This is a genomic window from Algoriphagus iocasae (genome assembly GCF_014206875.1).
In the GTDB taxonomy this organism is placed as follows: domain Bacteria; phylum Bacteroidota; class Bacteroidia; order Cytophagales; family Cyclobacteriaceae; genus Algoriphagus; species Algoriphagus iocasae.
Genome location: NZ_JACIJO010000003.1, coordinates 762,660 through 820,330, shown reverse-complemented (window position 1 = coordinate 820,330; position 57,671 = coordinate 762,660). Strand labels below are relative to the sequence as shown.

Sequence of the window (57,671 nt, the reverse complement as noted above, 5' to 3'; positions counted from 1 at the left end):
AATACCCTGTACATAAAACCAAGAACCTAATATGGTTAAAGTGATAATTGAAATCGTGCCAGCCAGTCCATCTAATCCATCAATCAAATTGAATCCATTTGTTAGAGCCAAAAGTACTATTGAGGAAAATATATAACTGAAAGCCAAGTTCAATTCTCCAATCCCCAAAAAACCATGAAATGTTTTAATCCGTATATCTGCAGCCACGACCACTAGCATCACTGCCACAATTTGACCAAGTAATTTTCTCGATGCCTTTAACTCAACAATATCATCTCTCAAGCCAACGAGAAACATTAAAAAAATAGCCCCAAGTAAATACCGGAGATCAGGAAGCGGAAATTGCCATCCCCAAATTCCTACAGCAACGCCAGCAGCACAAACGAAACCTATCCCTCCCATTGATGGAATAAAAGCTTTATGGATTTTTCTACCTCCTGGTGTATCTCCTAATTTCATTTTCTTCAAAAAGGAAATCAAAATTGGATAGATCAAAAAACCAACTGAAAAAGCAGTCAGAATAACGAATAAAAAAAGCATAGCTAGTGGTTTAGAATTTTAGCAAATTTAAGAATCTTTAAAACAAATGCCTTGCCATTAACAAAAAAATAATTTTAAGAACTTTTTATGAAAAATATGAAATTCCTTTTTTTGTATGTGAAACATTTAATTTAACAAAATAAACTTATCTTCATTTTAAAGACTTCCATAAATTCATGTTTTAATTAAAAATAAAACCAGTTCAATCCAAAATTATTGGGTGAAATCTACCCAAAAAAGTAAACGCAGGTTAAAATCTGTAGATAAGTACCACATCGAGTATCTTTAAGAAGAAATTTAAGTACAACATTTTAATAGGGATTCTTATTTATTCCAGAAATAAATCAGACTCGTCTGGGCCAAAAATGAAGTTAAGTTCTCCCCTTTCGGAAAATCTGGAGTACTAGTTGGGTCCAATTGCCATTGATAATTATGAGCTCGGATGATTTGTAGTTTTGAGCTTAATAATAAATTATCCCATTTTTTATCAAATAGAAATCCTAGGGACATATCAACCCATGGTTTACGTTGAGTATCCTGTAATTGAGCTTTGTAATAGAAATCCTGATTATTGGCCAGGCGCTCCAGTTGAACACCCATTTTATCCATGCCTTCAACAAGAGAAAATTCCAATGTCTGCACGTTAGCCCCTACTCCTATGCCAACTCCTAAAGGTTGTCCATAATTTACAAAACCACGGGCTGGAGTATGTGTTTGCCAAGTTAGGCCGCCACCAAGCCCTTCATAACGAATATACCTATTTACAGATTCCTGCTGCTGAGTCATTTCCCCGCGAATATGAAGTAATTTTGAAGTAGAAGGAAGATCAAACAACTGTACGAAACCTAGAATATAGGCTCGTGCATGTTCTGGATTTAGAATAAACTCTCTCCAATTTAAGGAATGATCTCTACGCCCAAATTCAAAATAGAATTCAGATTTTGTTTTTTGAATAACATATCTACCAAAAACAGTAATTTGCTGATCTTGCCCATCTTCATCTCTATCAAAACCATATTGGTCTTTTGTGACACCATTGAAAACGGGGAAATAATCTAAAAACCCATGCCCCATTGATTCGGAATACTGCTGGAATGTTCGAGTAAAGCCTACAAAAAGATTAGGTATCCACTTTGGATTATATGATAACATTAACGCATTTAGGTACCTCCAGTCACCAGAAAAAGGGGTGAAATATTTATCATTCAATTCAGGATATTGTGAGGGATCTAGACCAGAATTTTGAAGTTGTCCTATTATAAATTGAGTTTCAAAATTGCCTAAAAAAGTCTTCGCTGGTTTTATAGTATTTAAAGTCAAATGAGGAAAACCTTGGGCATTGTTGGAGAAGGTTAAAGCATTAAACTGGCCAGGCCCCCACCAAATATTTTCTGTCGCAGCTCCTATTTCAAAAGCACCATACTCAAAAGTCAGTTTGGATTGACCCCACCAAGTATTTACTAACCAACCGTCCCCAAAACGTTCTGGGAAATCACCATAATTCCAATAAAAAAACTTATTTCTTAATTCTGATTCTGAAAAGTTATCTAGATTAGTTTCAAAACCTTGGTTCTGAACAATTATTAATTCAGGACGAAAATCAAAATTTATAAATTTCCATTTTACATTTATCCCGCCAGAAAAATAAGTTTGGAATCCTGGGTTAGATATCATTCCATTATCTGCCCAGCTGTAAGGCCTTTTGGTACTAATTCTTGTGGTATTTATTATTGGGCTTAATTTGATTGAAACTTCACTATCAATTATACTCTTTGAATATGAGTAGATCAAGGTATCGACTATATGAGGTCTAAGCGCAAAAGAATTATACTTGGATAAAGAATCAATTAACTGATTGCGTCTCTCAGATTCCACTAATACAGGAAAATTAGCTGGTAATGATTGTGCTAATCCAGATATATCTAAGAGAAGTATAAAGAGAATTACAAGGAAAAGAATCTTTTTCAAAATAGTTTAGGAAAATATTCAAGCAATTTTTTAAAGTATCTAGAATACAGCCAGAAATAGTTAGTCTTCAGTCCATTCTCTTTGCAAGCACGTAAATCCTCTTGATTAATAATAATATTACTTTTCCATGATTTAGTGCTCAGCCCGCCAGTCCGCATTTTCATCAAAGGAATTGGCAAATAATGAGAGCTCAATTTGTATTTGTAAAGGAATCTTACGAGTAATTCGAAATCAGCGGTAATTTTATAATCTGTTTTGTAATAGCCATACTTTTCAAAATTTCTTCTATAGGTGAAAAATGTTGGGTGAGCAGGCATAATCCCTTTTCTAAACTTAGAAAGAGCAAATCTTTTTGAACTATAATATCGCACAGTCTTTCCTAAATTGGAAGGATCAACAAAAATAACGTCTGCATAAACGGATTCAGTATCAAAGTTTTCAAATGCTTCAACAATCTGAGAAATTGAATCTGATTTATGGTAAAAGTCATCAGAGTTAATAATCCCTACAATATCTCCTGTAGCCATCTTAATTCCTTTATTCATAGCATCATAAAGACCATTATCTGGCTCAGAAATCCATTTAGAAATAACATCCAAATTATTATTGATGATGTCAACTGTTGCATCACTTGATTTACCATCAACAATGATATATTCAAAATCGGGATAATCTTGTGAACGAATACTATTGATAGTATCCTGAACGGTTTCAGAAGAATTATATGTGACAGTTATGATAGAAACCTTCAAAAACAAATGTATTAATTATTATAGATAAATATGAATAATTTAATTATTCTTGAATAACTCTTTTGCGAACTGGTTTAGCTGGATTACCATGATAGATGGTGAATCCATCAAGATTTTGTGAAGCTATCGAACCAACAGTCAAAATTGAATGGGTGTGACATTTGACACCCGGACAAACAATTGCTTTTGCACCTATCCAAACCCCTTCATCTAATTGTATTTCACCTAAAATTAAATCAAAAGATTTTTTTTTATAATCATGATTCCCACATAATAGCATGGCCCCTTGTGAAATACATACATTATTTCCTATTGAAACTTGTGTAAGATTATCAATCCAAACACCTTCACCAATCCACACATTATTTCCTATTTTCAAAAACCAAGGGTATTTAATATTAACAGATTGCTTAATTAAAACATTTGCTCCAATCTTAGCCCCAAAGATCTTAAGAATAAAAAGCTTCAAAGAATTAAACACAGCAAATGAATTATTAAAAAAAAATGCATTTATAAATGTCCAAATTAATATTTTAACTTTAGGACCAGGATAATATTCATTGTTCTTGTAAGCTGAAAAATTAACTCTATTTTCTTCTAACATAAGTCATTAATTCCAAACCCCAAACTATTACTATTTTTTAAAAGCATATTTCTGTGGACTTCAATATCCTCATCTTTTTCAAATCTACTCTTAATCTTCTTGGCTGGAACACCACCATAAATAGTGAAAGGTTCACAATCTTTTGTTACCACCGATCCCGCTGCTATAATAGCTCCATCTCCGACTTTTACACCAGTCATTATTATAGCATGTGCCCCAATCCAAACATCTTTACCAATTTGAGTATTAAGTAGTTTGTCCCTTCCTGCAAAAATAATAGGGACACCAGGTATTGTATACTTATGATCTGCCCCCAAAATAGAAACATTATTAGCCAACATACTATAAGCTCCTATTTCAACATTAGGATAAATAATACATTTTGGTCCAACATAAACAAAAGCATCTGCTTTTAAATTTTTTGCTATTTTAGATGAACCACCCATATAAAATGTCGGATGAACATTTTTTAAGCCATAAAAAAACCTGAAAATGAACATCTTTAAAGACCGATATACTTTTCGTAGCATCAACATAACTACCACTTTTCCAATATAGACAATATTAGTTCGCTTTGATATTTAGGATTATATTTAAGATCTATCATTTTAAAACAATTTTGTCGAACAAGTTCACGCTTTCCACTTTTATCATCAAGCCAAGTGATAATTTTATTATGAAGTGAATTAATATCTTGATATTCAAAAAAATCACCAGTTTCACCCGGAGCGATAGCTTCAAATTCTGGCATTTGATTTGTAAAATCATTATGTGTAATTACAGGAGTTCCATAGCCCAAACTATGCATTGCTGTAAGCCCAACATTTCCAGGAGAAACGCAAAGATCTGCGTTATAAACTAATTCAGCAATCTTTTCTTCTTCATAGCAAGGACCATAAAACCAAACATTAAGGTTATAATTACGTACTAACACCTCCAAAAATGAAAGTTCATCACCATCGCCGATTATTGTCAAGTTAACTGCATTACCCGACAAAGAACATAAAGATACTGCTTCTATTAATAAATCTAGCCTCTTGATTTTTGTCAACCTACCAATAAAAATCAAATTTGGATTATTATTTAAAAAATGACCTTTAAATACTGAAGAAAGTTGTATTCTTTTTCGGATAGCAAATTGCTGGTCATAATCTAAAGAATTATAAACAACGTGGAGTGTAGAACCATCAAATCCTTCAGAAATCATTAATTTCTTCGCATAATCTCCATATAGAAATAAACCGTCTGCCATCTTAAAAAAGACCTTTTTTACAAACCCCTTAATAAAGGATTCATTCCCATACCATCCATGAGTCCATAAAAACACTTTTTTATTTAGAATTTTACCAAAAATTAAAATCAACCAAGTACTTACACAATAATATTCCCCTAACAGAAGAAATTTATCATACTTTTTAAACAACAACTTAAATGCACCTATCTGATAATAAAAAGGTTTAAATATCAAAGTGATATTTCGCAATTCACCTCTAAAATTAGACAATTTGGAATAATCCAACTTTGCAATTGATCCATCTATCTTGTTTCCAAAGTAAAAATCAAAATGAGGATTCAATTTTTTAAAAATACCTAACCTATAATGTTGAGCGAAATTATGAATAAAACAATATTTGATCATAACAAAGTAAAGGAATAAATAAAACAAGAACTCAATTTAGAAGAAAAATAAAATATTAATAATTATAATTAAAAAACCTTAGAAATTAAATTCAACGCAATCAATTAATGCTTTAAAAAATATTTGTCTGGATATCGTAAAAGAACTATTATAAATGCATATATAAAACCAAAGTTAAAATAAACAAATATCCAAGATTTTAAAACAAACATTGAACAAAAACTACCAATAAGAACAGTATAATAAACAAATCCTATAAATGAACATTGAGATAAAACATTAATAAAAAGATGAAATAATAATCTAAATAAAAAAATAATTATTAAAAAGCCAAAAAATAATCCAAAATGATAGAAACAATAGAAAATATTTGAATCCATAGTACTAAGAACACTGTACTTCTCACGGTAAAGATTTTGAATACGGTCAATATGATTTCTCCATCCCAATCCTTGAGGAAATATTAATGACATAGGTTCTTTATAAAATAACTTTATAGTATTAATGCGAATTTCTTCCTCTTCATCAAAATTATTTAACATAGATTCTGTTCTTACAATCGAATGAACATATCTACTACCATTAGATTCTAAAAAGTTTAAAACTAAAGGAGCAAATTTAAAAGAAGAAAAAACAAGTAATACAACAAAGACTATTGATTTAAAAAACATTTTCTTATTTCTAATCGAAATGAAAATAAAAAAAAGTAAATATAGTAGGTAAAAAATAATAAAAACATAATTAATTCTCATGGTTGAAACCACTGTCTGATAAATCAAAATGATTAAAAAAACCCCAGAAGAGAAATATTTATTCTTATTAAGAAAAATAATAGATAAAACAAATGGACAGATTGTTAAAGCAATAAATCTTTCAGTATCCATGTAAAAATATGATTTTCTAAATAATAAAAAAATAAAATCAAATAAAGAAACACAAATAAAAATATGGTAGACAAAATTTTTAAAAGTCACTTGTTTTTCATAATTCTCGACAACCAATATTGAAAAAAATAAAAAAATAAATATTGATCGAAAATCAGAATAAACGAATGCTATATTATTACCAGTCATTAATCCAATAATTGAGAATAAAGATAAAGCAAAAAAACAAATAACAATATTCTTTTTCTTCAAGTTCCTTATAATAATATCTTTTATATCTTTATTAGCAGACAAAACTAGTACTATACCAGGAATTAAGAAAATTTCAGAAAGATTAACTGGAAGTATTTTTGCAATTAAAAATACACCCATTGCAGAAATGGACATAGAAATAAAAATAATTCCTATAAAATATAAAAATAATCTCTGAGTCATCAATATAAAGAAATAAAACGAAGAATCAACCTTCTTAAACGCAATTTATACAACAAAAAATTATATATTTTGAAATGATTACAAGGTAAAAGAGAAACAGAATAATATTTAAAAGAATCAAATAAAGTAATTCTAGGAATAATAAAATTTATTAAGGAGAAAATATTATATTCATTCAAGAGTTTTTTTCTTCCTTCAATGAGGGATCCTATTTTTTCATTATAGATTTTAACAGGATTTTGATTTATTTGATGAATTAAATTAACAAGCCCATTTGAATCTGAAATATTAAAATGAAAGTAAAAATCATCATCAAAATATTTTTTTATATTAGGACAACCAATATAAATTGGAACACTATAACCTAACAAGGGATCAGCAAATTTCTCAGTCCAATAATCATTAATAAAAGAATTTTCAATACAAATATGAAATCTATAGGGAAGTAAAGCATCAGCTTTATCATCAATTGGTTTTATTCCCTTACCAAAAAAATCTATTGAATCCGGGAATTGCTTCATCAGAGAACCTATTAATTTACTCCGCTTTCTATGCCCAGGCATCATTCTCTTTGAAGATGAAATAATAGAAATATTTTTTGTTTTAACCGGTAGTGCCAAATTAATCAAACTTTCGTATGTGTAAGAATAAGAATTCTTCCGGAAGTTATATCCAAAATGCCAATTAAGACCTTGTTGAAAAAGAATATTTCTAGGGTGATTTAGTCTAGGATGAGAAGATATAACAAGGTCAAATTGATCTAAGAATTTCTTTGGATAAACACTACTCATTGGAGGTTCTCCAGAAATAAAAATTAAACCACCTTTCTTAACTTTAAAATCCCTTATCTCATTTATTCCTTCATAAACAACAATGAAATCCCAAATAATTTCTTCGCTTGAATTTTCATGAAAAGATATTATGTTTTTAAACCGTGCATTATCTAATTGATGAATAAAATTAGGAAAATTATAACGTGTTAAAATATTTATAAATTTCATTTTAAAACATTTGATATTAATAATAGTAGTTTACTTGAAAAAGTAAAAATAAGACCTTCTAAAAAATATTTTACCGAATTTGATCTAAACATAGCTCTAATTAGTGGCTTTCTTATATATTTTATTCTTTCAATAAATTCCTTATGTATAATCTCATTTTGGACTCTCAATCTATAAAGGGCAGTATTAAATGTCAATACAACATAATAAAGGCTATTAGTATATGTCTTCCGGTTTGATTCAATTTCATTTGAGAATTCAAGCATATAGCAAACAACTTTTATGAGATCAAAAATAGGAACAGGTGATATTTGTCGCGTAGCAGACTCATTTGTTAATACAACAAAATAACAAACTTTTTTTACATAATAAACTCTATTCGCATAATAATATATACGAAGCATAAATTCATTATCTTCATAAAATACACCTTCCTTAAACTTTAAATTATATTCATTTAAAAATTCCCTTCTATAAATACAGAAACATGGGCCACAATAGATATTATGAGAATTAATAAATTCCTGACCGGAATAAATTGAATTAAAAGACAAATATTTCAAATTCAAGTCATTTTCTACTATTGTATTATCAGATACTTTATAATTTTTAAAACACAACAAATCCAAATTGTTCTCAATTGCCAAAGTATACAAAAATAATAGGACATTACTTTCTATATAATCATCGCTATCTACAAACCAAATAAATTCACCCTTTGCGATTTTAAGTGCATTATTTCTAGCAGCCCCTTGACGCTGATTTTCTTGGCTAAGAAGAATAATATTTTCTGAATGTTCAATAAATTCTTGAACAATTCTATTTGTATTGTCGGTACTCCCATCATCTACAACTATAATTTCATATTCATCTTTAGCTATGTCTTGATCTAATACACTGGATAAGCATTTTAAAATATGATTCTCAGCATTGTATGCTGGAATTATTAAACTGATTTTCAAGTTAATTTATTAATTTCTTAAAACTTTCATGTACATAAAATGGAGCTGCATTTAACAGTGATTTTTGTAATTCCCTTAAATCATTTTTTGGTAATGAAAAAGCATCAAATTTATTAACAGCACTTATAATATTTTCAATTTCAGAAAAATCTATATCTTGAAAATCAATTGGATCATAGTCAGAAATTCCAACGGATAAAAAATAATCTAAAAATTTGCTTCCATCACCAAATAATACACCTTTTCGAAAACGAACAGCTGGAATATTGTAAGAATGGGCAACTATTAACCCATGCAAAGATGAAGATAAAACATATTGGCAAGAGATAATATCATCAATAGCATTTTCTAAATTAACATCACCAAGATTCAAAATTAATATTTCACTTCTATTTAAATTCTTTGCCTTTTCATTAACCTCATGAAAGTCTGTTTTATGAGGTATTATTCCGATTTTAAATTTCTTAACAATACTACGTTCTCCCGAAGGATAAATTAAGGGCAAGAGAATGGCAGGATCCCCAATAGCGGTCGGAACATTAAATCCAAGTTCAGCCAATCTTTGCTGCGATAAAGGCCCCCTGACAGCTAAAAAATTTCCACCTTTGATATTTATATTTCGAGATCCAAGACCAGAACCCCAAACAACTGAATTTGATGTGGATTCTTCAAGAATAGATCCAATTGAAATAATTACCTTATGAAATGGAGAGTACATAAGTAATGATTTATCAAAAGAAGCTTCTAAAAAAATCTTCTTAAAAAATCTTAAAAAATCAAGAAAACTTCTTTTAAATGAGAACGGCTTCCTGTATACAACTTTTTCCTTACTAAGCTTAGAAATTATATAGGGGGACAAATCGTCCCCAAAATTATTAAAATAATGGTACAATCTAATCATTTTATCAAAGTTTAAATTTATTAAATATTATTAATATTATATAAAAAAGAAAGATAATCAAACCAAGGGTCATTAGATAAAAAATCAAAAGAGATTTTTTGTTGAAATTTATAATCCATTATACTGCTAGATTTATTATATATGACTTAACATCATCAAAACAAATAATATCACCCATGTTTACTTTTGGTTAAAAAGGTCTTAACCATATAAATATCTTTAATACTTAAGCCAAATAAAACCAATATAAAAGTTGTTAGAACTGAATACAACAATCTATTCCAGTAGGAATGAAAATAAATAATATTAAGAAATTCTGAATTACAGTACGCCAAAGAACTTATTAATACAACTCTAATTATCACTTGATAAAAGAACTCTTTTAAATTCATATTTACTTCTTTTCTTATAAAATAAATCCGACAAACTAAAGAAAAAAAAGATAAAATTATTATAGAATAGAACACAATGCTTGGCTTATTTTCAAAATATAACCAAATAATTGAAATAGGGATAGAAAGTATTTGTAATGAACCAACTACTGCTTGATAGGTCTTAATGTTACCTGTAGCTTGAATACCCGTCCTGAAAGGGTAAGATATACTATCAATAAGAATTGCTATTAAACTTAATTGAACAAAAATAGTGGTGTGATCTGGTGAATCTTTAAGCCAAAGACTTAAAATAAAATCAGTATTTAATAAAATTGGAGCAACTAAAAGAAACATTAATAAAAAAGAAAATTTTGAACTTTGAATGATTAGTTTATGCATCCTCTCAAGATTCCCTTCTGAATAATTCTTTATTATTTGAGGATTAACAGCAACTTGAAAGTTATTTACAAACTGGTTAACTGCACTTTGAACTTGCAAAGTCAACCCATAAGCTGCGTTTACTACTGTTCCAAAGAATAAGTTTAATACAACATTAATTCCTTGTCCTCTACTTACAGATGCAAGCCCCCCAAAAAGATTCCAACCAGAATAACTAATCAATTCTTTTATATATATTTTATCATACTCAAAACTATATTTACTTGCTTTATACATTCTTATACAATAAATCTGATAGATACTTCTAACAATTAAAGTAACCAAAAAGACAAGTATTGAATAAGCAATTAACTTATCACCTCCATATTTAACTAATACAAAAACCAATCCTAATTTTAAAGCAACTTCAACCATACTTATGTAAGCGTAAACGTTCATCTTTTCATAAGCAATGATAAGTGAGTCATAAGGGACTTGAATTATACCTATTAAAGCAGTCAAAACAGAAAATTGATAGACTAAATTAGCCGCAAAGAGCCTCTCTGGAGGTAACACTACTATATAGTTCACATACCAGAGACCAATGGTTTCAGCAAAAAACAAAATCAGAATGGCAATGGCCATATGAATAGTTAATGTCACACTAAAGGTCTTTTGTAACTTTTTTTCATCTTTTCTTCCTAAATCAAATGCCAAATATCGTTGTGTGGCTGAAGACATTGAAGAATTTAAAAAACCAAACAAAGCAATTATACCGCCTACCAAAGAATAAATACCATAATCTGATACTCCAAGCTGATCCAAAACAATTCTGGACATATAAAGGGTTGTACCCATTACCAAAAACATCCTAAAATATAAAAGTAAAGTGTTTTTAGCTATAGTTTTTGATGTAGACAATGAAGGTGGATGGTTAATAAAAGTAAATTTTCTGATTTTTAAGGGATGAACTAAAAAAGTTAGATTTTTCTACCTCAAGCAATACAGCTATCAACTAATTATTAATAGAAAAATTAAAATCTTATCGTACCACTCTATATTTCTCCTCAAAGACAAGTGGAAGGTTAACTTAGCTGAGAATTAAAATAGAATTTTTTTTTCGCTTAAACTTTTTAATAATAAATTCTGATTCTTTTTCTTGTTCTTACTCCGCCTGTTTTATTACCTCGTGACCACCCTCAACTAAATGCAAATCTTTTTGCATTTAGTTGATATTAGAAATCATAATATCTTCAACCAATCCAGCTAAATCGTATTCTGGCTTCCAACCTAATTGGGTTTTGGATTTGATGGGATCGCCTAAGAGAAGCTCTACTTCGGTTGGGCGGAAGTAGGAAGAGTCGACCTTTTCCAAGGTCGATTCTAGGTTCAAGGTTCTATGTTCAGCGTTGGAATCCTGAAACCTGAACGTCTAATTCTAATTCTCTTGCTTTTTTGTACAACTCTCTATCAATTGATTCTAGCACTCCAATTTCTTAAACTCCCTTTCCCTTCCATCGGATATATTACTAAATAATTTTTCACTTGGTAAGTTTGTTTAGGCAAGCTTGAAGGGAATTTTTCCAATAAGGGATAGCTAATTGATAATCTGACTTAAAACCACCCTTTTCCATGACAGAATAATGCGGCCTAGATGCAGTTGTAGGATATTGAGAGGTAGGAATGGGTATAATTTCACAGCTTAGACCTGCCTTTTCCATTATCTCAATCGCAAAATCATACCAAGAACATACGCCTTCATTGCTATAATGGTAAGTTCTGGTTCCAGAATGATCTAGAATTGGAATAATATCTAATAATACTTTTGCCAGATCTGCTGCATAGGTAGGTGAACCAATCTGATCATCAATCACATTTAATGTTTCCCTTTCTTTTCCTAATCGAAGCATTGTTCTGACGAAATTGGAACCGAATTCACTGTATACCCAAGAAGTCCGAATAATTAGTGAATTATACAGAGGAATTGATCTCATCAATTCCTCACCTTCCCATTTACTTTTTCCATATATATTCTTAGGATTTGCAGAATCACCTGGCATATATGGCTTATAGCCGGTGCCATCAAACACATAATCAGTAGAAATATGAATCATATTTCCCTCTACACTTTGAATTGCTGATGCCAAATATCCAACAGCATCTCGGTTCACTTTGAAGGCAATTTCCTGATCGGACTCTGCTTTATCGACTGCGGTATAAGCTGCACAATTAATTATTGTCTGAATTTTATTATCCTGAATAAAAGATTCAATATTTTCTTTTTTAGTTATATCCAACTCCTCTTGGTCTGTAAAAAAAAACTGAAAAGAATAATTCTCAGAAATAGCTCTGATTTCAGAGCCCAGTTGTCCTTTTGCTCCAGTTACTAAAATGTTATGCATAAAGGTCCTCTTTAAAATTAAAACAATCAGCTAACTCCAGGATAGGTTGAACTTTATCCTTTTCAGACAATAAAATTTGATCTTCCGCAATACCCCAGTTGATTCCTATCTTTTCGTCATTAAATAACAACCCTCTATCATTTTCTTTAGAATAAAAGTTATCCACTTTGTAGGCAAAAATAGCCTCCTCGCTCAATACCAAAAATCCATGGGCAAAGCCTCTAGGTATAAACAATTGATTTTTATTTTCTTCATTCAATTCAACAGCTACATGTTTCCCAAAATAGGGTGATCCCTTTCTGAGATCAACTGATACATCCAATACACTTCCTTTGATCACGCGGACTAATTTGCTTTGGGCAAAGGGAGGTAATTGAAAATGCAAGCCTCGAAGTACACCTTTTGTGGACTTAGATTCATTATCCTGGCAGAAAGGAACATGAAAACCTAAAAATCTTTCAAATTCCTGTTGTTTAAAGGACTCAAAAAAATAACCTCGTTCATCTCCAAATACATTTGGAGTACAAAGCACTAAATCGGGGATTTCAAGACGTTCAAATTTCACGATTTTGATGCTTTCTTGATTAAGTATTGACCGTACTCGTTTTTCTTCAAGGGTTCTGCTAATTCAAGTAATTGTGAAGCGCTAATATATCCCATCTCAAAGGCAATTTCCTCCAGGCAAGCTACTTTCAAACCTTGTCTTTTTTCAATGGTATGAATAAAATTAGATGCTTCTAGCATTGACTCATGGGTACCTGTATCCAACCAAGCATAGCCTCTTCCCATCAATTCAACTTTTAGATTACCCTTTTTCATATACTCCTGATTGACAGTAGTAATTTCGAGCTCGCCCCTTTCGCTAGGTTTAATATTTTTAGCTACTTCAATAACAGAGTTAGGATAAAAATACAACCCAACCACTGCCTGATTAGATTTTGGCTCTTTAGGTTTTTCTTCAATGCTTAAAACATTACCTCCTTTATCGAATTCAGCTACACCATAGCGCTCTGGATCTTGAACGTAATATCCAAATACAGTAGCCTTCCCAAGCTCTTCGACATTATTGATAGATGAACTCAATAATTTGGTAAAACCATGTCCATAAAAAATATTGTCGCCCAAGATCAGGCAAACGTTATCTTCTCCAATAAATTCTTCTCCTATAATAAATGCTTGGGCCAAACCATCCGGACTAGGTTGCTCGGCATAGGATAAGGTTATGCCTAGATCCTTACCAGTTCCTAAAAGTTTCTTAAAATTTGGCAAATCATCAGGAGTTGAAATAATTAAAATTTCTTTTATGCCTGCTAACATCAAAACAGACAAAGGGTAATAGATCATTGGTTTGTCATAAACAGCCAATAACTGTTTTGATGTTCCTTTGGTAATAGGGTAAAGCCTAGTACCAGATCCCCCAGCTAAAACAATTCCTTTCATTGAATATTTTTATTAAATAATATGTAAATCCGCTTTCTTACCAGAAGCCAAAGAAAAAAGGGTTTGAAGTTTATTTCAACCTGCTTTAGGCAGTGGTCTGTCGTCGGTGGATGATTATCCGCGACTTTTTAAACTCAATCTTTAACTACTAGCTCCATTGCGGATAATCATGATTTAGAATTTTCCCAGAAGAGGATAAAAGAATGGAGCAATTAAACTTTAGACACTTGAACCACCTCTAGCAAGCGAGATTAAAAATTACAACTAAATGGTAACCTTAGAGCTTACCTCGAATTACTATAAATTAAACTCTGCTTAGGGCGGCTACAGCTTCGCCCTTTCAGTCCCAGTTTGGAAAATGAAAAATGAAAATTTTTTGTAAGAAAAACTTTCCAATTCCATTTTCATAGGAACTTAGCTAAGAAAATCAGGTTCATCGATTTCGATGAACATTTTGGGTTAATTGTTAAAAAAATGCCTCTTTAATTAGCAAAAAGGCAATCGTTTCTCAAAGATAAGTAAAGTGAGTAGTTTTTGTACTCATTTTTTATCCTATTTTTAAACGGAATTTTTATATACTTAAAACTGCATTTGATATTTTAAAGGGTGATTTCTGTTCCCTCCCTTTTTCAAAAAGGTGACCAATTACTAATTCCTTGGGAACCTGAGAATTGAAGAAATGTTCATGAATTAAGGATGTGCAATGGATAGTCAATTTGGGGAGAAAGCGGACATGAAGTAAATTGTCAGGTGTTGGATGACTGATGTCAGATGTTTGATTCAGATTTCTAGATTCTGATTTCTTACTTTTTTTCAGACTTCTGAATTCATGCTTCTGACTTTAATTTTAGCCTTCTGAATTCATACTTCTGACTTCAATTTCAGCCTTCTGAATTCATACTTCTGACTTTTTTTCTTACTTCTGACTTTAATTTTAGCCTTCTGAATTCATCTTTCCAATTTCCAGTTTCGTACTTCGTATTTCAATCAGTTTTTTCTTCTCAGCGCCCTTTTCCACCAAGGCAATGGAGTAACTTCTTCATGGTAGCCATAAGAATTATTTCCATATCCATAACCGTAACCATAACCGTAGCCATAGCCGTAGCCTTTGTCAATATGGACATCATTCAATATTCCATAGATTTTAGAAACCCCGCCTTTTTCAACTAGGTTATTTAAAATTTGAGTATTTCCTTTCATGGAATATCCTTGTCGGAAAACAAAGAAACTGATATCAGCCAAGCCAAACAATTCTTTGGTCTCTGACACCAAACCAACAGGAGGACAGTCAAAGATGATCACATCATAGGCTTCCTTTATTTCATTGACAATGTTAGTAAACTTCTCTTGGAGTAAGAGTTCGGCTGGATTTGGAGGAATAGGACCAGATAAGATCACATCAAAATCAGGATGTCCAGAAGACTTGATTACAGATTGCCATGGGGTGTCAGAACTCAAGCAGGTACTCATACCCTTGTCATTCATCAAGCCAAAATCCTCAGCAATCTTAGGTTTTCTTAAATCCAAACCTATCAATATGGTTTTCTTACCCATTAAGGCATAAACAGAAGCCATATTGATGGATACAAAGGTTTTACCCTCACTGGAAATGGAGGAAGTAAAGAGTATGGTTAAGTTTTCCTTTTGCTGACTCAAATAAGTCATATCTGCTCTTAAAGATCGGAAGGATTCCGTCACTGAAGAGCGAGGATTATTCAATACAGGAAGCGCATCATCCGAGTTATTTCTTCCAACCATCCCAATCAAAGGAACCTTGATTTGATTTTCTAACTCTTTCGGATCTTCAATTTTCGTATTCAAGAAATCCTTAATAGTAATGAATCCTATTGGTACTATTAGACCTAGAATCAAACCAATCAATAGATTTAAAGAGCGCTTTGGTGCAACAGGGATTTGACCGGCTTTTGCAAAATCCAAAATGGTATTTTTAGGCATATTGGATGCCTTGGTAATCTCAGCTTCGGCTTTCTTTTCTAAAAGATAGACGTAAATATTCTCGTTGATTGTGAACTTTCGTTGAATTCCTATCAGATCTCTTTCTGTCTTAGGCAATGCATTAATATCTGCCTGAATCATACGGATTCTATTATTCAGGTCTGCTAATACATTCCGAGTATTATTTAATGCCAGATTCACATTTTCCTGCAATTGCTTTTTTGTATTTGCAATACGGGTAGCATTTTCCCTAACAGAAGGTGCTTGGTCAGAAAAATTGGATTTTAATCGGATTTGCTCAGCCTGCAATTCAGCCAAAGCCTCAACTAATGAATTTAACAAAGGATCAGTTACACCAATAATGGATGGAGCAACCAAATCACCCCCTTGATTATTTTCTAAATAGGAATTAAGAGTTTGATAGTATTTTAAACTGACCTCAGTCTCCCCTCTTTGTTTATCAAGTTCCTGCAATCTTTCAAAGATTACCGAACCTTCCTGTGAAAGATTAAAGACATTATTTTCAGACCTATACTGCTGCAACTTATTTTCTGAAGTCTCTAAAGAGTCAGAAATTCCCAATAATTGATTTTCAATAAAGCGAATGGTACTTTCTGAAGCCCTGTTTTTTTCATCTAACTCCCTCTTCAAGTACATTTCCATCAACTTATTGATGTAATCTTCCCCCAATCTTCTTACAGGAGTTTCTAGGTTTAAATTCAAAATAGATGCCTGTTTATTGATTGGGGCAACAGACAATTCTTCTTTATATTTCAGGGCAAGTGTTGGTGTATCAGTTAATTTGAACTGAAATTTCTCTCCTGGATTGGCAAAAATACTATTGATTTTAATCGAGAGATTCTCCTCCTCAATTTTTTCTCCAAAGGAATAAACAGACTTTTTTAAGGAAGGATCTTCCAGTTTTGATTTATAATAGGGATCGGAAGGATTGTAAATATTGAACTCATCATTTTCAATTTGCAATTCAAAAGTATTTTCATCCAAAACTTCAATTTTGAACATTCCTCCTACCCATTGAGGCTGTTTCCAATCTACAGAGACTATAATAGGTAGCTTGTCATAAATTTGATTGGTGGTAATAAAGCCCTCATTGTAATATTGAACATTTAAGTTCAACTCAGAAATTGTTTCTTCTGCCAAGGAAAATGATTTTAAAATCCCAATTTCATTTTCAATATTGTTTTTCCCCTGAAGCCCAAAACCTGCTGATTCAAATAGGTCTGTTCCCAAGCTTGGTTTATCGTCCTCTACCAGGATACTGGATTCTACTTTAAAAATATTAGTAGCATATCGATTAAATAGAAATGCTGAAACCAAACCTGCAAACATAAAGGCCAAAATCAAAGGCCAGTATTGTAGGTAATTAAATAATAAGACTTTTAGATCAATCTCATCCTCTTTTTGCATCATAAAAGGATTCTGCTGATTTGCTGAATTCTGGGGTGAATTTGGATACATCTTATTTAATTAAATTCAAAATTAGAGCTAAAGCAGTAATAGCAGAAATAACCAAGGCAATGGATTGGGCTGCATTTTCCCCAGCTCCTACCTCACGTACTTTCATTGGCTCCACATAGATCTGATCATTGGGCTGAATAAAATAGAATTCAGATTCAACCACATGTCTGTCATTTAAATTCAATCTATGAAGTTTTGTCCCTTCTGGATACTGACGTATTAGAAGTACTTCATCCCTTTTTGCAATTGGAGTCAAGTCACCTGCATTGGCAATCGCCTCAAAAATCGTCATTCTGTCCTGAAGCACCACAAATTTTCCAGGTCTTCTAAACTCACCTAAGGCTGAATAACGAATTCCTCCCAACTTCACTTTTACATAGAGTTCGGTTGTGACATAGACTCTCAGTTTTTCTTCAATAGAAACTCTTGCCTCTTCCAGAGTTTTATCTTTTACATTTACTTCTCCCACAATTGGAAGTCGAATATTTCCTTTATTATCAACAGTATAACCAGTCATATAATAGATATCACCTCCTGTTTGGGTTGCAACATTCCCCATTTGATTTGACATACCAGTCATAGCTTTATTATTAAAGCCGTTTAAGATCATATCATCAACTGTCTGAATATTGACATCAATGATATCATTGTATTGCAATCGGTATTCTGGGATTTCGTAGGAGATTAATTCTCCTTCTTCTATTGGGGTATTTCCCTCTTGATTTTGAAGATAAATAATCTTCTCATTGGATACACAAGCTGTAGCAGCTAATAGGGCTAGGATACAAACAATCCCGAGTCGGAAACTCCGCATAAATGAATTTTTAAATTCTTGTTCAAAAACTGCGCAAACTTAATCAATTTCGTAGAAAAGCTGGTCAAAATTTAGCAATTCAGAAAAACTAATTATTAAATTACAGTTTCACTATATTTATTTACAGTATATATTATTCCAAATTAAAATTAAAAAGAATAAAATTTAATATGAATATCTGCCTTCTTACTAGTTGCCAAAGAAAAAGGGGGGTATAGGATATTTCAATGAGCTTTGGACAGTTGACTGTAGTCTGCGGACGATTTTCCGTGACTTTCTAATCTCATTCTTTAACTATTGGATCAATTGCGGGTAATCATAAATCCGAACTAAAAAAGTTAATTTGTCCACTTTAAATAAAAATACCCAGACCATTTATTTAGAAAGGCCTGGGCATGCAATAATCTTCAAATTAAATACTATTCCGATTGTCTATAAACTGGATGTCCACCTTCTACTAAGTGTAAATCTTTTTGGGTCAACTTGATATCTGATGTCATCATATCATTAACCAGGCCATTCAAGTCAAATTCAGGTTCCCAGCCCAATTGTGTTTTCGATTTTGTCGGGTCGCCTAGAAGAAGATCTACTTCGGTAGGGCGGAAGTAAGTTGGATCTACCTTGACCAGTACCTGCCCAAGGAGTTTTGAGGCTTCGACTTCGCTCAGGCTGACACCAGTTGCTAATAGATACTTATCATTATCAATAGAATCCAATATCCCAACCTCATTCACTCCTTTTCCCTCCCAGCGGATTTTGAAACCTACATGCTCAAAAGACATCTGCACGAAATCACGGACTTTGGTAGTTTTTCCGGTAGCTATCACAAAATCCTCAGGTTTTTCCTGCTGAAGTATTAACCACATGGCTTTAACATAGTCTTTAGCATGGCCCCAATCCCTTAATGCCTCCAGATTACCTAAATACAAGCAATCCTGCATACCCAAGGCAATGGCTGCAACAGCCATGGTAATTTTTCTTGTTACAAAAGTTTCACCTCTTCTTGGTGATTCATGATTAAACAAAATTCCATTACAAGCAAACATACCATAAGCTTCTCTGTAGTTTTTGGTTATCCAAAAACCATAGATTTTTGCTGCACCATAAGGAGAACGGGGATAAAAAGGCGAATTTTCATCATAAAATCCATTCTCGTTTTTATTCTCGGGCATACCCCCATATAACTCAGACGTGGAAGCTTGATATATTCTAGTTTTCTTCTCTAAGCCTAAAATACGTACTGCTTCTAAAATTCTAAGTGTCCCAATCCCATCTACATTCGCCACATATTCCGGTGAATCAAAAGAGACTTTGACATGGGACATTGCTCCTAAATTATAGATTTCATCTGGCTGAACTTCCTGAATGATTCGAATAATATTCATAGAATCCGTCAAATCGCCATAATGCATCTTGAATCGAATAGATTCATTATGAGGATCTTGGTAGAGATGATCTACTCGTTGAGTATTAAATGATGAGGCTCTTCTTTTTATTCCATGAACTTTGTACCCTTTTTCCAAAAGTAATTCGGCCAAGTAGGACCCATCTTGTCCGGTGACACCAGTAATTAATGCTGTTTTCATATTAAATTGTTAAAGGTTAATAGTTAAACGCTAAGCGAAATTCACTTAAGATTTAAGCTATTAACTATATTTTTACTTGTTTAAATGTTTCTTGGTTCTGTAGAAACCAGGCATAGGTTCTTTGGATTCCCTCTTCTAAAGAAACTTTAGCTCTCCATCCAGCAGCTTCCATTTTAGAGACATCCATCAATTTCCTAGGTGTCCCATCTGGTTTACTTGAATCCCAAATAATTTCACCATTATGCCCAACTGTTTTTTGGATCAGCTCAGCCAATTCTTTGATAGTTAAATCTACTCCAGTTCCAACATTGTATAAATTATCCTGAAATTGATTTTCCAAAGCAAAAACCACTGCATCAGCCAAGTCCTCAACAAATAAAAATTCCCTCATAGGAGTACCAGAACCCCACAAGGTAACTGCCGACTGTTGACCGTCGACTGTCGACTGCTCTTTTGCTTCGTGAAATTTACGGATCATGGCAGGAAGCACATGGGAAGTATTTAAGTCAAAATTATCATAAGGTCCATATAAATTGGTAGGCATCAAGGAAATATAATCTTTACCGAATTGCTTTCGAATGGATTCGCACGCTTTTACACCAGTAATTTTCGCAATTGCATACCATTCATTTGTAGGTTCTAATGGACCAGTTAAAAGATATTCTTCTTTTAATGGCTGAGGTGCCATTTTAGGGTAGATACATGAAGAGCCTAAAAAGATAAATTTTTGAACATCAAATTTTAATGAGGTATCAATTAGGTTGTTTTGAATTTGCATATTCTCCATTAAAAATTGGTAGGGATAATTATTGTTTGCTAAAATCCCTCCTACCCTTGCCGCAGCATCAATCACCACTTCCGGTTTTTCTTTTTCAAAGAAGTCTGATACAGCCAACATATCCCTTAAATCCAATTCATGGGAGGATTTACCAATAAGATTGGTGTATCCTTTAGATTCCAAGGCTCTCCATATTGCCGAGCCAACCATTCCATTATGGCCAGCTATATATATTTTAGTCGTTAATAACACTATTTTGTATTTAAATTATGATAAATAAATCATGTAGAATTCTTAGAAATTTCCCTGTAAGATAAGCTACTCAAATTTAATTTTTTACGCATAAGTTGCCTAGTAATAATTCTTTTTCTGATTTTGAAGTATGATTTTCATCTATCTTAACGATTGAAAACAATTCATATTAAATCACTATCAGTCAATTGGAAAAATCAAGTGTTTATGCAAATAAAAAATCAATAATTAGAGTTTTTCAAAATTTATTTTTTTTTTAAAATCAAACTTTTAATAATAAATTATGTTAAAAAGAGTTCTTTCCAGTAGCCAAAGAAAAAAGGTTTGAAGTTTATTCCATCCTGCTATCGACAGTGGACTGTCGTAGGTGGACGATTATCCTCGACTTTTTAAACTAATTCTTTAACTACTAGCTCTATTGCGGAAAACATATAATCAGTTCTTCCTAAGCACCAAAACCAATAGAAATTTTTATACAAATTCAGACTGAAACCCGAAAATCCGGAAATTAATTAATTAGCCTTGGATTCTCTAGTTCTAATCTCTCAAAAACCTTCTTAACATCCTGAGCATTCTCTTTCTTAAGAATTAATATAGCATCATCCGTATAAATAAGTAGAGTGTTTTTCAATCCTAGAAATTCAGAATGAATACTAGTTCCGATCACCATATTTCCATACAGGTCTACATTATGCCCCTGGTTTAAAAAGTGATCATAAATTGATTCAAAAGATCCCATATCTGACCATTCGAACTTAGAAGGAACTACCTTGATTTTTTTTGTTCTTTCCATTACAGCATAATCCACAGAAATTGAAGGGATTTTCATAGAAAGATCAAAATCTAATTTTCTATTCTCAATTGATTCAAAACAATTCTTAGAAGCTAAATATACATCTGGTTCAAAGTTTTTTAATTCTTCAAGGAAAACGCTTGCTTGAAAGCAAAACATTCCAGAGTTCCAATAAAAATTGCCACTTTTTAAAAATCCTTCTGCGGTCGTTAAATTTGGTTTTTCCCTAAAACTCTTTACTTCTTCTCCATCTGCTTCTATATAGCCAAATCCCGTCTCGGGCTTCGTTGGTTTTAATCCAAAAGTCACAATGAAACCCTCCTTAGCTAATTGTATCGATCTTTCCACCGAATTTTTATACATTTCCCCATTTTCGATTAAATGATCTGAAGGAGTGACAAATAATATATCCGATGGGCCTACTGAAAATGCAGCAAAAGCAATTGCAGCAGCCGTATTTCTTGGGCAAGCTTCAATAATTTCCTTGTATTCTCTTATTCCAGAATTATCAAGGTCTTTTCTTGAAAGTAAATAATTTTCACAATTACCGACTATAATGATCTCATCACAGAATTCTAGATTCCGATTTACTGTCTTTTGAAAAAGTGTTTTATTTTCGAAAAGAGGCAGATATTGCTTCGGTTGAGATTTTCTTGAGAGTGGCCATAGTCTTGAACCTACTCCACCTGACAGGATGACATTTAAAATTTTCAATAATAATTCAGTTAATATTTAAAAACATTTGACTCAGCATCTAAAACCATATTAATATTCAAAAAACTACATTCCTAAAATTTTATGGAAAGTGGAATATAGAAAAAATATGACTTTAAATTATTTTATAAATTTACAAATAGAACTCTTAAGGAAGCAAAAATAAAATTTTGAAATACAAATCTTGAATTATTTGAATAAAAAATCACTTCAGGCTCATGATGCTTCTGCACTTGTCAAATCCTCTGTTGAATCGATGGCTATGGCTTGAAGGACAGTTTCCACCATGAGGATTTTCAATCCGTTTTCGACTAACCTTAGCTGTTCCGGCATTTCTATTCTTTCCAGGTCAGATTTGGGTAAATTGATGAAGTCCAAAAAAGTGGAGGCCATAAACTATGAACCAGTAAAATTAGGTCAACAAATCCTTCCTACCGGAAGGACTTTCCACAAGGAATTGATCTATCATATCAATCAGATCGGAAGCTGAACTTGAATCCAATTAGGCAAAGCCTTCATTCCTTTATTCCCATAATGCTTCTAGCTCTTGCCAAATCTTCAGCCGTATCTATGGCTACTGCCTGATGAGTAGTTTCCACCATACGGATTTTTAAGCCGATTTCGAGTAATCTCAATTGCTCCAGCATCTCTATCCTTTCCAGTTCAGACTTTGGCATTTTGGTAAATGCTAATAAAGCCTGTCTTCTATAGGCATAGACTCCAACATGTTTCCAATACTGCAAATCCCTGATTTTGTCCCGATTATAAGGAATGGAGGATCTGGAAAAATATAAGGCATCCCCTTCCTTATTGCTGACAACTTTCACAAAGTTCGGATTCTGTGCCTCATCTTCAGAAATAAGGGTCTTTAAAGATGCTACCTGGACCTCACCATCCTCAAAAACCTGAACTAAGTCAGTTAAGGACTTTCGATCCTGAAAAGGTTCATCTCCCTGTACATTCACTATAATTTCAGCATCAACCTCCTTTAGCGCTTCTGCAATTCGATCAGAACCACTCTCATGGGCCTTTTGACTGAAAAACACTTTTCCCCCAAGACTTTCGATTTGCTTTGCGATTTCCACATGATCTGTTACCACCCAAACTTCATCAAATACCCCAGTTGCTACAGTACTCAGATAAGTTCTTTGGATTACAGATTTACCTCCTAAATCCTGAACCAACTTTGCAGGAAGTCTTGTAGAGGCAAATCGGGCGGGTATTAAGGCTGCTTTCTTCAAGCTTGTATTATTTATTAAGGAGAATATGAAAATTGTTACTTGACTCTAAATGCTTTTGTGATTTTTTTCCAGAAAGAACTATCCATCTTTCTGATCCTCTTCTTTTTAGTTTCAAGATCCTCTCCATAATAATTGTACATGTATTTATTATTTTGAGAATAAAGGTATGTATTTCCATAACCGTAATTGTAGCCTTCGTAATGGTAACCTGAATTAATAATCCCATTGAATACTCCATACACGTTCTTCACCTGCTTATTATTAAAGAGGTCATTAATCATGACCAAGTGATCTTTCACAGTGTAAGATTGTCTAACTACATATAAGTTGATATCAAACAGGCGCATCAAATCTATGGTCTCAGATACTAAGCCCATTGGCGGAGTATCAAAAATTACCACATCAAACCTTTCCTCTAGGTAAGCTAAAAACTCTTTTAGTCTCTCTGTCTGCAAGAGCTCTGCAGGATTTGGAGGAATTACCCCTGATGGGACAAAGGATAGATTTTCATGCTGGCTCTTAAACACAATCTCTTCCGCTTCCACTTTACCAATTAAATAAGTTGACAAACCTATTTTTTCTGAATGACCAAAATAGGAAGCAAGTTTCGGTCTCCTCAAATCCCCTCCTACTACCACCGTTTTCTTGGACCCCAAAGCCATTGCAGATGCTAAGTTTAGGGAAGTAAACGTTTTCCCCTCACCGGAAACTGAAGAAGTAACCAAAATCTTCTTGGTATTCTTTCCACTTGCCAAATAGGTAATCGCAGATCGAAGTGATCTAAATGATTCTGCTACAGCAGATTTTGGATGTTCTAACACCACCTGGTTGGTGTCTTTTTGGCTATACCCGATAATACCCAGCTGTGGGATCATAAAATTCTTTTTCAAGTCTCTTTGATCCTTGATAGTATCATCAAAAATATCCCTGACCACGATAAAGCCAAATGGAAGTAAAAACCCTAAAACAATGGCCAAACCATAGTTTTGCTGTTTTTTAGGGAAAATCAAAGTGCCACGCTTTGCATAATCCAAAATTGAATTATCAGACACATTGGAAGCCATAGCAATTCCGGCCTCAGCTCTTTTCTCCAACAAATAGGTATAAAGAGATTCCCTGAGCTTAAACTCCCTGAAAATCCCTGTATACTGGGATTCTGATTCAGGCAAAGTCGAGAACTGGGAATCGTAAAAGTCAATATCCTTCTGGATATTCGCTTTTTTCTGCTTGGTGTTTGCAATCAAATTAACCACATTTTCAAAAAGCGCCTCCTGTGCTTTTTCCATTTGCACATCAATCTTCAAAACCTCAGGATGGTTTTCATTGACAGTGGCCAACAACTTCCTTCTATCCTGAGATAGTGTAACCAAAGTCTGGATCAATCCATTTAACAGCGGATCAGGAACACCAATAACCGAAGGAGCAATTACATCTGAAAAGTCCTTGCTTTTCTTCTGCATGTATTGATATATCTGCTCAAAATAATCCAGCTGATAATCCAGCTCCGCACTCATCTCATCGAGTGAATTCATCTTGCTCAGGATATTTGAAAATTCTGCAGATACGTCCAGCATCTTATTTTCCACCTTAAAGTTCTGGAGCTCCTGTTCTTTATTATTTAAGGAATCCTCCAAGAAGCCTAATTGCTCTTCGATAAACTTCAAGGTATTCTCTTGAATCCTATTCTTCTCATTCAGATCATAATCAATGTATGAAGTCATCAAAGCATTGATATAATCCCTTCCTTTTTCTACTACTTTGGTATTGGTGCTTAAGCGGAGTACAGAGCTGTATTCATTTACCAAGCTGACATTGATGGACTTACCCAACTGCTCCTCGAGAACTGCTGGATTTTTTAGCTTAAAGACAATTGACTCCCCAGTACGGGCTGGATTTACAAGAAAAACGGTGAATTTTGATCTTCCTGTTTCTATTTCCTCACCGAAAGTAAAAGTCTTGTCATAAATGGATTCATCTCCTGCTGCCATCGCAGAATTGAAGTCCATAAAACCCGAAACCTCCGGTAAAATTTTAAAATTTTCTTCCGACAAAATCACTATCTCGCTTGGCGTATCTGTCACTTGTAAATGATCCCAATCCACCTGAATCCGTATCGGAGAACGATCATAAAGCTCAATAGCTTTGATATTGGTTTTGGCAAAGTACTCCACATCAAAATGAACTTTCTGAAGCGCTTCATGCGCTAAGTTCTTTGATCTAAGGCGGAGGATATCGTTTTCAAGATTAATTCCTGATGAAAAAATATTGGATCTATCGAGAATTCTGGCTTCAGGAGAGGTATTGGTTTTGATTATCATAGAACCAGTCACCTCGTATTCATCTACGGTATAGCGGTGAAACAGAAAGGTTCCAATTAAAAATAGACCGATAAAGAGAACATACCAAGGCCAGTACCGGATATACTTGGCTACTACATATCTGATTTCTAAGGCTTTCTCCTCGTTATCGAGTTGACTTAAGTCTAATTTCTCCATGCTACCTTAATTCCCTGTAACCAAATTAATAATCAGCAATGTGGATGCCAACAAACCTGCAAATAAAGCCAATGAGGCTGTTAAATTATCTGCAGTTCCTATCTGTCTTATTTTCATTGGTTCCATATACAAGATATCATTCGGTTGGATGAAATAAAATGGACTGCCCAAGATAGCTCTATCATTTAAATTAATTTGATGGATTTTGGTCCCTCCATCATATTGCCTGATGATAAATAACTTGTTTTTCTTTCCTAGTAAGGTGGTTTCCCCGGAGTTTGCCAAAGCATCAAAAATGGTTGCCCTATTTTTATAGATCACCTTTACTCCTACACTGTTAAATTCTCCCAATGTGGTGTATCTGATCCCGGCAATTCTCAGTCTGACATACACTTCTTCCTTAAAAAACTTATTAATCTCTTCCTGCACTTTGTTTTTGGCATCCTCTTCTGTCATTCCTGCCACATGGATTTTACCTAATTTCGGAACTTCCACCATACCCTCCTGATCAATACTATAACCCCTAAAGTAAAATGGATCAGATCCTTGGCCTCCGGCACCACCTCCACCACCTGCACCTGACATCCCGCCTCCAGTACTATTCTGGTAACTGAATGCCTTGGTAAGCTCTTCATCAGATGAAGCAAAATCTATCTCCACTATGTCAAAAGGCTGCAAAATATATTTGTAATCCACCTCAGCGAAAGGAATAAACTCATTTAGCTCAATCGGTTCATTCTCGGGCAAATTCTGTAAATAGGTAATTCTTTTATTGCTGATACAACTCCAAGAAAGAATAATCAAAATAAATAAGGGTAATAGTTTTCTCATATTTCTCATTTAAGAAAGTATCGTAAATATATAGAAAATGGACAAGGGGTAATTTAATTTTCAAGAATATCCTAAAATGAACAAAATTAACTACTTCCAAAGATTTGGTAGAATTTGAAATTTTGAATTTGAAATTTCCGCCTCCTCTATCAATTCTAAAAAGTTCTTTAAAACACCTCCAAATCACCTAGAGACCAATTCCAGTCAATTTCCATGGGATCAATTGTTTCCTTTACTTTTCTCAAAGTCACAAATGGACCAGCTTTCAAAATTGGCAATGAACCTAGTTTCAAAACCTTTTGCTTTGGATAATCCAAACCTGAATAAGATGTAAATCTGGCTCCGGATAGTTTTTGGACTTTTGCCAATTGCTTTTTCAACTGCTTGTTTTTAGAATCAGCCAATTCATCCAATGTGAAAAAATCTGTTATCCTGATTTCTCTACCCATTTTCCCTTCCTTTATTCTATAGAATAAAAGGTAAGTTTCTCCATCAGTTAAATGGTAATAAGGAAACAAAGGGCAATCTAAATACCTCCATTTGAGGTAACCTGATTTCAAATTGGTCTGTTGTCTTTGATTCTTGGCATTTGATTTTTCTATCTTTTGAATAATGGTTTCAAGGTTTTCCCAAGTCTCTGGTTGAAGTGGATGTTTATTTCTCCCAACGCTTAAATGAAAATCCAGTTTAAGTGGGAGTTTACCCCATTTTTCCCATCCCATTTTCAGGTATCCTGGCATGCTATCCGCATTGGGACTATTATAAATCAAATCGACTCCTTCCTCCTTCATTTCCTCAATTAAGGACAATGTCAATTTGCTAAAAACTCCCTTGCCTTGGTATGCCGGATGAACAGCCGTGTCCACTGCCCTACAAGCTTTTTTCACCTCTCCATCTACCATAAATTCCCATCTCAAAAATGCCCTAACCCCGATGATCTTGGAATCCTCCACTGCAAGCAAAACCGGAGATTTACCAAATGGGTTATTCTGATGCTTCCAGTTCCATAAACCTTCAGATTTAGGTATCATGGATTCCCCCAAAGACATTTTGAGCAATTCTATAATTTTAGGTATATCCTCTTCCTTCCCTTTTCTAATTTCCATACAGTAAGTATAAGAAAATCCTTAACATTTTATCCTTCCATCTGCTTGACCAAAGGCTTTACTTCTTTCCCAATATATTCTATGGACTCCATTAACTGATCATGGCTAAGTCCTGCATTGTCCATCTGAAAGGTAAAGCGGGAAATTCCTCCAAGCGCTTTGCTGTGTCGAATTATTTTTTCTGCAACCTCTTCCGGACTTCCTATGACCAAAGCTCCTGTCCTACCTGTTTGGGCATAAAAATGATTCCAGGTCACCGGCGGCCAGCCCCTTTCTTTTCCAATTCGGGTAAATGTCTCAGCATAGCCGGGATAATATATATCCAAAGCATCCTCGGTAGTTTTGGCCACAAAGCCTAAGGAATGAAGCCCAACTTTCAAGCTATCCGGAGCATGACCTGCTTTTTCACCTGCTTCTCTATACAGATCAATTAATGGTCGGAATCGATGTGTTTCTCCACCAATAACTGCCACCATCAAAGGAAGTCCCAATGCACCGGCTCTGGCAAAGGATCCTGGTGTTCCTCCCACCCCTAACCAAATGGGAAGTTTATTCTGAAATGGTCTAGGATAGATACTTTGGTTTTGCAAAGCTGGTCTAAACCGCCCCTGCCAAGAAATAGTCTCATGGTCTCTAATCTGAAGCAATAGGCCCAATTTTTCGGCAAATAGCTTGTCATAATCATTCAACTTTAAACCAAATAATGGAAATGCTTCCGTAAAAGAACCCCTACCCACTACAATTTCTGCCCTTCCTTTAGAGATCAGATCCAAAGTGGCAAACTCCTGAAATACCCGAACAGGATCAGCTGCAGAGATTACTGATACCGCAGAAGTTAATTTGATGTTTTTTGTCCTCGAAGCAGCGGCTGCCAGAATAATTGCTGTAGCTGAATCCAAAAATTCTTTTCTATGATGTTCACCAATACCAAAAACATCCAAACCCACCCGATCTGCATGTTCAATTCTTGTTAAAAGTTGCTCTAAAGCTTCCACACTTTTTTGAGCATCGATTTTCACATCCCCAGCTTCTGTGGCTGCAAAACTATCTATTCCTATTTCCATGGTTTCCCGAATTTTTGATGTAAAACCCCTTTTCTCTAAAATCAATTCCCTACTACATCACAATAATTGAATAGAATATTAGTTAAAAATATTTAAGTCAATTTGCTGGCTTGCAATTTTCAATAGATTTGAATTCCACTTTTTTTACAAATGAATATGAACCAAAGCAATCCCATCAAACAGTTTACATTCCTTGCAATCGGAATTTATATTATTCTTTATGGCTTCCCTTTCCCTTTAGATCAGATCCCTCTTACTCATGAGTTTTTTTCCAAATATGTAATTGCACTCAAAGAGAAGTTTATTCTCTTTTTTGGACATAGCATTTTAGGAATTGAAAAGTTTGAAAAAATTCAGATGACAGGAAGTGGCGACACTACCTTTGACTATGTTTCTATTCCTGCAAATTTATTCATTGCAGTTCTCTCAGCTTTGGTATTAGTATTAATTGGTAAAACTAGAAAGTATGCAGCTTCTTTCTACCAATGGACCTTGATCTATGCTCGATACTTCGTGGGATTGACTTTGATTACTTACGGCATCGCCAAATTTCTTGAGGGACAATTCCCCGGTCCATCATTCTACACAATGGATACTTTAGTGGGGAATATTTCACCCATGGGTCTCGCATGGAGGTTTTTTGGGTATTCTGACACCTATAAAATCTTTATGGGTTTATCAGAAATCATTGCTGGATTCTTGCTTTTATTCCGACGAACAGCAATTCTCGGAGCTTTGGTATCAATTTCAGTATGTCTCAATATTGTGTTGGTCAATTTTTCATTTGATGTACCTGTCAAATTGTTTTCTTCTCATCTTTTACTATTCTCAATCTTAGTTCTTTTACCTAAAATCAAACCCATTTTTGAATTTTTCATGCTTCATAAACCAAGCAGCCTTGGAGAAATAAAACCCAAAATCTACAACAAGAAATTTAAGGTCGCATGGATTATTGCTAACATTTATTTGGTAGGAGTTGTCCCGGTATCGAGAGCAATTGGACATGTTCAAAGTCAAAAATTCCGAACCATGGAAAATGAATGGGAAGGACTCTATTCCGGATTTGATATTGATTCAAACAGACCTTGGAACAAGCTAGTGCTTGAAAAAAACTATATGGTTTTACAATCTGAAAATGGACCCAAAGAATACTTCAACATTCAGGAAATCAAAGAGGAAGGTGAAATCCTGATCAAAAACCAAAAGGATGAAAAGAATCCGCATCATCTCTACATCAAAAAGTTGGATGAAAATCAATTTGAAATTCTCCTAAATCTTGGGGAAAAGGAGATTTTGGCAATTGGGAGTAAAAAAGAAAAATCCAGCTACGAACTCGTCAAACGAGGTTTTCACTGGATCAATGAATATCCTTACAATCGATAATTATTGGACTTTTATTACTTCAGTCTTTGTGCTGACTCCATTTTCATTAATGGCTTCAATGCTGAAATAATAATCCTTCATCCTATCCATGGTTTTAAGCCAGTATTCATTATTTCCCAATACCATAATAGCCGTATAGAGCTTATCTGGGGCTGTTCCATAATAGATATTATAGGCATAAGCATTGTCAACGGGTCTCCATTTTAGGAATGCACTGCGCTTATCCTTTTCGGTACGAAGCACCACAAAATCCTTTACAACTTTAGGCTTTTCCCCATTTCCATTTCCAAAAACCCGGAATCCACTTAAGGCAAACTTGCCAGTTGGCATATGAACATTCTCCAAACGGATAAAACGAGCCTGAACAGGGTTTTTCAATTCCACATAGTCATGTGGCACATCCGTTTTATTATCACTTTTATCCACTAGAACTTCCCATTTCTTTCCATCCAAAGAGTATTTCAATATATACTGATGAAATTGATCAGTTCTTTTTCCTAAACGATCCTGGTCTACATCCTGATCCGCATAATTAATCTGAACTGCATTAACTGTACTGACCTTTCCTAAATCAGATTGTATCCATTCACCTTCATTCCCTGAACTAGCAGACCAATAGGTTTTTAGATCCTCATCATTGGCTTTATTGGCAGTATAATTTCCAAGCGTAGAAGAGACCTGCATGGGTTTATCATAATTCAGCAACATCCATCCTGTGAATTCACCGGGCTTCTCTGCTCCAGGTAAATAATGGGGGTAATCCCCAAAAGCGGTATTGGACCACATAACATCATCTTGATCAAATCCGGCTGGCCAAATCCCCAACCTTCTTTCAAAAGTGTTTTTCACTGAAATCATAATCGTACTCACATGCCAGTAATTGCCTTTGTTATCCTGGTATGTTGCACCATGGCCTGCCCCTCGGGCAAAGCCTCCTAATTTCATACTCAAAGGATCTGATTGGGGAGTAAAAGGCCCCAATGGAGAATCTCCAACAACTACCCCATCAGAATAGCCACTGAATTCAGTTCCGGGAGCTCCATACTGAAGGTAATACTTGCCATTGTGTTTGGTCATATGCGCACCTTCCATAAATGGATCCAAAAAACTATTGTCCATATGCTCACCAAACCGTTGCCAGCCATATCTCCATGGCTCCAGCAAATACATTTCCTTTCTGGTTCCGATTGGATCCAGAGTTTTGGAATTTAATTCTATACCATAAAGAGGATATCTATTGGAACTTCCATTGTACATATACAATCTTCCATCATCATCGCTGAAAAAATCTGGATCCCAACCTCCAATCTCAAATTTCTCTACCAATGGTTCCCACTTGTTTGCCAGAGGATCGGTACTCATCCAAATAGTAAAATCCTTTTCATAAGTGGAACCCATGACCAAAACAGTATCTCCTTTCACCCCAACTGCCGGAGCACATAATTCATCATAAACTTTGTTCCAAGGATTAAGAAATAGTCTGGAATGAAAAGTCCAATTATACATATCCGGACTGGTCCAATAGCCCCATTGATTGGTGCTAAACAGGATATAATCTCCTTTATAATTGACAATAACCGGATCAGCCGTGGCCCGATGTCTACCCCATTCCGAAAAATTTGGAATCGGTGTATAGCCATAATCCAGATTGATCGGATTGCAATAAGTCAGTTGCTGAGAAAAGAGAGGATAGCTGCCTAAAACTATTAGGGCAACTAGTGGAAGAAAACGGTTCATTTTGGGCTAAATTAATCTTCTACAATATAAAAAAAGAAACAAGAGGCTATCTCAAAAATCTATTTATCATTAAATAGTTTCCCTAAAATTTGAGTGGGTAGAATTTAGCTTTGTTGCCTATTTCAAGCCTTCTGAAACGCTAACAATAATAAGTTAAATAAATTTTTGGCAATTGCTATTCGCAAGATTTATATAACCTACTCCAAATAACTAACCTTCTCTAGTGACAAATTATCATTTGGAACAAATCCCTTAAACTATCCGGTTTTTGAGCTGAAGGCAGACCCGTTAATAAAATCAATTAGCTCACGAGGTACGAGGGAGATCCATTGATTTTTAGGAGATGCCAAAGCGAAAAAATCAAATCGAAACGAATTGATATAGTTACTACATCTTTTAACGATTTGAAGGAGAGTTTAGGGAGAAAACTTTTGGTTACTTTTGGTTTCAAAAGTGACAGAGATTCAAAATTTCAGTCTTTCTTCCTTGTCCTTTTGCCCCCGAATATTCGGGACTGGCATTGATACAAAAGGACCCTGCCTTCCGGTAGACAGGCAAAAGATCAAGATTTGGCATACCTACAATTGTACGGGACTTCCACCGCACAATACCACCTCCGCACCGCTGCTGTGTTAGCCCACTACGAGTCCAATTAACGATCGTTCTAAATTGAAATATAATAGCACCGTCATTGCGAGCCTGCCTTTTGGTAGGCAAGGAGGCCAATAAGCCGAGGAACCAATCCCGTAGAATTATTTCGAGATTGCTTCGTCGTTCCTCCTCGCAATGACGAATCAAAATGTCGTTTTGTAGGTGTAATGAATTTTGAAACAAATCCCTTAAACTATCCGGTTTTTGAGCTGAAGGCAGATCCATTGATTTTTAGGAAATGCCAAAGCGAAAACCTCATCTAAATCAACTTATATCTTTTTAAGTGCAACTGCATTAATACAGTAGCGAAGACCACTGGGAGCCGGTCCATCAGGAAATACATGTCCCAAATGCGCATCACAAACATTACATGTAGTTTCTACTCTCACCATTCCAAAACTGATGTCTTTGGTATATGCAACGTGATTCAGTTCGATAGGCTGGGTGAAACTAGGCCATCCTGTACCACTGTCAAATTTGACCGTAGAATCAAACAGCTCAGTACCGCAACAAAGACAGGCATATTTACCCGGTTCAAAAATGGTACACATATCCGAACTATGGGCTCTTTCAGTTCCTTTCTGCCTGGCCACTCTATATTCTTCCGGACTTAGGATTTCTTTCCATTCCGCATCTTTTTTCTCTACTCTCCTTGGTGGTTCCGGATTGCCATGATTGGCATATTTAATCACATCATTCCAATTGATCATAATCTATCTTTCTCTTTGATTTTCTCTTGCAACAAATCCCATATTCAAATAATTCTAAAAAGTTTAAATCTGTTTTCCAGATGAAGTTTTTGTAAAGAAACCAAAAACAGGAAAGCTATTCCTCATTGAATTGATATTTTAGGGGAATTAATTCAACCAATTCCCATGAAGTTTCTATACACTTTGCTTTTAATACTAATGTTTGGTCAAATCACAGAAAGTGTTGCCCAAAAATCCTTTCATAAAAATAAAGTCATCGCACATAGAGGAGCCTGGAAAGCTAATGCTCATCCCCAAAACAGCATTGCCTCTCTTCAGGAAGCGGTAGCCTTAGGTTGTGAAGGATCTGAATTTGATGTATGGATGACTGCTGATGGAGTGTTGGTGGTAAACCATGATGCTGATTTTATGGGTATGCCAATTGAGACGACTAGCTACGAGCAGTTGCTCAGCAAAACACATGAGAACGGTGAGAAACTCTCCACTGTTGAAGAATACCTCGCGGCTGGAATGAAACAAAAAGGAACAAAATTGATTTTTGAAATCAAACCATCAAAGATCTCTGTAGCCCGCTCGGAAGAAGTTGCTGAAAAATCCGTAAAAGCCGTGAAGAAAATGAAAGCCCAGAAATGGGTAGACTACATTACTTTCAGTTATGAAGGAGGTTTAAAAGCTATTGCCACAGATCCAAAAGCAAATGTTGCTTATCTAAGTGGAGACAAGACTCCCGCCGAACTGAAAGAAGCTGGTTTCTTTGGTTTTGATTACAACATTGGATTTTTAAAGAAAAACCCGCAATGGATCGAAGAAGCAAAAGAGTTGGGTTTGACTGTAAATGCTTGGACAGTCAATAAAGTAGAAGATATGAAATGGCTTCTGGAAATGGGAACTGATTTTATCACGACAGACGAACCTGAACTTCTTTTATCGATCATTCAATAACGAGTAGTTGAATTGATTATGTGATCTCTATTTTAGAAATTCCAAATATTTAAAAAAGGCCTTTCCTCAATTGGAAAGGCCTTTTTTCATGAAATACCAAATCCATTCACCGATAGGTAACAGCATTCCATCTATAGTTAACCTATTCTCGACTAGCATTTTAAAAACACCTTTTTGATATATCCCATATTTGTAAGAAAAAAGGCTGTGAAAGTTTTATTTATAGACGACGAATACCTGGAAAGGGTCAGATTTAGTGAGACGATCAAGCTTTTGGATTTGGGTATTGAAGTAATGATAGCTGAAAATGGATGGGATGCGATTGCGCTCTTGGGCAAATCCAAGATTCTCCCAGACATCATCATACATGACATCAATATGCCAGATATGAATGGAATTGAATTTCTACAAAAATTAAAAACTGTGGAAGCATTTAGGAGAATACCCAAGATCACTTTCACCAGTTCAAAAAATACAAAAGATCATCAAAAGTGTTGGGATCTAGGAGTCAACAGTATACTGATCAAACCTATTAAACCTGAAGATTACAAAGAAACCATTCAATTGATGATTACCTATTGGAAACTTAATGCCAGTAGACCCTAAGAAAAAAGAGGAGAAAGTTGTTTGCACCCAGTTTTGCCCCCATCTCTCTGCCAGTTTAACCAAAAAAATCATGACACATCAAAGTAATTTGTTTATCACCTTTTCCGGAACTACCGAAAGAGATCAAATTGTGGACAGTTATGATATGATCCGCCGGGTCTCGGTTAAACTGGTGGGGCAGAACAAAATCAACTTCTACATCGACAATACCTTACCATTTATAAAAGGTGATCCCGACACGCTTGAAAAGATTTTCACTGAATTTATTGACAAAGCATTATGTCAATTCCATGGTCTTGAAGGAAAATTAAGCATCGTCCATATCAAAGACCCAAAATCATGGATTTTCGCATTTTTTGTGGAAGGTGAAAAAGAAGAACGAAGCGATGAAAAAAGAGCCAATTTGGTAGAAACAGTGAAAAATTTCACTCTGGCCATTTCTAAAAAAATCTTTAACACGACTGATGAGGTAGATTACAAATATACCTATTCCTGAATCATTGAATAAAGACAAATGGAAGATCCATCTTTAAATTATCTTCACTCCTTATCAAATGGAAATGAATTATTCAAAAACAGGATAATTCAGCTATTTATGGTTGAGCTCCCCGAAGAGGTCAGCATATATGAGAAGGCTCTGTCCTCCAAAAACTTCTTTTGGGCTTCCGAAATTGTCCATAAAATCAAGCATAAAATCGCTTTCCTTCAGATGGAGCAATCCTACGAAATATCTGAAAAACATGAATTAGCGCTTCGTGAAGGAAAACTAAAATATCAAACAGAATTCCTTGAAATCATCACCAAAATCCTTAAATTTCTGACTGATTGTAAGGATTAGTTTATGAATTGTTTGATCGTCGATGACGAAAGTGTTTCAAGAGAAATCTTAACTTTTTTATGTGAAAAAGAACATGGAATCAATCTGGTTGGCAAATTTTCGAATGCCATGGATGCTTTCCGGTACTTAAACAAAGAGGAGGTGGATTTGATCTTTTTGGATATCCACATGCCAGACTTTACAGGTTTCGAATTTATCCAGACTTTAAAAAACCCCCCTTCCATTATTATCACTACTTCAGATCAGGAATCAGCAATAAAAGCCTTCGAATTTGAGTCCATTATTGATTTTTTAAAAAAACCTATTGATCCGGATCGCTTTAGAAAATCAGTGATCAAAGCAGAAAAAATTCATAGAGAGAGTTCCAAAGCATCTGAACCTACAGAATTACCAAAAACCAAGAATCATTTTTTTGTAAATATCGACAAGCGACTGATTAAAATTTCTTCCCAAGAAGTAAATCTTATTGAAGCGGATGGAGATTACATTAACATCATGACCGAAAAAGAGGATTTCAGAGTTCATACTACCCTCTCCAGGATCATGGAAAAACTACCTCAGGACATTTTCTTTCAAGTCCATAGATCCTTTATCATCAACCTGAATAAAATAATTGATATTCAGGACAACACAGTTTTGATCCATAAATCAGTGATCCCGATCAGCAGATCAAAGAGAGCTGATTTAATGAAAAGGATCAACCTGATTGATTGACCCCTCTCGATTTATTTATTCCTGCTCCATTATTAAATCCATTAAAATCCGAATTTCTGTCTTGGTCCTATCTAGTCTTTCTTTCATCTCAGAAGAATCAAACTCTTCCGCCAATTCAAATTCAACAGCAATTTTTGCCAAAATTTCCATTCCAGACGAAGAGGCTGTTCCATAGAGCTTATGCCCTGCTTCTTTGATCTGCGCCAAGTTTTCCTCCTTCACAGCATTTTCCAAATTGAGGATTGATCCTTCCAATTCTTTTTTGACTATTTCTAAAATTGAATTTAGAACTGCCTGATCCCCATCAGTATAGTTTATTAATTTTTGCTTATTGTAATGAACAGGTTCCTTCTTACTATTATTGAATTCTTGTTTTGAAGCATTTTCTGTTTTTTCAATAACCCAGTGCTTAATTACCTCCGAAATGGTTTCTTCCACGATTGGTTTTACAATAAAATCAGACATCCCTGCATCTAGACATTTCTCCCGCTCTCCTTTTACATTTCCAGCTGTCAAAGCGATAATTGGCACATTGGCACATTCCTTTATGGCCCTGATTTTTTTGGTTGATTCATAGCCATTCATGACAGGCATCTGCACATCCATGAAAATGATATCAGGAACCTGCTCCTGACAAAACTCCAAAGCCTCTAAGCCATTTTTTGCTTTCAATAGCGATACTTCTGGAATGATCTTTTTGATAATGGTCTCTACCAAAATCATATTTACCATATTATCTTCCACAATTAACATGGTATAATCCTGATCATTTTGACTGGTTGGAATCTGAGACTCAGCCAGTTTTTCGTCAGAGATAGTATGTAGTCTGGAAAGGGCATGGTATAATTCGTGAAGCTTCAATGGTTTTATAAGTCGATGCTTAACTCCCAACTCCTGACATGCCTCCTTGATACTTTGATCATCTGAGGAGCTATGCAATAAAAGAATGGGCATCTCCTCAGGATTATCATTAAAAAACTCTCTGATCTTACGGATCGTTTCGATGCCATTCATATAAGGCATATGATAATCCATCAGAATCGCATCGAACTTCTCTCCTTTTGTCAGGATTTGTAAAGCCTCAAATCCATTGGATGCTTCTATAGTATGGATATTCTTCAACAATAACATCTGATTGACAATCAATCTATTATTATCATTATCATCCACAATTAATACCTTCTGGATTTCAGAAACATCTGCCCAGTCTATTTCTTCTCCTTGTTCAGTCTGGATGGTAATATCAAAATAGAATATACTGCCTTTCCCAAACTCGGATTTCAGATTCAACCTGCTATTCATTAAACCAAGTAGCCTGTTGGAAATAGTCAAGCCTAAACCCGTACCTCCATATTTTTTCGTGGTAGAGCTATCCTCTTGAGAAAATGCCTCAAAAATCTTTTGCTGTTTATCTGGCTTTATCCCGATTCCGGTGTCTCTTACCGAAAAACGAATGGTATTATAATCCCCTTTTGACTGCAGATTCTCAATCTTTAATTCGATTTCACCCTTCTCAGTAAACTTGGATGAATTACCCAAAAGGTTAACCAAAATTTGCTTCAGCCTTACAGAATCCGCATAAATAAACCTTGGAAGATCTGTTCCAATATTCAAAAGCATTTCCAAACCCTTATTTTGGATCTGGTAAGTAATAATATCGGTTGCTTGGGAAGCCATTTCATAGAGATCAAACTTTTCTACATCCAACTCCAATTTCCCAGCCTCTATTTTTGAAAAATCGAGAATATCATTGATGATACTTAATAAGGAACTTGCTGACTGATTGACTATTGACAAATATTGATGTTGAGTTTCATTGAGTTTGGTTTTCAATACCAAATCCGTAAAACCAATCACGCCATTTAGAGGAGTCCTGATTTCATGACTCATATTGGCCAAAAATTCAGATTTGGCTTTACTCGCTTCCACAGCCATATCTTTTGCCTGCTTAAGTTCTTCCCGCTGTTCAATTAATGGGGTGATATTTTGAGTAAAGGTCATCATGCCTCCAATAGAACCATCATATAGCAACCAAGGACGCATTTCCCAAGCGATTATCCTTGGTTTCTTATCTCCTGGAAACAGGATTTCTTCCTCGTTATTTGTCAGTACCTCTCCATTCAGAACCCTATTGTAATTATTGATCCTTTCCTCGTTCATCAGTCCTTTGAAAAGATCATAATGGGATTTCCCTATCACCTCGGAAGCATTCAAATTATATTCCTCCTCCCATCTTTCGCTCACTGCGATATATTTCATATCCTTATCAGTCATGGAAACTGCTGCAGGAGTATGCTCTACAAATGCTGCTAACCTACTTTTCTCATTGATCAGATCGATCTCAATCTTCCTTTTTTCTGTTATATCCAGGGCTATTCCGAGATAACCTATGGTTTGATTCTCAGCATCCTGTATAGGGGTAATCACCAAAGAAACTAATTTCTCCTCTCCGTTTTTCCCGAAATAAGTCCAATCCTTTTGTTCGGATCCATCTCTATCAGCTCTGGCATGAAATGTTTCGAAACCGGAAATTTCCCTTCCAAATTCCTCAGAAACTACAGCAGCATGTTCTTCAATTTCCTTTTGCGAATGAATGATTGCCGGCGAATGGATACCAACTAATTCTTCAGCTTTGTAACCCAGCATCTTTTCAGCCCCCCGGTTAAAAACTGTGATTATTCCATTCAAATCTGCCGCAATAATGCTGACTTCAGAAGTTGCCGCGAATACATCATCCAATAATTTCTGGGTCCTGATCGCCTCTAATTCTAGCCTTTTCTCTTTGTCTATATCCTGAAAAGTCCCAAAGACGCGAACACATTTGCCATCCTTAAAATCAGCTTGACCAATCGCCCTAACCCAGATTTCTCTCCTCTTTGCAGTGATCAGGATTAAATCCAGATCCCAGGGTTTCCCATTTTTGATCGCCTCTTCTACGGCCTTCGTTATCTTTTCCCTACTATCTCCCTCCTTATAAAAATTTATCCCAGTCTCTAGATTAGGATCAAAATCCTCATCAACCTCATGGATAATTTTCGTCATAGAGGTCCAAGTCACCCTTTGATTGATCAAATCAATATTCCAACCTCCTACACGGGCAACCTTTTCCGTTTCCTCCAGAATTTCTTTCGTCTCTTTGAGGTCTTTTTCGAGTTTGGCTCTGCTGGTAATATCAATCGCATTTCCGATTACATAATAGCTATCATCCAGCTCACTCTTTTCCAGAACATTATTAAACAACCAAATTCGCTTAGTGCCATCCTTATGTAGGGTATGCATTTGCCCTTTGGCAGAACCTTCGCTTAGGATAAATTTCAAATACTGCTTCAGTTCCTCATGCCTGTCTTCAGGCATGATATCAAAAAGACTTTTGCCCAAAATTTCATCCACTGTATAGCCTAAAATTCCTGCTCCTGAGGAATTGACTGATAAAAAATTACCCTCCATGTCATGGGTACACATAAGACCCTGGGAGTTTTCAAAAAACACTTTTAGCTTCCTCTTTCTCTCTAAAAGAATCAACTCTTTCTGTTTTTCTTCAGTAATATCCCTTCCTATGGCAAAAATCCTTTGGGTTTCTGCCTCTGGTGAAGCAGTCCATTGAATGGTTTTATAATCCCCAGTAACGGTCTTAAATCTAATCGTGAAATTAATGGTGGGAATCCCCTCTGCCAATTTGCCCAATTCCACTTGGGTTCTTTCGTGATCCTCTGGATGGATAAAATCAAAAAAAGGTTGACTCAACAAAGTTTCTTCTTCCCATCCCAAAATGGTAGAAAAGGAAGGACTGACTTTCTTGAAAAATCCATCTGTACCAGCCAGACAAACCATATCCAACGAGAGACGGAATAGCTTTTCGTAATTATTAAGGTCACTATTTTTTAACTTATCCTTCAAAAGGCTCATAGTCCCGCCGGATAAAATCTTTAATCCAATGACTAAATCCTCAGACAAATCAGTCTTGGAATTATCAGCTACCGCAAAACCACCAATCAAAACTCCTCCCTCATCACGCAGGGGTAAGGCAGCAAATAAGCTTAGGTCTAGATTGGTTAAGGAATTAGAGTACTCTCCTTTTTCATTCCCTTTTATAAAAATCTCTTCCCTTTCCAGAAACTGAAAAGTATCCATTAAATTTTCATCTGAAACAGATTGCTTTTGGCCAACAAAAGACTTGAGAAGTACAGTGTCTTTCCCAAAAAAATAGATATATGACTCAGAGCATTTGGTAAGGATAGTAGCCAGCTTGGCAATCCTATCAAGCTCGGGCTCTTGAAGCTCATTCAAAACTTGAAATTTCTGCAATAATCCGAGCCTATTGGATTCTGGGGAATCCGAAAATTTATTAATCATTATGAATTTTTGAACATCTATTTTTTAAAAACAAAACCCAATAAAACCTTGATTAGAGAGGATTCCTTATGCAAAATATATCGCAAGCTTTAATATAAAAAGCCCAATTTGAAGAAGAAGAATTCCCCAAAAACAGAAACCATCAAGGATTTAGATTTTTAATAAATCTTTTGAGAAGTTGAAACACAAATTTTAGCAGTTAATCATATAAATCAACTTCTTAAAAGTTTAATTTGAAATTAAGAATTTTAAAATAATAATGCCTTAGAGAGATTAAAATTGCCTTACCAGGATATTATCTTTTCAAATTCCAAGAGGATTAATCAGGATTATTTATTTTCAATCATATTTATTGAATCATCCTGTCAATAGACCCTAAACCCAACAGCAAATGAAATCTTTATTTTTCACTGCATTCCTTATTTTGAATCTGTCAAATTTCGCCTTTGCCCAAAGCAAAAAGCCTAATTTCATCATCATATTTACGGATGATCAAGGCTATGGGGATTTAGGGATTTTCGGGCATCCAAGTATCAAAACTCCCAATCTTGATCAAATGGCGATGGAAGGTCAAAAATGGACCAATTTCTATGTTGCCGCCAATGTCTGCACTCCAAGTAGGTCTGCTTTAATGACAGGCCGACTACCAGTGCGAACAGGCATGTTTAGCAATACGAGAAGAGTTCTGTTTCCGGATTCAGACGGGGGACTTCCAGCATCTGAAAACAGCATTGCCACTCTTTTGAAAACTTCTGGGTATGCTACCAAGGCAATAGGAAAATGGCATTTGGGTCATCTTCCTGCCTATTTACCTACCAGTCATGGTTTCGACAGTTATTTTGGAATTCCATATTCCAATGACATGGATAGAATCAATGATGTCGATGCAAAAGAGGCATTCGCTAATCCAAAATATCAGTATTTCAATGTGCCTCTGATGCGGGATACCGAAATTGTGGAGAGACCAGCTGATCAAAACACCATCACCAAAAGATACACGGAAGAAGCGATCAAATACATTCGGGAAAACAAGGAAATCCCATTTTTCATTTACCTCGCACATTCCCTTCCGCATGTTCCATTATTTGCCAGTAAGGATTTTCTCGGCACCAGCGACAGAGGATTGTATGGTGATGTAATTGAAGAAATTGATTGGAGCGTAGGAGAAATTTTAAAAACACTCAAAAAGGAAGGTTTGGACCAGAACACATACGTTGTTTTCACTTCGGATAATGGACCTTGGTTGGTTTATAATGAACAAGGAGGAAGTAGCGGTGGACTTTTTGGAGGTAAGGGAACTAGCTATGAAGGAGGCGTACGAGTGCCAACGATCATCTGGGGTCCTGGAAATGTAAAACCCGGCGTGGTGAACCAAATCGGAAGCACCATGGATTTGCTCCCAACCCTTTGCAGCCTCTCCGATACTCAAAAACCTGATGATCGAATTTATGATGGCTATGATTTAAGTCCAGTCTTGAAAGGTGAAAACAAAAGCCCAAGAGAAGAAATGTTTTACTACCACGGAGATAGGCTTTTTGCTGTTAGAAAGAGAGATTATAAGCTCTATTTCTATAAAAACAATCCTTTAGGATATCCAGCCAAAGTGGAGAAGTTAGATACCCTTCAACTTTTTCATTTGCCACATGATCCATCTGAGCGGTTTGATATAGCAGCAGAAAACCCAGAGATCATAGCTGAAATACAAGCTTTAGTCAAAGAGCATCAATCCAAGTTAGTGATGGGGGCTACACAGTTGGAGAAGAGGATTGAAAAATAAAGGGTTTAAAAAGAATAGAATATAGATTGGTTTAATCAAAACAAAAAAAGAATATGGGCTCAAATATGCTTTCTTTTTGAACGATACTTTTTAGACTGCCCATTCTGATAGTGAATTTTCAAAATAGGAATTTTGAACTCTACTTAGAAAATATCAATCATCATTTCGAAAAATGTGGCTTTCTCAAAGGCTTACTCTAACTTCATTTGACCTTCTGCCTTTTGTTTACCAAAAGAAGGAATTTATGTTCATTCGAAAAGTTTTTATTGTTTTGACTTGGGTATCTTTCAAGTGATCATATGTAACCAATCAAAATACCATACCGCCTTAATTGGTATGAGCTTGTAGAGTGAGACTGACTTCATTATTTGCATGGAAAAGGTTTTATTCCACATAAACCAGAATCTAACTCTGGTAAATCACATAATTAAAAGTAAAACTGTAATCAATTAATGTTACTATTAAAATTCCCTTTTGGACTTTAACCATACCGAAATATATTTAATAAGCCTATATAAAGACAAGATATAAAAAAAACTCTTTGGGAATTTACCAAAGAGTTTCTAAAAGGTTAAATCACTATTTTATTAATAAGCGTTCTTATTGGCAAAAATCAAACTGTGAAAAGTTAAAAGAATTATTTTTAGGTCAAATAAGAAACTCCAATTCTTAATATAGAACAAGTCATATCTCAAACGAGCATTCATATCAAACATATCGTTGATTTCACCTCGGTAACCTTTTGCTTGTGCAAGACCTGTTATTCCAGGCTTTACCATGTGTCGACACATGAAAAACTCCATTTTTTCAGCAAATTCTTTATTCATCGGAATTGCGTGAGGTCTAGGACCTACTATTGCCATTTCTCCTATTAACACGTTTATTAATTGTGGAAGCTCATCCAAACTACTTTTTCTTAAAAATGCTCCCACTTTCGTAACTCTAGCATCACCTTTAGTAGCCTGTTTAAAGCCAGAATTAGGATCAAACTTCATGCTTCTAAATTTCAAACAATAAAAGGGGACATTATTTTGTCCGTGTCTTAATTGCCTGTAAAAAACAGGACCTTTTGTTTCCATTTTAATTAGTAGAGCAATGATTGGAAACAGCCAACTTGCAACTAAAATTAAGAAAGTACTTACTATCAAAATTTCGATGAATCTTTTTGCTATTAGCTGAGAACTATCCAGAAGATTGACCGAGTATCTGGTAAAAATAAAATCAGCGCTAATAGAAAAACCCTCAAGATTATTAAGTTTTGAAATTGTAGTAGCCATGATAACTATTTGTTTAAAAATTTTTCAAACGATCAGAGTAAATATTCCTTTTTTAACTGCTATAAATTTATGGAATAAAAACGTCATTTTCCAAATGAATTACATTATTTTTTATTTGAAATACATTTTATGTAGCTAATAACGTTTTTGAGTTTTTATTACCCCATTATAAATCATTTGATTTTAACCTCCATTTAATACAATCCTAAGCTACTATTCTTTTTTTATTACAATTGGAAATTCATATTTCACATTTTTATTAAATTTTCAAAAAAAGTATAAACCATCATGAATAAGTGTAATCCTAAGTCTGATTCATTAGAAAAAATTTATAGAAAAATGAAAATCTTTATTATTGTCACTGAAATGAACAATCTCCTATAGGCTAAAAATTCTGGAAATCCTTTTCATCCTTTCCTCTGTATATTTTTCAATATTTTATTCTACTGATTCAAAATATTTGATTTGTGAGATTAAAGCTTCAAAGAATAAGGGCTTAAAAGATCTCCTCGAGGTCACACCAATTACCTTACACGGGAGAAGTCTTTCAATAAAATCACCAGATTTTAAACCTGATCAAGTAAAACATAGAGTAAGAACAAGTGAGTTTATCCCATTCTTAGTGTTTCCAGTCGGTACTTGGTTTGAATTAATAAGAATTAAAAAGTGATTATATTTGGTAACTAAAAATTTAACTTACTCTTCGAGACCTTAAAAGACTCGTTCCACAAGTCGAAAAAAAAACTAACTAATCAATTTCTGGATTTATAGAAACATTTTAAGCGAGTTCATGTATTTTGAATTACAATCCATTTCAATAAGGTGTTTGTCAAAAAAACTTGTTGAAAGTACCAAATGGAAAAAATAATCATTTAATAAAAGTCATCTTTCAAAATCTGATGAGCATAAATTAGAAATTTAAGTAACTTCCAGTAAATTAACACAAGTATTAAACTGATAATCAAGTTGAATAGGAACATTGACTAAAATGCTTTACTTACCAGACAGAGTGAATTCATAAAAAAAATAATTTCAAAATCTTCAAATATTTTTACTATTATTTTTGTGAAATCATCTTTTGAAATTTATTTCAAATGCACTTATTTGCTTTTTAAATATAAATTAAAGTAATTCACCCAAATAACCCAGAATCACCTTCATCGATATTTATTAACTTTAAAATAACAAAATACAATTGAAAAAAATGGTAAAAATTGCTTTAATCGGAGCGGGCAAAATGGGATTGTCCCATCTTTCGATATTAGGTGCTCATCCGAAAGTTGAAATCGTTGGCGTCTGCGATACCTCAAAAATGGTGGTTCAAGTTTTGGAAAGATATAGTGGATATAAATGTTTTTCTGATTACCTGAAAATGGCAGATGAATCTCGACCTGATGCGGTGGTAGTTGCTGTTCCAACAAAATATCACTTTCCAATGGTTAAGGAGCTTTTAAACAGAGGAATTCATATTTTCACTGAAAAACCTTTTTGTCTTAATCCTGAAGAAAGCAAAGAATTGACTGAATTAGCAAAAAAAGTCGGGGTTGTAAATCAAGTCGGATATCACAATAAATTTGTTGGCACTTTTCAAGAAGTGAAAAGGCTAATAAATGCAGGATCAATAGGTGAGATCACACATTTTCAAGGTGAAGCTTATGGGCCAGTGGTTGTAAAGAAAAAAAGTGATACATGGAGGTCTGACCCAAGTGAAGGAGGAGGCTGTTTAATGGACTATGCCTCTCACGTTATAGATCTTATAAATGATATTATTTCACCTATAGAATCTTGCAAAGGATCTATTCTGAAATCAATCTATTCCAAAAGTGTGGACGATTCCGTATATGCTTTAGTAGAAAGTAAATCCGGAGTATCAGGCCTGATTTCTGTAAATTGGAGCGATGAAACTTACAGAAAAATGTCGACTTCAATTTCAATCATGGGTACAAATGGAAAAATTGAATCTGATGCAAATGAATTAAAAGTTTTTTTTAAAGGAGACAAATTTCCAACTGGATACTCCAAAGGGTGGAATGTAAAATATGTAACTGATCTCACAGAGGAGGTAGACTTCTATTTAAGAGGTGAAGAATATTCAGCACAAATAGATTATTTTATTAAAGCAGTTTTAGGAGAGAAAAATAATGTAATTAATACATTTGAAAGTGCTTGGAAAACAGACAAATCCATTTCATTAATTAAAGAACAATCAAGCAAATAATAGCATGGAAAGAATAATTTTTGGAGACAACCAGTTTTTTGCTGTAAATCATATATCAGACGAGAAATCACGGGCTCAATCTATTAAATTCAAAGACGATTCGGCAATCATCAAAACACTAGATATTGCAATTGCCGCTGGTGTAAACACTTTTATGTGTACAACCCATGATAGAATCGCAAATATTTGTGAAATAATAAGAAAAGATCCTACAAAATATAAAGACTTTAAGATTTATCCTTGCATGCCATATGCGCATAAGTATGCAAATGCAGTTACTGAGTTGGGAATAGCAGGAACATTAAAACAATATGTTCCAGGTAACTTTGTCGGTTCTCTATTAAAAGGTGGCGTGGCATATTTATCAAAGGACTATATTTCTATTATGGAATTATTGATCGATGCCGAAATGAAGATGTTTAAAGGAATCAATACGCCAGTAATCTTTCTTCAAAACGTAATAACAGATCTCCTATTGGGGCTTGGAATGACTGACTTTCTCTTAGGGTTTGCAAAACATGTACGTGAAAAATACAATGCAGAACCAGGATTTATTACGATGAATTTACCGAAGCTATTAGATACATTAGAAAAGGCTGAATTTAAAAACCCAATTATTTGCACTTCCATAAACAAGGTAAACTTTAGAATGTCTGGAGGCAAGGATTTATATGAAAAAACATTACGCGAAGGGAGATGCAGAGTTATCGCGATGCAGGTACTTGGAGGAGGAGCAATTCCTGCAGGAGAAGCATTAGAATATGTCAGTAATTTACCAAACGTTGAGTCAATACTTTTTGGAGCCTCATCAAGACAAAATATTGAAAATACAGTAGATACTATAAGATATCATGACCAAAAAAGAAGGACAGGGCTTACTTCTATTTAATTAGACTAGTAAGCTATCTAAGAAAGAAATAACATTATATTCTTTAATTGGAAGTCAAACGTTAGAAAAAATTAACATTTGACTTCCAGTACTTTTCTACTAGATTTTATTATAATAGCTAGAGTTTAATCATTCTTGAAACTCAAAAAAAATCAATCTAAAATATTCAATTGACAACAAAATTTAAGAGAAGCTTCATATATATATTAAAGTTTCAAAAATATTTAAATTTAAATAAGTGAATCAAAAAATTTGTAAAATACTCGATGAAAAATTAATAGATAAATTTAATTCAAGAGAAAAAATACATGACATTAGTTTTTTTACATAACGATTTTAAGGTATACTGGAGAGGAAGATTATATTTTCTCAGAAAATTTTTCAAAGAAAGAAATATCAATATACATGTAATTGAAATTTTTGGAAACGAATCAGCATATTCCTTTGATGAATCTAGAAATCAAGAAGAATGGTGGGATTGTTTATTTGAAACACAAAAATTCAGTGAACTATCAACTAAAGAGGTTAGTTGTAAAATAATGAGTCGATTAGATTCTTTGAATCCTGATTTTCTTGTTTGTGGACCAATAGCCTTTACTTCTGGGGCAATTGGGATGCGCTGGGCATACAAAAGAAAAAAGAAAGTGATTTTATTTGACGACTCTAAACATTCTCATTATAAGAGAAGTTTTTTAGTCAATTATATAAAGTTAAATTTAACAAATTTAGCAGAAGGAATATTAGTACCCTCAACAGAATATGACGAAGAGTACTCAAAATGGAAAATCAAGAAAGAGAAATTATATTATGGATTAAACTGCATTGACAACAAGTATTTCTCTTCATTTAGAAGCAAAAATTTTATAGATTCTAAAAAAATAATTTGTGTAGCTAGATTAGTACCTATTAAAAATCTAGAAACATTATTGAATTGTTGGAAAACAATAGAAAATTCAAACCCTGAATATCGCTTGATTATAATTGGAGATGGTCCAGAACAAGAAAAATTAAGCAAAGTTAAAAATGATTTACAATTAAAAAATGTTCAATTTTTAGGAAATCAAACAAGGCAAACTATAGCAAAAAAACTTTCAGAATCTGAAGCATTTATTTTACCTAGCTATCTAGAAGGATGGGCAATGGTTGTAAATGAGGCTATGGCAGCTGGTCTTCCAGTTATTCTAAGTGAGAAAATAAATGCTGGGCACACCTTACTAAAAAATTCAATTAATGGATATTCATTTGACCCATACAATCCAGAAGAAATAACAGCTGCTATTTTGAAATTTATCAATTTAACAATTGAAGAAAAAGTTATCATGTCACAAAAGGCAATTTCAGAAATAACAAAATACGATTATAAATTTCTTGGAAATCAATTACTTCTAGGAATAAAAAATATAGAATCAAAAAAAAGAAAACCATTATCATTAATTAATTTTATTTTAATTAATCTTTGGAGTGGTAAATTTAAAACATCAAATTGGGATAAATTATAAGAGTAATTTTAATTAAAATAATATGAAAAATATTTTGATAACAGGTGGCGCTGGATTCATTGGCTCCAATTTAGGATTAAAGTTGATTGAGAAAGGATACAATGTTACTGCATTAGACAATTTATCTATACAAATACATGGCTCAAACCCAGAAAAGGAATCTTCTACGTATAAATCAATTCTAAACACAGGCATTAAATTTATTAATGGATCTGTAACTAGTAGAAGCGATTGGGAGAAAGCTCTAAAAAATCAAGATGCTGTCATCCATTTAGCAGCTGAAACAGGAACAGGCCAATCAATGTACGAAATTCAAAAGTATGTAGATGTCAATATAAGCGGGACTTCTTTGCTATTAGATATCTTAACAAATTCCAAACATAACATAAAGAAAATGGTCATTGCTTCCTCTAGAGCAATTTATGGAGAAGGTAAATATTTATGTGATAAACATAATTATGTTTATCCTATTGAAAGAAAAGACCAAGACATGATAAATGGAGATTATGAATGTAAATGTCCAATTTGTGGAAATAAAGTAGCATTAGTCCCAACAGATGAAAGCTCAAAAATTCATCCGACTTCGATTTATGGAATTACTAAACAGGTGCAAGAGCAAATGATTTTAACTATGGGAAAATCTTTAGAAATACCAGCTGTCGCTTTCAGATATCAAAATGTTTATGGCCCTGGACAATCACTATCTAACCCATATACGGGAATATTGTCAATTTTTAGTACTCAAATTAAAAACAATAATAAATTGAATATTTTTGAAGATGGGAAGGAAAGTAGAGATTTTGTATACATTGATGATGTCGTAGACGCTACTATGCTAGGACTTTTGAAACCTGAAGCTGATTACGAAGTATTTAATGTTGGAGCAGATAAACCAATTGATGTATTAACTGTCGCACAGCATCTAAAAAAGAATTATAAATCAGATATAGAAATAAATGTGTCCGGAAATTATAGAAAAGGAGACATTCGACACAATTACGGGGATTTAAACAAAATTAAAAACATACTAGGTTTCACACCAAAATTTACATTTTTAGAAGGAATAAAAAACTTCTGTAATTGGGTAGAAAGTCAAGAAATTCAAGAGGATAAATACCAAATTTCAATTAATGAGATGAAAAATAAGGGATTATATAAATAATCAAAAAAAGTTCCTTTTCCCCTACCTTTCTTTCTAAAATAATAAAATGGAAAAACTTAATCATAAAAAAAAATGTTTGCTCATTTCTCCAAAATCATTTTATTTTTATTCGGAATATTTAAGTAAAACATTGTCTCACTATAATTATGAAGTAACTGTTAGTAATGATGAGTACCCAGAAAATACTTTTGGTAAGATAATGGGAAAGACAAAAATCCCACTATTACAATGGATTACAAAGAAAAAATTATCAGAAGATTTTCTTAACGGAAAATCTTATGACTTAGTGTTAATAATAAAAGGAAGAGGAATTAGCACTTCATTACTAAAAAATATAAAAGAAGTTTCATCAAAGATAGTTGGATATACATTTGATTCTTTTAATTATCACAATGCTCCTTTAAAATGGTTTAGTCATGTTGACAAGTTTTACACATTTGATTATCGTGACGGAGACAAGAATAATATTCCAATTATAGAACTATTTTCATCAATGCCGGAAAATAATTCTAAAAAAAAATTGAGTTACCAAATTTCAGCAATTGTTAGAAACCATTCTGAACGTCTTGAATACATTAATAAAGTTCTATCAAATTTAGAAGTAGAAAGCAAGTTTATATTTATTTATGAACAAAACATAGTAACATTTATTCAAAACTTCTTAAATAGCCCTAAACTGTATTTGAAATTTTGGAAAAACATTTCATTCAAGCCACTCCCCTATCAAGAGTATATTAGAGTTTTAAATGAATCCAATTTTACTATTGACTTTGCACATCCGGCACAATCTGGAATAACGATAAGATGTTTTGAAGCTTTAAGCTCACAAACAAAAATTATTACTAATAATCCATATGTCAAAAGAAATGATTTTTTCAATGAAAATAATACAATTATTTTCAGAAAAGATTCAGACCCTAACTCCTTACAGGAAGATTTTAATAAAATAGAAACAATTATTCCAGAAAAACATACCAGAACAATTTATAATTTTATTGAGGATTTAATTTTATAATAATAGATTATTTATCAATTAAATATTTTAAATAATGACAGCTAAATTAGTTCTTTTTTTATTGTTATTTTTAAAATGTATTTCAGGAACATCTTCAACCTACTATTTTTCATCATCAATAGGGGATGATAGTAGAAGTGCAGAGGAGGCAAAAAAACCTGACACACCATGGAAAAGTATAGAAAAATTGAACACCCTATTAAAATCCATTAAACCTGGCGATAGTATATTATTTAAGAATAACGATAAATTTCACGGTACGATTAATATTATAAGATCAGGCACATTAAAATCCCCAATATATTTTGGATGTTTTGGTTCTGGTGAAAAACCCATTATATCAGGATTTAGGGATGTAACAAACTGGAATCATAATGGAGAAAATCTATATGAAGCATACCTTCCAGATATCACCACGCCTTTAAATATGCTTGTTTTGAATGATAAAATCCAAGCAATGGGAAGGTATCCAAATTTGAATAATCAGAATGGTGGATATCTAAAAATCAATAGTTATAACGATGGGCATATTACAACTTCAAAGTTGCCAACTAATTCTAACTATTCCGGTGGAGAAATAGTCATAAGAAAGAATAATTGGATAATAGATAGACATTTAATAAAATCTAATTCCCAAAATAGTTTAGAATATAATAATTTCGAAGAAGAAATACCACCGATGATTGGATATGGCTTTTTTATTCAGAACCATCCTTTGACATTGGATCAACATGGCGAATGGTATTTTGACAAAGGAGCTAAGAAAATTTCCATATACCTTGAAAGTGATCCTTCGAATGAAAAAATCAAAATTGCCACATTACCTGAAGTAATTAGTTTTCAAAATAAAACTAGTAATATAATATTTGAAAATATCTCAATTGAGGGATCAAACTTTAATCTGATAAGTTTATCAGGTTCATCAAATTTAAAATTTGAAAACTGCAATTTAGAATATATTGGAGAAAATGGAATTCATACAGTATCATCTAGAAATATTACAATTTCTAATACCTCAATAAGAAACTCTCTAAATGGAGGTATTTTTTTAGGATGGAATGATTTAGGCATGGTCATCCAAAACAGTACATTTGAAAATATTTTCAATTTTGCAGGTATGGGCAAAAATGGAGAAATGCAAGGTCAAGGAATCTATATGAGTGAAACTTCATCTGATATTTTAATTGAAAAATCAAAATTTCTTAATTGTGGATATAACGCAATAAACTTTAGTGGAAATAACATTAGCATTAAGAATAATTTTATCGATACATTTTGCTTTATAAAAGATGACGGCGCTGGTATATATACTTTCACAGGACCTGCAAAAACTCCTTTTGTAAATAGAAAAATAATCGGAAACATCATAATCAATGGAATTGGCGCAGTATCTGGAACAAAACCATATGGAGTAAATGATTATCCGTACGTTGAAGGAATTTATCTAGATACCTTTGTAAGTGGGGTCGATATTGAAAATAACTCTATCATAAATATAAAAAGTAAAGGAATATTTTTAAATAACGCTAAAAATATAAATATTTCTAACAATAAAATATTAAATACTGGATATTCAATTTACTTGAAAAGCGATGAATTGGGAAATTATTTTGGAAACATTTCAGTACACAATAATGAGTTTTTAGCTTTAACCAAATCACAAATACACTACCATATTGAGACAAAAATTAATGATTTATCAAAAATAGGAAATTTTGATAAAAACATTTTATCAAAACCGATAAATAATACCTCTTCAATATATTTATCAACTCCATCAAAAAAAGATTTCATTGATCTAAATCAATGGAAAAAAAATTACGGGTTTGACCAAAATTCATCTAACGGTCCAGAAGAAAATCTACAAATGATTCCTCCAGAATTAAAATTAGCTGATAGTGATGCATCAGTATTCTTTGATTATAATTCTACAAGTAAAATAAAAGCTGTAAATCTTTCTGGCACATTCGTAGATCTTAATGGTATAGATAAAAACGGGAAAGTTGAAATTCCTCCCTATTCTTCAATCATTTTGCTCAAATCAAAGAAAACTCCCTAGTTGAAATAGTAAGCAGTATGAAATTAAGAGAAATTTTGTAGTTTGACGAATCATATCCTATAGTATAGAATTTAGTAAAAATCTAGTTAATTAAAATTAAAAAAATGTCTACTTCAAGTAAAAAACAAGATGAAAATCAACTAGTCTGGATTCTTACAACAAGAGGTTTTGGCTCTGAAATAAATAATCTTCTCTATTCTATAAATTATGCAAAACACAACAATATTCAACTTGGTGTGGTATCATCATTTTGGAATTTCAAATATGAACAGGGATTAAATGATTACTTTATCATTGAAGAATACAAAGATTCAAAAATATCTTTTTTGCTTTCTATTTATGAAAAATTTTTGGAACCACTTGCAAATTTTTATAAAGAACCAAAATTTTCATATTTAGCAATTCAAGGTTTAAAGTTCTTTCAATCCAGTAAAGACAATAAAGTTATTTTCAAAGAAAATTTATTGAGTTTTTTCTTTTTAAAAACAAAAAATTTATTGGGAATTAAATATGACTTGATGATTGAAACATTCCATAAAATAAGAAAATTTAATTTTGATCAGAGGAATTTAGACCGAGAAGCATTTAACCTTAAAATAAATGAGATTTTAGTCGATTTTTGGAAACTAACTCCGGAAATTTCAAAAGAAATAGAAGAAAAGAAACGTAAATTTAATCTTGAAAGCATAGAAAATTATGCTACTTTCCATATCAGAAGGGGTGACAAAGTTGCTCAAGCTACAATGGAGGATAGAGTATATAAAGTAGAAGAGTATATAGAAAAATTGAATTACTTAAATTCGTCAATCAAAACAATTTTTTTAATGACAGACGATTATAAAGTATTTTTAGAATTGAAAGACGTGGCTCCCAATTTCAATATTTACACTCTAAGTAATCCAATTTCTACGGGTCATGATCAACATACATTTAATAAAAATACTGCCGAAAAAAAACGTCAACTTGGAATAGATCTATTGACTGAATTGGAAATTGCTAGAAAAAGTGAAATTTTTATAGGAAGTAGAGGATCAAATATATTTCGCTTGATTGAATATTTTAAACTTAAAGATTGTTTTGATCTTGGAGATAATACAACAGAACTTTAAACTTTTTTTTATATCATCATTTTTTTTCCTATCCAATAGTTCAGGTCTAATTATTGAAAAATATATAGAATTAACGGCCCCATTTTACAGAAATTAAAACTATGTTTTAAAAAGATAACATAGTTAAATTTGACTAATGATTTAAACCAATCCATAAATAAAATTAATTTAGTTTAAATCATATCCCAAACAAAGCAGTTTTGGTATTTTTTGGTCAATTTGGGGAGCAAAGCTACAACTTAAACGCCACACTTATATTTTCATTCATTTTTTTTTGATATAAATTGTATCAATTAAAATATGAAATACATTTTTCATACAACAAAATATATTTTTTTTCATGTTTAATAATGGCATGGTCATAGATTACAACAGAAAGCTGTTAAAGCAATTAATCCAGATCATAGAATTTATTTTTCGAAGATTTAAACTATTAATTCCGATAATGGCTCATCAATTTTTAACCGTAATAAAGAAAAATTATTAAATAGGAAGTCTCGAGTTTATGAAAAATCGATATAATATAGTTTTAAAACAAAGTATAAGGTTTTGGGACTTGATAGGTAAACAACAGTTTGATATCTCCTTATATGAAGAATTTTATTACTTCATTTACCCAATTAAATATTTTATCATTTTCAGCTTATCCTTTCAACTCAATATTTTCAAATAAATTTTAGTATATCACCTAATTTAAAAGTGAATAATAATTGAATAAATATAGTCTGTCACCCAAGAAAAGTTAATTATAAATTATCGAACATATGGAAAACCTATTTACCCATTCTGGGAGGATTGTATCCTTTTTGTTAATGTTTCTTTTATCCTCATTTTCTAATGCAACTACATATTATTTTTCCTCTTCTCTTGGTGATGATTCTCGCTCTTTTAGCCAAGCTCAAAATCAAAATACTCCGTGGCGAAGCATTCAAAAACTGAATTCCATTTTCAGTTCCCTGCAGCCAGGAGATAATATATTATTTAAAAGTGGAGATACTTTTCATGGTACTTTAATGATCACCAAATCTGGCAGTTCGGGTGCACCTATTTCATTTGGAAGCTATGGTTCAGGTGAAAAACCGATAATAACAGGATTTAGGGAGATTAAAAACTGGGTTTCAAAAGGAGGGAATTTGTATGAAGCCCAAATAGCTGAAATTAACACTTCTTTAAGTACAGTCCTCATTGATAATGTCCTGCAGGCAATGGGAAGATACCCAAACGATAATGCAGCCAACAGTGGATACCTAACTATCAACTCCTTCAGCGGGGGAACCATCGGGAGCAGCGGAATGCAAGCTCCGGCCAGCATGTCGGGAGGAGAAATCGTTATCCGAAAAAACAATTGGATCATTGACAGGCACTATATAAACTGGCAAAGTGGATCCAGTGTTAACTACAACCCTGCAGGAAGTTCATACAGCCCGACTATCGGATTTGGATTCTTCATCCAAAACCATCCCGCTACTCTGGACAAGCATGGGGAGTGGTATTATAATAAGGCAACCAAGAAACTGTCTATTTATTATCAGGGAAACCCAGCCTTAGCAAGTATCAAAGTGGCCACTGTGGATCGGGTTATCAACACTATAAACAGTGCCAGCCATATCAGATTCAATAACCTCACTATTCAGGGATCCAACGAAAATCTGATCAATCTCGATAAATCATACTATTTCACCTTAGAAAACTGCCAACTAGAGTATGTGGGCAAAAATGCAATCAACACAATCATGTCCCGGAATCTGACCGTTTCGAATACCTTAATTGCAAATACGCTCAACAGTGGAATTAATCTGGGATGGGATGACAGAGGAACAATCGTGAGAAACACTCAATTCTATAAAATCTTTAACCTCCCCGGATTGGGTCAAAACGGCGACATGCAGGGTAACGGAATCTTTATGAGTGAAAGCACTTCGGATGTTTTGGTTGAATACAACTCGTTTTTGGAGTCAGGTTTTAACGCAATCCATTTTAAGGGAAACAACATCACTGTCAAAAATAACTATATCGATTCCTTTTGCTTTGTCAAGGATGATGGAGGAGGGATCTATACCTTTACCGGATATGCCAACACCACTTTTACCAACCGGAAAATTATTAACAACATAATCGTCAATGGAATTGGTGCTATGGACGGTACTAAGCCGTTCAGTGCAAGCGACTTCCCTTATGTGAAAGGGATTTACCTTGACCTTTTTGCCAACGGTATTGAAATTGATGGAAATACTATAGGAAATGTGTCGAGCATTGGGATTTTTTTAAACAATTCCAGAAACATATCCATCACCAACAACAAAATATTCAATACCGGATTTTCTATTTACGTCGCCAGAGATCATCTGAATAACCTGACCCGAAACATTACCCTGAAGAACAATCAGTTTTTGAACAAAGTATCAAATCAGGTTCATCTATATGTCAGATCCAAAGACAACAACTTAGGTCAAATAGGTGCTTTTGATAGTAATGTTTATTCCAGACCCATCAACGAAAATAATTCCATTCGTCTCGAGACTCCGGGGAAAAACGGGGTGATTGATCTTCAAACCTGGAAGGACACATATGTTTTGGACAAACTCTCCACCAAGAGTCCGGCTTCTTATGACAAAAACAAAATGGGAATTGATGAATTCATCCTATTCGATTATAATAATTCAAACAGTGCAAAATCAATTCCTTTATCCGGAACATATGTGGATCTAAAAGGAAAAATTCAATCAGGAAGTGTTTCTGTACCTGCCTATTCATCGGTTCTGCTCTTGAAAACCGAAGTTGGAGCACCAATTGAAAACAAAGCTCCAACTATAAACATCACAGCTCCAGTAGCAAATGCACAATTTGCTCAGGGTAGCAATATCTCCATCACTGCCAACGCTGCTGACTCCGATGGATCCATTGCAAAAGTCGATTTCTACAACGGAAACACTTTGTTGGGAACGGATACTTCTTCTCCATACAGCTTTGCCTGGTCAAATATTCCTGCTGGTATTTTCTCTTTAACAGCAAAAGCAACTGACAACAAAGGAACAGAGACCATCTCAGCTCCTGTCGCAATAAATGTCGGACAAAAAACAAACCGCTCTCCATACGGCGGAACAGAGGCAATAATCCCAGGTACCGTTGAAGCAGAAAATTATGATATAGGTCGACAGGGAATTACCTATTCTGATGTCGACCCTGGTAATACTGGTGGAATTTACCGTTCTGATGATGTAGATATACATGCCGCCACAGAAGGAGATTATACCGTAGGCTGGATGAACCTTAACGAATGGCTTGAATACTCTGTAAATATCACTACCGCTGGAACTTATAACCTAGATGCAAGAGTGGCTGC

The 57,671-nt window shown here is 33.8% G+C and carries 44 protein-coding genes and 1 pseudogene (1 of these 45 only partly in view); 16 read left to right on the top strand and 29 right to left on the bottom strand.

Translation table 11 applies throughout. The features are described 5' to 3' along the window. The 20 genes and pseudogenes from FHS59_RS17660 to FHS59_RS17565 form a co-directional block, all read right to left on the bottom strand. Positions 1-540: the 5' portion of a glycosyltransferase family 4 protein gene (locus FHS59_RS17660; RefSeq protein ID WP_184496692.1), read on the bottom strand. It extends 615 nt beyond the left edge of the window; 540 of the gene's 1,155 nt are visible here — the first part of the coding sequence; the start codon lies at positions 538-540; its stop codon lies off the left edge, out of view. Between the two features lie 324 nt (positions 541-864). Continuing rightward, positions 865-2,508 (bottom strand): capsule assembly Wzi family protein, encoded by a 1,644-nt coding sequence (locus tag FHS59_RS17655; RefSeq protein WP_221444534.1) that lies wholly within the window; start codon positions 2,506-2,508, stop codon positions 865-867. After that, positions 2,505-3,260 (bottom strand): glycosyltransferase family 2 protein, encoded by a 756-nt coding sequence (locus FHS59_RS17650; protein WP_184496691.1) that lies wholly within the window; start codon positions 3,258-3,260, stop codon positions 2,505-2,507. Before FHS59_RS17650 ends, FHS59_RS17655 begins: the two co-directional genes overlap by 4 nt. A 43-nt stretch (positions 3,261-3,303) precedes the next feature. Continuing rightward, the gene (locus tag FHS59_RS17645; protein WP_184496690.1) at positions 3,304-3,864 is read right to left on the bottom strand and encodes a WcaF family extracellular polysaccharide biosynthesis acetyltransferase; all 561 of its coding nucleotides are present in this window, start codon (positions 3,862-3,864) and stop codon (positions 3,304-3,306) included. Positions 3,865-3,944: 80 nt separating this feature from the next. After that, a pseudogene (locus FHS59_RS23630) lies at positions 3,945-4,106 on the bottom strand (DapH/DapD/GlmU-related protein); the annotation flags it as partial. Positions 4,107-4,402: 296 nt separating this feature from the next. Continuing rightward, positions 4,403-5,440, bottom strand: a complete 1,038-nt coding sequence (locus FHS59_RS17635) for a glycosyltransferase family 4 protein (RefSeq protein ID WP_246388508.1) — start codon at positions 5,438-5,440, stop codon at positions 4,403-4,405. 167 nt (positions 5,441-5,607) lie between these two features. Continuing rightward, positions 5,608-6,822: a hypothetical protein gene (locus FHS59_RS17630; protein ID WP_184496687.1), complete on the bottom strand. Its 1,215-nt coding sequence runs from the start codon at positions 6,820-6,822 to the stop codon at positions 5,608-5,610. Beyond that, positions 6,822-7,823 (bottom strand): glycosyltransferase family 10 domain-containing protein, encoded by a 1,002-nt coding sequence (locus FHS59_RS17625; RefSeq protein ID WP_184496686.1) that lies wholly within the window; start codon positions 7,821-7,823, stop codon positions 6,822-6,824. The genes FHS59_RS17630 and FHS59_RS17625 overlap by 1 nt, the downstream gene beginning before the upstream one ends. Next, positions 7,820-8,785 (bottom strand): glycosyltransferase family 2 protein, encoded by a 966-nt coding sequence (locus FHS59_RS17620; RefSeq protein ID WP_184496685.1) that lies wholly within the window; start codon positions 8,783-8,785, stop codon positions 7,820-7,822. Before FHS59_RS17620 ends, FHS59_RS17625 begins: the two co-directional genes overlap by 4 nt. Position 8,786: 1 nt before the next feature. Continuing rightward, positions 8,787-9,686 carry a polysaccharide pyruvyl transferase family protein gene (locus FHS59_RS17615; protein WP_184496684.1) on the bottom strand — a complete coding sequence of 300 codons (900 nt, stop codon included), beginning with the start codon at positions 9,684-9,686 and terminating at the stop codon, positions 8,787-8,789. Between the two features lie 170 nt (positions 9,687-9,856). After that, the gene (locus FHS59_RS17610) at positions 9,857-11,359 is read right to left on the bottom strand and encodes an MATE family efflux transporter (protein WP_221444533.1); all 1,503 of its coding nucleotides are present in this window, start codon (positions 11,357-11,359) and stop codon (positions 9,857-9,859) included. A gap of 304 nt (positions 11,360-11,663) precedes the next feature. Beyond that, positions 11,664-11,831 (bottom strand): GDP-mannose 4,6-dehydratase, encoded by a 168-nt coding sequence (locus FHS59_RS17605; RefSeq protein WP_184496682.1) that lies wholly within the window; start codon positions 11,829-11,831, stop codon positions 11,664-11,666. A gap of 148 nt (positions 11,832-11,979) precedes the next feature. After that, a complete protein-coding gene (gene rfbD / locus FHS59_RS17600) occupies positions 11,980-12,840 on the bottom strand; it encodes a dTDP-4-dehydrorhamnose reductase (protein ID WP_184496681.1) in 861 nt (286 codons plus the stop codon). Continuing rightward, complete coding sequence (gene rfbC / locus FHS59_RS17595; protein WP_184496680.1) at positions 12,833-13,405, bottom strand: dTDP-4-dehydrorhamnose 3,5-epimerase; 573 nt, start codon at positions 13,403-13,405, stop codon at positions 12,833-12,835. Before rfbC ends, rfbD begins: the two co-directional genes overlap by 8 nt. Beyond that, a complete protein-coding gene (rfbA, locus tag FHS59_RS17590) occupies positions 13,402-14,280 on the bottom strand; it encodes a glucose-1-phosphate thymidylyltransferase RfbA (protein ID WP_184496679.1) in 879 nt (292 codons plus the stop codon). Before rfbA ends, rfbC begins: the two co-directional genes overlap by 4 nt. Positions 14,281-15,267: 987 nt before the next feature. Next, the gene (locus FHS59_RS17585) at positions 15,268-17,667 is read right to left on the bottom strand and encodes a GumC family protein (RefSeq protein ID WP_246388507.1); all 2,400 of its coding nucleotides are present in this window, start codon (positions 17,665-17,667) and stop codon (positions 15,268-15,270) included. A 49-nt stretch (positions 17,668-17,716) separates the two neighbouring features. Next, positions 17,717-18,529 (bottom strand): polysaccharide biosynthesis/export family protein, encoded by an 813-nt coding sequence (locus FHS59_RS17580; RefSeq protein WP_184496677.1) that lies wholly within the window; start codon positions 18,527-18,529, stop codon positions 17,717-17,719. A gap of 419 nt (positions 18,530-18,948) precedes the next feature. After that, positions 18,949-20,115, bottom strand: coding sequence for a GDP-mannose 4,6-dehydratase (gmd, locus tag FHS59_RS17575; protein WP_184496676.1), 1,167 nt, complete (start codon positions 20,113-20,115; stop codon positions 18,949-18,951). A gap of 64 nt (positions 20,116-20,179) precedes the next feature. After that, complete coding sequence (locus FHS59_RS17570) at positions 20,180-21,148, bottom strand: GDP-L-fucose synthase family protein (protein WP_317168218.1); 969 nt, start codon at positions 21,146-21,148, stop codon at positions 20,180-20,182. A gap of 505 nt (positions 21,149-21,653) precedes the next feature. Next, a complete protein-coding gene (locus FHS59_RS17565; RefSeq protein WP_184496674.1) occupies positions 21,654-22,652 on the bottom strand; it encodes a mannose-1-phosphate guanylyltransferase in 999 nt (332 codons plus the stop codon). A 367-nt stretch (positions 22,653-23,019) separates the two neighbouring features. Here FHS59_RS17565 and FHS59_RS23490 point away from each other — a divergent pair, with 367 nt between their 5' ends. Then, positions 23,020-23,142, top strand: a complete 123-nt coding sequence (locus FHS59_RS23490; RefSeq protein WP_262890876.1) for a hypothetical protein — start codon at positions 23,020-23,022, stop codon at positions 23,140-23,142. A 25-nt stretch (positions 23,143-23,167) separates the two neighbouring features. Here FHS59_RS23490 and kdsB read toward each other — a convergent pair whose 3' ends face one another. The 5 genes from kdsB to FHS59_RS17535 form a co-directional block, all read right to left on the bottom strand. Then, positions 23,168-23,893, bottom strand: coding sequence for a 3-deoxy-manno-octulosonate cytidylyltransferase (kdsB, locus tag FHS59_RS17555; RefSeq protein WP_184496672.1), 726 nt, complete (start codon positions 23,891-23,893; stop codon positions 23,168-23,170). A 35-nt stretch (positions 23,894-23,928) separates the two neighbouring features. Then, a complete protein-coding gene (locus FHS59_RS17550) occupies positions 23,929-26,388 on the bottom strand; it encodes a GumC family protein (RefSeq protein WP_184496671.1) in 2,460 nt (819 codons plus the stop codon). Positions 26,389-26,394: 6 nt separating this feature from the next. Continuing rightward, a complete protein-coding gene (locus FHS59_RS17545; protein WP_184496670.1) occupies positions 26,395-27,219 on the bottom strand; it encodes a polysaccharide biosynthesis/export family protein in 825 nt (274 codons plus the stop codon). A gap of 167 nt (positions 27,220-27,386) precedes the next feature. Beyond that, the gene (locus FHS59_RS17540) at positions 27,387-28,325 is read right to left on the bottom strand and encodes a GNAT family N-acetyltransferase (protein WP_184496669.1); all 939 of its coding nucleotides are present in this window, start codon (positions 28,323-28,325) and stop codon (positions 27,387-27,389) included. Between the two features lie 29 nt (positions 28,326-28,354). Continuing rightward, entirely contained in the window at positions 28,355-29,389 is a 1,035-nt protein-coding gene (locus FHS59_RS17535; RefSeq protein WP_184496668.1) for an LLM class flavin-dependent oxidoreductase, read from the bottom strand. A 156-nt stretch (positions 29,390-29,545) separates the two neighbouring features. Between FHS59_RS17535 and FHS59_RS17530 the strand changes: the two genes are divergently transcribed. Continuing rightward, a complete protein-coding gene (locus tag FHS59_RS17530; protein WP_221444532.1) occupies positions 29,546-30,772 on the top strand; it encodes a hypothetical protein in 1,227 nt (408 codons plus the stop codon). On the opposite strand, the gene FHS59_RS17525 is transcribed toward FHS59_RS17530, so the two are convergent. Together FHS59_RS17525 and msrB are read right to left on the bottom strand one after the other, a co-directional pair. Then, complete coding sequence (locus FHS59_RS17525; RefSeq protein ID WP_184496666.1) at positions 30,773-32,509, bottom strand: family 43 glycosylhydrolase; 1,737 nt, start codon at positions 32,507-32,509, stop codon at positions 30,773-30,775. It abuts the gene before it with no gap. Between the two features lie 920 nt (positions 32,510-33,429). Continuing rightward, positions 33,430-33,870, bottom strand: coding sequence for a peptide-methionine (R)-S-oxide reductase MsrB (msrB, locus tag FHS59_RS17520; protein ID WP_184496665.1), 441 nt, complete (start codon positions 33,868-33,870; stop codon positions 33,430-33,432). A gap of 165 nt (positions 33,871-34,035) precedes the next feature. Between msrB and FHS59_RS17515 the strand changes: the two genes are divergently transcribed. From FHS59_RS17515 to FHS59_RS17495, 5 genes are all read left to right on the top strand, one after another. After that, positions 34,036-34,812 carry a glycerophosphodiester phosphodiesterase gene (locus FHS59_RS17515; protein ID WP_184496664.1) on the top strand — a complete coding sequence of 259 codons (777 nt, stop codon included), beginning with the start codon at positions 34,036-34,038 and terminating at the stop codon, positions 34,810-34,812. 207 nt (positions 34,813-35,019) lie between these two features. Beyond that, positions 35,020-35,418, top strand: a complete 399-nt coding sequence (locus FHS59_RS17510) for a response regulator (RefSeq protein ID WP_184496663.1) — start codon at positions 35,020-35,022, stop codon at positions 35,416-35,418. Between the two features lie 70 nt (positions 35,419-35,488). Continuing rightward, positions 35,489-35,914, top strand: coding sequence for a hypothetical protein (locus FHS59_RS17505; protein ID WP_184496662.1), 426 nt, complete (start codon positions 35,489-35,491; stop codon positions 35,912-35,914). An 18-nt stretch (positions 35,915-35,932) separates the two neighbouring features. Beyond that, the gene (locus FHS59_RS17500) at positions 35,933-36,256 is read left to right on the top strand and encodes an Hpt domain-containing protein (RefSeq protein WP_184496661.1); all 324 of its coding nucleotides are present in this window, start codon (positions 35,933-35,935) and stop codon (positions 36,254-36,256) included. Positions 36,257-36,259: 3 nt separating this feature from the next. Beyond that, positions 36,260-36,970, top strand: coding sequence for a LytR/AlgR family response regulator transcription factor (locus FHS59_RS17495; RefSeq protein WP_184496660.1), 711 nt, complete (start codon positions 36,260-36,262; stop codon positions 36,968-36,970). Between the two features lie 15 nt (positions 36,971-36,985). Here the strand turns inward: FHS59_RS17495 and FHS59_RS17490 are convergent, their stop codons facing one another. Further along, positions 36,986-41,323, bottom strand: a complete 4,338-nt coding sequence (locus tag FHS59_RS17490) for a PAS domain S-box protein (protein WP_184496659.1) — start codon at positions 41,321-41,323, stop codon at positions 36,986-36,988. A 391-nt stretch (positions 41,324-41,714) separates the two neighbouring features. Between FHS59_RS17490 and FHS59_RS17485 the strand changes: the two genes are divergently transcribed. Then, positions 41,715-43,100, top strand: a complete 1,386-nt coding sequence (locus FHS59_RS17485) for a sulfatase family protein (RefSeq protein ID WP_184496658.1) — start codon at positions 41,715-41,717, stop codon at positions 43,098-43,100. A 587-nt stretch (positions 43,101-43,687) separates the two neighbouring features. On the opposite strand, the gene FHS59_RS17480 is transcribed toward FHS59_RS17485, so the two are convergent. After that, complete coding sequence (locus FHS59_RS17480; protein WP_184496657.1) at positions 43,688-44,377, bottom strand: sugar transferase; 690 nt, start codon at positions 44,375-44,377, stop codon at positions 43,688-43,690. 1,204 nt (positions 44,378-45,581) lie between these two features. On the opposite strand from FHS59_RS17480, the gene FHS59_RS17475 reads away from it, so the two are divergent. From FHS59_RS17475 to FHS59_RS17440, 8 genes are all read left to right on the top strand, one after another. Continuing rightward, a complete protein-coding gene (locus FHS59_RS17475; RefSeq protein WP_184497548.1) occupies positions 45,582-46,595 on the top strand; it encodes a Gfo/Idh/MocA family protein in 1,014 nt (337 codons plus the stop codon). A 4-nt stretch (positions 46,596-46,599) separates the two neighbouring features. Then, the gene (locus FHS59_RS17470) at positions 46,600-47,484 is read left to right on the top strand and encodes an aldo-keto reductase family protein (RefSeq protein WP_184496656.1); all 885 of its coding nucleotides are present in this window, start codon (positions 46,600-46,602) and stop codon (positions 47,482-47,484) included. 308 nt (positions 47,485-47,792) lie between these two features. Then, on the top strand, positions 47,793-48,983 hold the full coding sequence (locus FHS59_RS17465; RefSeq protein ID WP_184496655.1) for a glycosyltransferase family 4 protein: 1,191 nt from the start codon (positions 47,793-47,795) through the stop codon (positions 48,981-48,983). 22 nt (positions 48,984-49,005) lie between these two features. Next, positions 49,006-50,145, top strand: a complete 1,140-nt coding sequence (locus tag FHS59_RS17460; RefSeq protein ID WP_184496654.1) for an NAD-dependent epimerase/dehydratase family protein — start codon at positions 49,006-49,008, stop codon at positions 50,143-50,145. A gap of 46 nt (positions 50,146-50,191) precedes the next feature. Then, the gene (locus FHS59_RS17455; protein ID WP_184496653.1) at positions 50,192-51,160 is read left to right on the top strand and encodes a hypothetical protein; all 969 of its coding nucleotides are present in this window, start codon (positions 50,192-50,194) and stop codon (positions 51,158-51,160) included. Between the two features lie 34 nt (positions 51,161-51,194). Beyond that, the gene (locus tag FHS59_RS17450) at positions 51,195-53,219 is read left to right on the top strand and encodes a right-handed parallel beta-helix repeat-containing protein (protein ID WP_184496652.1); all 2,025 of its coding nucleotides are present in this window, start codon (positions 51,195-51,197) and stop codon (positions 53,217-53,219) included. A 104-nt stretch (positions 53,220-53,323) separates the two neighbouring features. Next, positions 53,324-54,328 (top strand): O-fucosyltransferase family protein, encoded by a 1,005-nt coding sequence (locus FHS59_RS17445; protein WP_184496651.1) that lies wholly within the window; start codon positions 53,324-53,326, stop codon positions 54,326-54,328. A 764-nt stretch (positions 54,329-55,092) separates the two neighbouring features. Next, positions 55,093-57,671 (top strand): Ig-like domain-containing protein (locus FHS59_RS17440; protein ID WP_184496650.1); only part of this gene is annotated, 2,579 nt, incomplete at its 3' end.

Coding starts and splice junctions, on each gene's coding strand:
- FHS59_RS17645 (WP_184496690.1), bottom strand. CDS start 3,864: ATGTTAGAAGAAAATAGAGTTAATTTTTCAGCTTACAAGAACAATGAA.
- FHS59_RS17630 (WP_184496687.1), bottom strand. CDS start 6,822: ATGACTCAGAGATTATTTTTATATTTTATAGGAATTATTTTTATTTCT.
- FHS59_RS17625 (WP_184496686.1), bottom strand. CDS start 7,823: ATGAAATTTATAAATATTTTAACACGTTATAATTTTCCTAATTTTATT.
- FHS59_RS17615 (WP_184496684.1), bottom strand. CDS start 9,686: ATGATTAGATTGTACCATTATTTTAATAATTTTGGGGACGATTTGTCC.
- rfbD (WP_184496681.1), bottom strand. CDS start 12,840: ATGCATAACATTTTAGTAACTGGAGCAAAAGGACAACTGGGCTCTGAA.
- rfbA (WP_184496679.1), bottom strand. CDS start 14,280: ATGAAAGGAATTGTTTTAGCTGGGGGATCTGGTACTAGGCTTTACCCT.
- FHS59_RS17585 (WP_246388507.1), bottom strand. CDS start 17,667: ATGATGCAAAAAGAGGATGAGATTGATCTAAAAGTCTTATTATTTAAT.
- FHS59_RS17580 (WP_184496677.1), bottom strand. CDS start 18,529: ATGCGGAGTTTCCGACTCGGGATTGTTTGTATCCTAGCCCTATTAGCT.
- gmd (WP_184496676.1), bottom strand. CDS start 20,115: ATGAAAACAGCATTAATTACTGGTGTCACCGGACAAGATGGGTCCTAC.
- FHS59_RS23490 (WP_262890876.1), top strand. CDS start 23,020: ATGAAGTCCAAAAAAGTGGAGGCCATAAACTATGAACCAGTAAAATTA.
- FHS59_RS17550 (WP_184496671.1), bottom strand. CDS start 26,388: ATGGAGAAATTAGACTTAAGTCAACTCGATAACGAGGAGAAAGCCTTA.
- FHS59_RS17545 (WP_184496670.1), bottom strand. CDS start 27,219: ATGAGAAAACTATTACCCTTATTTATTTTGATTATTCTTTCTTGGAGT.
- FHS59_RS17540 (WP_184496669.1), bottom strand. CDS start 28,325: ATGGAAATTAGAAAAGGGAAGGAAGAGGATATACCTAAAATTATAGAA.
- FHS59_RS17535 (WP_184496668.1), bottom strand. CDS start 29,389: ATGGAAATAGGAATAGATAGTTTTGCAGCCACAGAAGCTGGGGATGTG.
- FHS59_RS17530 (WP_221444532.1), top strand. CDS start 29,546: ATGAACCAAAGCAATCCCATCAAACAGTTTACATTCCTTGCAATCGGA.
- FHS59_RS17525 (WP_184496666.1), bottom strand. CDS start 32,509: ATGAACCGTTTTCTTCCACTAGTTGCCCTAATAGTTTTAGGCAGCTAT.
- msrB (WP_184496665.1), bottom strand. CDS start 33,870: ATGATCAATTGGAATGATGTGATTAAATATGCCAATCATGGCAATCCG.
- FHS59_RS17515 (WP_184496664.1), top strand. CDS start 34,036: ATGAAGTTTCTATACACTTTGCTTTTAATACTAATGTTTGGTCAAATC.
- FHS59_RS17505 (WP_184496662.1), top strand. CDS start 35,489: ATGACACATCAAAGTAATTTGTTTATCACCTTTTCCGGAACTACCGAA.
- FHS59_RS17500 (WP_184496661.1), top strand. CDS start 35,933: ATGGAAGATCCATCTTTAAATTATCTTCACTCCTTATCAAATGGAAAT.
- FHS59_RS17495 (WP_184496660.1), top strand. CDS start 36,260: ATGAATTGTTTGATCGTCGATGACGAAAGTGTTTCAAGAGAAATCTTA.
- FHS59_RS17490 (WP_184496659.1), bottom strand. CDS start 41,323: ATGATTAATAAATTTTCGGATTCCCCAGAATCCAATAGGCTCGGATTA.
- FHS59_RS17485 (WP_184496658.1), top strand. CDS start 41,715: ATGAAATCTTTATTTTTCACTGCATTCCTTATTTTGAATCTGTCAAAT.
- FHS59_RS17480 (WP_184496657.1), bottom strand. CDS start 44,377: ATGGCTACTACAATTTCAAAACTTAATAATCTTGAGGGTTTTTCTATT.
- FHS59_RS17475 (WP_184497548.1), top strand. CDS start 45,582: ATGGTAAAAATTGCTTTAATCGGAGCGGGCAAAATGGGATTGTCCCAT.
- FHS59_RS17470 (WP_184496656.1), top strand. CDS start 46,600: ATGGAAAGAATAATTTTTGGAGACAACCAGTTTTTTGCTGTAAATCAT.
- FHS59_RS17465 (WP_184496655.1), top strand. CDS start 47,793: ATGACATTAGTTTTTTTACATAACGATTTTAAGGTATACTGGAGAGGA.
- FHS59_RS17460 (WP_184496654.1), top strand. CDS start 49,006: ATGAAAAATATTTTGATAACAGGTGGCGCTGGATTCATTGGCTCCAAT.
- FHS59_RS17455 (WP_184496653.1), top strand. CDS start 50,192: ATGGAAAAACTTAATCATAAAAAAAAATGTTTGCTCATTTCTCCAAAA.
- FHS59_RS17450 (WP_184496652.1), top strand. CDS start 51,195: ATGACAGCTAAATTAGTTCTTTTTTTATTGTTATTTTTAAAATGTATT.
- FHS59_RS17445 (WP_184496651.1), top strand. CDS start 53,324: ATGTCTACTTCAAGTAAAAAACAAGATGAAAATCAACTAGTCTGGATT.